This is a genomic window from bacterium (assembly GCA_014360495.1).
Lineage (GTDB): Bacteria > Armatimonadota > JACIXR01 > JACIXR01 > JACIXR01 > JACIXR01.
On sequence record JACIXR010000002.1, the window covers coordinates 230,686 to 288,356 of the forward strand.

Annotated in this window: 37 protein-coding genes and 1 pseudogene (2 of these 38 only partly in view); 23 read left to right on the plus strand and 15 right to left on the minus strand. The window is 47.4% G+C overall.

The genetic code is table 11. From position 1 onward, the window contains the following. The 5 genes from H5T88_02625 to H5T88_02645 all read left to right on the plus strand — a co-directional run. Positions 1 to 449: the 3' portion of an ROK family protein gene (locus H5T88_02625; GenBank protein ID MBC7329232.1), read on the plus strand. It extends 520 nt beyond the left edge of the window; 449 of the gene's 969 nt are visible here — the last part of the coding sequence; its start codon lies off the left edge, out of view; it ends in the stop codon at positions 447 to 449. Between the two features lie 3 nt (positions 450 to 452). Next, positions 453 to 2,711, plus strand: a complete 2,259-nt coding sequence (locus tag H5T88_02630) for an endonuclease MutS2 (GenBank protein MBC7329233.1) — start codon at positions 453 to 455, stop codon at positions 2,709 to 2,711. Positions 2,712 to 3,125: 414 nt separating this feature from the next. Continuing rightward, positions 3,126 to 6,848, plus strand: a complete 3,723-nt coding sequence (locus H5T88_02635) for a hypothetical protein (GenBank protein ID MBC7329234.1) — start codon at positions 3,126 to 3,128, stop codon at positions 6,846 to 6,848. A 7-nt stretch (positions 6,849 to 6,855) separates the two neighbouring features. Further along, positions 6,856 to 8,892: a PglZ domain-containing protein gene (locus H5T88_02640; protein ID MBC7329235.1), complete on the plus strand. Its 2,037-nt coding sequence runs from the start codon at positions 6,856 to 6,858 to the stop codon at positions 8,890 to 8,892. A 155-nt stretch (positions 8,893 to 9,047) separates the two neighbouring features. After that, on the plus strand, positions 9,048 to 9,779 hold the full coding sequence (locus tag H5T88_02645) for a hypothetical protein (protein ID MBC7329236.1): 732 nt from the start codon (positions 9,048 to 9,050) through the stop codon (positions 9,777 to 9,779). Between the two features lie 8 nt (positions 9,780 to 9,787). Here H5T88_02645 and H5T88_02650 read toward each other — a convergent pair whose 3' ends face one another. Then, complete coding sequence (locus tag H5T88_02650) at positions 9,788 to 13,528, minus strand: hypothetical protein (protein ID MBC7329237.1); 3,741 nt, start codon at positions 13,526 to 13,528, stop codon at positions 9,788 to 9,790. A 437-nt stretch (positions 13,529 to 13,965) separates the two neighbouring features. Here H5T88_02650 and H5T88_02655 point away from each other — a divergent pair, with 437 nt between their 5' ends. Next, the gene (locus H5T88_02655; GenBank protein ID MBC7329238.1) at positions 13,966 to 15,039 is read left to right on the plus strand and encodes a hypothetical protein; all 1,074 of its coding nucleotides are present in this window, start codon (positions 13,966 to 13,968) and stop codon (positions 15,037 to 15,039) included. Here H5T88_02655 and H5T88_02660 read toward each other — a convergent pair. The 3 genes from H5T88_02660 to H5T88_02670 all read right to left on the minus strand — a co-directional run bounded on the left by H5T88_02660 (position 15,036) and on the right by H5T88_02670 (position 18,744). Beyond that, complete coding sequence (locus H5T88_02660) at positions 15,036 to 15,536, minus strand: hypothetical protein (GenBank protein ID MBC7329239.1); 501 nt, start codon at positions 15,534 to 15,536, stop codon at positions 15,036 to 15,038. The genes H5T88_02655 and H5T88_02660 overlap by 4 nt on opposite strands. After that, positions 15,529 to 17,841: a hypothetical protein gene (locus H5T88_02665; GenBank protein MBC7329240.1), complete on the minus strand. Its 2,313-nt coding sequence runs from the start codon at positions 17,839 to 17,841 to the stop codon at positions 15,529 to 15,531. Before H5T88_02665 ends, H5T88_02660 begins: the two co-directional genes overlap by 8 nt. 255 nt (positions 17,842 to 18,096) lie before the next feature. Then, positions 18,097 to 18,744 carry a winged helix-turn-helix domain-containing protein gene (locus H5T88_02670; GenBank protein ID MBC7329241.1) on the minus strand — a complete coding sequence of 216 codons (648 nt, stop codon included), beginning with the start codon at positions 18,742 to 18,744 and terminating at the stop codon, positions 18,097 to 18,099. Between the two features lie 250 nt (positions 18,745 to 18,994). Between H5T88_02670 and H5T88_02675 the strand changes: the two genes are divergently transcribed. Both H5T88_02675 and H5T88_02680 read left to right on the plus strand, forming a co-directional pair. After that, the gene (locus H5T88_02675) at positions 18,995 to 23,365 is read left to right on the plus strand and encodes a hypothetical protein (protein MBC7329242.1); all 4,371 of its coding nucleotides are present in this window, start codon (positions 18,995 to 18,997) and stop codon (positions 23,363 to 23,365) included. Between the two features lie 609 nt (positions 23,366 to 23,974). Then, complete coding sequence (locus H5T88_02680; GenBank protein ID MBC7329243.1) at positions 23,975 to 24,724, plus strand: prepilin-type N-terminal cleavage/methylation domain-containing protein; 750 nt, start codon at positions 23,975 to 23,977, stop codon at positions 24,722 to 24,724. 202 nt (positions 24,725 to 24,926) lie between these two features. Here H5T88_02680 and H5T88_02685 read toward each other — a convergent pair whose 3' ends face one another. Continuing rightward, positions 24,927 to 25,910 (minus strand): D-glycerate dehydrogenase, encoded by a 984-nt coding sequence (locus H5T88_02685; GenBank protein ID MBC7329244.1) that lies wholly within the window; start codon positions 25,908 to 25,910, stop codon positions 24,927 to 24,929. A 156-nt stretch (positions 25,911 to 26,066) separates the two neighbouring features. Here H5T88_02685 and H5T88_02690 point away from each other — a divergent pair, with 156 nt between their 5' ends. The 11 genes from H5T88_02690 (at position 26,067) to H5T88_02740 (ending at position 39,835) form a co-directional block, all read left to right on the plus strand. Beyond that, positions 26,067 to 29,024 (plus strand): hypothetical protein, encoded by a 2,958-nt coding sequence (locus H5T88_02690; GenBank protein ID MBC7329245.1) that lies wholly within the window; start codon positions 26,067 to 26,069, stop codon positions 29,022 to 29,024. A gap of 443 nt (positions 29,025 to 29,467) precedes the next feature. Continuing rightward, positions 29,468 to 30,910 (plus strand): tetratricopeptide repeat protein, encoded by a 1,443-nt coding sequence (locus tag H5T88_02695; protein ID MBC7329246.1) that lies wholly within the window; start codon positions 29,468 to 29,470, stop codon positions 30,908 to 30,910. Further along, complete coding sequence (locus H5T88_02700; protein MBC7329247.1) at positions 30,907 to 31,761, plus strand: NAD(+)/NADH kinase; 855 nt, start codon at positions 30,907 to 30,909, stop codon at positions 31,759 to 31,761. The genes H5T88_02695 and H5T88_02700 overlap by 4 nt, the downstream gene beginning before the upstream one ends. A 48-nt stretch (positions 31,762 to 31,809) precedes the next feature. After that, positions 31,810 to 33,450, plus strand: a complete 1,641-nt coding sequence (gene recN, locus H5T88_02705) for a DNA repair protein RecN (protein ID MBC7329248.1) — start codon at positions 31,810 to 31,812, stop codon at positions 33,448 to 33,450. Further along, a complete protein-coding gene (locus tag H5T88_02710; protein MBC7329249.1) occupies positions 33,422 to 34,558 on the plus strand; it encodes a hypothetical protein in 1,137 nt (378 codons plus the stop codon). The genes recN and H5T88_02710 overlap by 29 nt, the downstream gene beginning before the upstream one ends. Before the next feature lie 131 nt (positions 34,559 to 34,689). Continuing rightward, complete coding sequence (locus tag H5T88_02715) at positions 34,690 to 36,036, plus strand: beta-glucosidase (protein MBC7329250.1); 1,347 nt, start codon at positions 34,690 to 34,692, stop codon at positions 36,034 to 36,036. A 16-nt stretch (positions 36,037 to 36,052) separates the two neighbouring features. Next, positions 36,053 to 36,595, plus strand: a complete 543-nt coding sequence (locus H5T88_02720) for a hypothetical protein (protein ID MBC7329251.1) — start codon at positions 36,053 to 36,055, stop codon at positions 36,593 to 36,595. A 225-nt stretch (positions 36,596 to 36,820) separates the two neighbouring features. Next, positions 36,821 to 37,399 carry a 2-oxoacid:acceptor oxidoreductase family protein gene (locus H5T88_02725; GenBank protein MBC7329252.1) on the plus strand — a complete coding sequence of 193 codons (579 nt, stop codon included), beginning with the start codon at positions 36,821 to 36,823 and terminating at the stop codon, positions 37,397 to 37,399. Then, positions 37,396 to 37,704 (plus strand): 4Fe-4S binding protein, encoded by a 309-nt coding sequence (locus H5T88_02730; protein MBC7329253.1) that lies wholly within the window; start codon positions 37,396 to 37,398, stop codon positions 37,702 to 37,704. Before H5T88_02725 ends, H5T88_02730 begins: the two co-directional genes overlap by 4 nt. Before the next feature lie 29 nt (positions 37,705 to 37,733). After that, positions 37,734 to 38,897: a pyruvate ferredoxin oxidoreductase gene (porA, locus tag H5T88_02735; GenBank protein MBC7329254.1), complete on the plus strand. Its 1,164-nt coding sequence runs from the start codon at positions 37,734 to 37,736 to the stop codon at positions 38,895 to 38,897. Positions 38,898 to 38,911: 14 nt separating this feature from the next. Beyond that, on the plus strand, positions 38,912 to 39,835 hold the full coding sequence (locus H5T88_02740) for a pyruvate ferredoxin oxidoreductase (GenBank protein MBC7329255.1): 924 nt from the start codon (positions 38,912 to 38,914) through the stop codon (positions 39,833 to 39,835). Between the two features lie 78 nt (positions 39,836 to 39,913). Here H5T88_02740 and H5T88_02745 read toward each other — a convergent pair whose 3' ends face one another. The 4 genes from H5T88_02745 to H5T88_02760 all read right to left on the minus strand — a co-directional run bounded on the left by H5T88_02745 (position 39,914) and on the right by H5T88_02760 (position 44,844). Then, the gene (locus H5T88_02745) at positions 39,914 to 40,702 is read right to left on the minus strand and encodes a prepilin-type N-terminal cleavage/methylation domain-containing protein (protein MBC7329256.1); all 789 of its coding nucleotides are present in this window, start codon (positions 40,700 to 40,702) and stop codon (positions 39,914 to 39,916) included. A gap of 955 nt (positions 40,703 to 41,657) precedes the next feature. Further along, positions 41,658 to 42,641: a hypothetical protein gene (locus H5T88_02750; protein ID MBC7329257.1), complete on the minus strand. Its 984-nt coding sequence runs from the start codon at positions 42,639 to 42,641 to the stop codon at positions 41,658 to 41,660. 53 nt (positions 42,642 to 42,694) lie between these two features. Beyond that, the gene (locus H5T88_02755) at positions 42,695 to 43,705 is read right to left on the minus strand and encodes a zinc-binding alcohol dehydrogenase (protein MBC7329258.1); all 1,011 of its coding nucleotides are present in this window, start codon (positions 43,703 to 43,705) and stop codon (positions 42,695 to 42,697) included. Positions 43,706 to 43,710: 5 nt separating this feature from the next. Beyond that, positions 43,711 to 44,844, minus strand: coding sequence for an MFS transporter (locus H5T88_02760; protein ID MBC7329259.1), 1,134 nt, complete (start codon positions 44,842 to 44,844; stop codon positions 43,711 to 43,713). 94 nt (positions 44,845 to 44,938) lie between these two features. Here H5T88_02760 and H5T88_02765 point away from each other — a divergent pair. After that, positions 44,939 to 48,356, plus strand: a pseudogene (locus H5T88_02765) (hypothetical protein). Between the two features lie 260 nt (positions 48,357 to 48,616). Here H5T88_02765 and H5T88_02770 read toward each other — a convergent pair. Next, a complete protein-coding gene (locus tag H5T88_02770) occupies positions 48,617 to 51,685 on the minus strand; it encodes a hypothetical protein (GenBank protein MBC7329260.1) in 3,069 nt (1,022 codons plus the stop codon). A gap of 528 nt (positions 51,686 to 52,213) precedes the next feature. Between H5T88_02770 and H5T88_02775 the strand changes: the two genes are divergently transcribed. Beyond that, complete coding sequence (locus tag H5T88_02775) at positions 52,214 to 52,576, plus strand: substrate-binding domain-containing protein (protein MBC7329261.1); 363 nt, start codon at positions 52,214 to 52,216, stop codon at positions 52,574 to 52,576. A 30-nt stretch (positions 52,577 to 52,606) separates the two neighbouring features. After that, the gene (locus H5T88_02780; GenBank protein ID MBC7329262.1) at positions 52,607 to 53,533 is read left to right on the plus strand and encodes a hypothetical protein; all 927 of its coding nucleotides are present in this window, start codon (positions 52,607 to 52,609) and stop codon (positions 53,531 to 53,533) included. 29 nt (positions 53,534 to 53,562) lie between these two features. On the opposite strand, the gene H5T88_02785 is transcribed toward H5T88_02780, so the two are convergent. The 3 genes from H5T88_02785 to H5T88_02795 form a co-directional block, all read right to left on the minus strand. Next, positions 53,563 to 54,372: a hypothetical protein gene (locus tag H5T88_02785; GenBank protein MBC7329263.1), complete on the minus strand. Its 810-nt coding sequence runs from the start codon at positions 54,370 to 54,372 to the stop codon at positions 53,563 to 53,565. A gap of 1 nt (position 54,373) precedes the next feature. Then, a complete protein-coding gene (locus H5T88_02790) occupies positions 54,374 to 55,231 on the minus strand; it encodes an amidohydrolase family protein (protein ID MBC7329264.1) in 858 nt (285 codons plus the stop codon). A gap of 187 nt (positions 55,232 to 55,418) precedes the next feature. Beyond that, positions 55,419 to 55,592: a hypothetical protein gene (locus tag H5T88_02795; protein ID MBC7329265.1), complete on the minus strand. Its 174-nt coding sequence runs from the start codon at positions 55,590 to 55,592 to the stop codon at positions 55,419 to 55,421. Between the two features lie 77 nt (positions 55,593 to 55,669). Between H5T88_02795 and acpS the strand changes: the two genes are divergently transcribed. Continuing rightward, positions 55,670 to 55,999, plus strand: coding sequence for a holo-ACP synthase (gene acpS, locus H5T88_02800; GenBank protein ID MBC7329266.1), 330 nt, complete (start codon positions 55,670 to 55,672; stop codon positions 55,997 to 55,999). A gap of 1 nt (position 56,000) precedes the next feature. On the opposite strand, the gene H5T88_02805 is transcribed toward acpS, so the two are convergent. Both H5T88_02805 and H5T88_02810 read right to left on the minus strand, forming a co-directional pair. Beyond that, on the minus strand, positions 56,001 to 56,711 hold the full coding sequence (locus tag H5T88_02805; GenBank protein ID MBC7329267.1) for a PD-(D/E)XK nuclease family protein: 711 nt from the start codon (positions 56,709 to 56,711) through the stop codon (positions 56,001 to 56,003). A gap of 1 nt (position 56,712) precedes the next feature. Then, positions 56,713 to 57,671, minus strand: partial view of a protein kinase gene (locus H5T88_02810; protein MBC7329268.1) — the 3' portion only. 544 nt of this gene lie beyond the right edge of the window; only the last 959 of its 1,503 coding nucleotides appear in the window; its start codon lies off the right edge, out of view; the stop codon is at positions 56,713 to 56,715.

Genomic DNA, 57,671 nt, shown 5'->3' on the forward strand with positions numbered 1-57,671 from the left:
GAAGAAGGGGATGTTTAGAGGCGCTCGCCTCGGGAACAGCAATCGCAAGGAGAGCGAAAGAACTCCTGCTTCATAACCCCCAATCCCTCCTTCTCCAGCTGGTGAGGGGAGATATTGAAAGAGTTACCGCAAGGCTCGTCGCACAAGCCGCCTCTCAAGGAGATGCTCTATCCTTAAGGGTCTTTCAAGAGGCGGGATTTTGGCTCGGTCTGGGGATTGCCAATATCATCAATCTATTCAATCCAAAGGTAGTTGTTCTGGGCGGAGGCGTGATAAACGCCGGTGAGTTGATACTCAAGCCAGCAAGGGAAACCGCTCTTCAGAAGGCAATTCCCCAGCTCGCAAGCATAGTTGAAATAGTTCCAGCAAAATTGGGTGAATATCCTGGTCTATACGGAGCGGGAGAAGTCGCTCTGCAGGGCTTGCGAGGTGAGCTGGATACAATTTAGTAAATGCAAATAGCGGATGAAATAACCCTCCGCTCTCTTGAATGGGAAAAGATTAAAAACCTCCTCCTCTCTCATTGCCTCACCCCTATGGGAAAGGAGAGGGTGGAGAGGCTTTCCCCTTCAACTGATATTGAAACCATAAGAACGAACCTCAGGGAAACGGGAGAGGCAATTGAGCTTCTCCGCTTTTCTCCACCTCTAAAGGAAATAACGGATGTTGAGCCTCTCATCCAAAGGGTGGAAAAGGGCGGCTTTTTGCAGGAAAGCGAGCTTATTGAGATAAGGGAATTCGTTTCCCTTGCCCAACGCATCAAGTCGTTTCTCCTTGAAAGAAGCGATTCCTCTCCCCACCTCTCGAGCTTTTCCAGGAGAATCCCGGATTTCACCCAACTTATCGCCACAATCACTTCGGCTATCTCAGATGAGGGAAAGCTAAGGGACAACGCAAGCGAAAGGATGAGAATTGTTAAAGAAAGCATAAGAAATACGATAAAAATTATACAAGATAAATTGGAATCAATGATTAATTCTCCCGCCATTCAGAGGTATCTTCAAGATAGGATAGTAACTTTAAGGGAAGGTCGCTTTTGCCTTGCGGTTAGAAGGGAATTCGCGGATAAAATTGAAGGCATTGTCCATTCCACCTCCTCCAGCGGCTCCACACTCTTCATTGAGCCATTGGCAATCGTAAAGGAAGGAAACAGGTTAAAGGAGCTGGAGAAAGAGGAGGAAGAGGAAAGGGTTAGAATTTTGAGGAAGCTGAGTGGGGTAGTAAAGGGAAAGGCAAACGCGATAAGGAGGGCGAGGGATGTCGTCGGCGTCATTGATTTTTCCCTGGCTAAGGGGAAATTAGCCCTTTCCCTCAACGCTTTTCAGCCGAGCTTAAATGTAGAAGGCAATATTCGCCTGAGGGAAGCTCGCCATCCCCTTCTTCCAAAAGATTCCGCTGTTCCCGTTTCCCTTGAGCTAACTCCCCAAAAGAGAGTCCTCATAATAACAGGTCCTAACACAGGCGGTAAAACCACCACCCTTAAGATGGTAGGGTTGCTCGCTTATATGACCCAATGTGGTCTATATATTCCGGCGAGTGAGGAATCAACATTGCCTATATTTGAGAGAATCCTCGCCGACATCGGTGAGGAGCAGAGTATAGAGCAGAGCCTTTCCACCTTCTCTTCCCACATAAGACAGATAAAGAGGATTTTAGATAACATCCAAGGATTGAGCCTCATTCTGTTGGATGAGTTGGGCGCCGGCACAGACCCCGCTGAGGGCTCAGCCCTTGCAAGGGCTATCGTTGAATACCTCGCAAATAAAGAAAACATCCGCCTTCTCGTTGCCACTCATTTCTCAGAGCTCAAGCTCCTCCCATTCATCAATCCCCATATAAGGGGTGCATCCTTTGAATTCGACCCCGTTTCCCTAAAGCCCACCTTCAATCTCGTAATGGATGCTGTAGGGAGGAGCCACGCTGTTGAGGTTGCCCAAAGGCTTGGCTTGTGGGAGGAGATAATCTCAAGGGCGAGGGAGTTAATGGATTACTCCCAACCGTATGGGGAAATTCTCGCTGAGATAGAAAAGGAAAGGCAATCCTTGCGGGAGGAGAGGGAAAGGGAAAAGCAATTGAGAGGGGAATATGAGAGGAAAATCAAGGAATTGGAGGAGGAAAGGGAAGAGATTTTGCGTTCCGCAAGGGAGAAAGCGGAGGAATTTCTGAGGGAGGTGGAGGGGAAAGTTGAAGCGATATTGAGAGAGAAGGGGAAGAAAAGGGAAAAGAGGGAGGAATGGAGGAAGATATGGGAGAGCGTTAAAGGAGGGGAAGCTCCTGCTTTTAAGATAGGGGATAAGGTCCTTCTTGAGACGATTAAAAAGGAGGGGACGGTTGTGGATATAAAAGGGGAGAGGGTGATTGTGGAAGTTGAGGGGAAGAGGATGAGGGTTCCTCCCTCTCAATTAAGCAAACTGGAGGAGAGAAAAGAGGAAGCGCCTTTAGTTTCCCGTTATGTTCCCCTCTCCCCTCTGGTTAGGGAGGTAAATTTGCGTGGAATGACCGTTGAGGAAGCGCTATATGAGTTGGATAAGGAGCTTGATAAGGCTTATTTTGAGGGGGTGAAGAGGTTAAGGATTATTCACGGTAAGGGGAAAGGGATATTGAGGAAGGCGGTTTGGGATTATCTGAAGGGACATCAATTGGTGGAGAACATAAGGTTGGCGGATGTAAGCGAGGGCAGCTACGGCGCGACAATAGTTGAATTGAAGTAGTTTGCTTTTCTTATTGCAAGGAGCGACTTTGGCATTGGGCGGGGGTGAGCTCCCTGTCATTGGGAACGTTAGCGAAGCAACCTTTTAGAGATTGCCGAGGGCTCCTAAAGGAGCCCTCGGCAATGACACATCTTGTTAGGAGCCTATACCTCTCTGTCATTGCGAGCCTTCTGCGAAGCAGAAGGCGTGGCAATCTCGTGTTTTATCACGGAGAAGGAATGAAATTGCCAGTTCCTCCTTTCTCAATCTGATTCATCATCTTTTATTTATTTTTCAAAAACCTTTACCCATGCCAGCAATGACAGAGGGAGGATTGCCACGCCTGCATTGGGCGGGCAATGTTGAAAACCTTTATTAAAACCCATATTCTTGCCAGAAAGAGAGAAAATCATAAAATATAAGTGGTGAAGGACGATGAAAGTCAGGGATTTAGTGCAAATAGAAAAAGTAGACGAAGTAGTCCAGATTAAAAACCATATACCAGAACAGATAGTTGAAACCTTCGTCGCCGATGAAAGATTGGAGCAACACATAGCTTTCCTTTTGGAGCGCTTCCTCCAAAGAGGAGAGAAAAACTCCTTCTTCATCCTCGGCAGCTATGGAAGCGGTAAAAGCCATCTCCTCGCCTTCATCGGCGACCTCCTCAAATATCCCGAGCTCTGGGATAAGGTGAGGAACGAAACCATTCGCTCCTATGCCCCTCGCTTCAGGGAGAGAAGATTCTTCCCAATCTGGATTCACCTCCCCTCCACTACAATAGACCTCAAAGATTACATCTGGCTGGAATTGGAGGAACAATTGAGCGATATACGCGGGGAGCGCGTTACCCTTGCCCCTGGCGAATACATAAAAACAGCAGAAAGCCAACCACACTTCCTCACCTTCCTGAAAGAGAGTGGGGATAGTGAGGAAGACCCAAGCGAGAGGTGGGAATATCTTAAATCGGAAAAGCCCGAAGAAGCTTTAAACGTCGCGAGAGATTTCTTTGATAGCATCGGCGTTATTCCAAAGATAGGGGAAGAAGTGGAATCAGTTATGGATAGGGCGCTTCAAATTCTTAAGGATAAATTCGGGGGAAGTGCCTCAATCGTCCTCATCATAGACGAGCTCTTTGACTTTTTGAGAGGAAAAGAGGAGGGCTCGGCGGGGTTTGCAAGGGACATCGCCTTCCTCAGGGACCTTGGTGAAGCCTCAAGAAATTACGATTTCTTCGTCTTGGCTTCCCTTCAAGAGGACATCTTGGACCCGACAAGAGCTGGCTCCGAGATCAATAATCTAAATAGGATAAGCCAAAGATTTGATAGGCTCGCAATCCCCTATGTAAATCTCCAAAAAGTAGCGAGGGAGAGGGTCTTGAAGAAGAACCATGAGCAGGAGGAGGAGCTGAGAAAGCTCTACTCCTCCCTGCGAAGGGAATATTTCCCATCCCTCCAATTCGACGAAACTGCCTTCGTTGACCTCTATCCCGTCCATCCCTTCGTCCTTCAAATCTATGAAAAAGTTGTTAGAGAGGTTGGACCGAGGAGTCTGATAAGCTTCCTCTCCCAAAGCGCCCTTAAAATTCAAGATGAACCATATGATACGCTGGTCACCATATCCGACCTCTACGATTATCTGGAAAGCGACCTTGCGACTTTAGTGAATTTCGCCTCTTATGTAAGAGATATAGTCCCCTACTACCGTTCCCATATCCCCCATTGGTTTGAGGATAGGGAAGTAGCGAATTGGATGGAGAAGGCGATAAAGGCGTTGGTCATTCTCAATGTTGCAAAGGAAAAGGCAACCTGCAAGGAGTTAGCGGAATTAATCCTCTATAGGGGAATCAGCGAATTGACCTATGAGGAGTTCGCACATCACATGGAGAAACTCTACAATATGAGCAGTTATTTACATCATGAGTCGGGGAAAGGGGAAGAAGCAATCTATATCTTGAAAACAGAGGGAGTGGATATAGAGAAGCTGATAACGGTGGAGGCATCAAAGATTGGCGATGATGCACCAAACCTTTGGGAAATCATTAGGAAGAGCTTGGAGGATAAGTATCATGCACCTAAGGGTATGGAGCGAAGCGGATGCAGTTATAAGCTGGATTGGCGGAACACGGAAAGAAAGGGATGGGTAAGGTTCGTTGCAGAAGCGGATGCGAGTATACTTGAGGAGGTGAAGGAAGCTCTCACAGAGGACAAGGAGCTTGATTTCTATCTCCTCGTTCTCAGACCCAATCTTCCACCTGATTATCTCTCGGAAAAGGAATTGAGGGAGGAAAAAATCCTCATCTGGCGTCCCTCCAATCTGGGAGCGGATGAATTGAAGCTTTTGAAAAGCAAGCTCGCTATATCTCACCTCCTTAAAACTGATTTAGAGGAGGCAGTGAAGAGAAGATTGAGGGAGAAGTCAAATGAAGCGAGTCAGAGGGTAGATGATTTAGTGGAGGAGATTTATTTTAAAAAGGGCAATCTATCCTTCCTTCAACCACCTCTACCCTCCCCCTTTTCCAACGCAATGGAGGAAAGCGTCAAGAGGCTCTTGGATGAACTCTATCTAGAACATCCTTATTTCCCAAGAAAGATACATAGGAGGATGTTGAAGGAATCAATGCGCTGCTTAGCGGGACTCTTGCCCCGCGATAAAACTCGCATTGATTACCTTGAACAACTCTCGGAAGCCGGTTTGCTCGTTAAGGAAGGAGAGGAGAAATATATAGTGCAGGAGGAGAGGGGTCCTTATAAAGTGATATTGGACAAGCTTAGGGAGAGCGAAGCAAAAATCGTCAATGTTTGGAAGGTATATGAGGCGCTTCGTTCAAGACCTTATGGTCTGACTGCGGAGCTCGTTGAATTCCTCATCTTAGCCCTCGTTTGGAAAGGACTTATAAGCGTGAGGGGAATAGCGAAGGAGTTCTTCCGTCAGGACATTGAGGAACTCCTCGGGGTCAATTTCATCAGCAAGGACTACGGTCTCAAACTACTGGATATATTCGTTCCTCCCGAGGTTTTGGAGCTTGCCAAGGTCATCCTTGAGAGGGAAGTTGAGGCAAATACGACGGAGCAGAAATCCGTCCTTTGGAGCGATTTGAGGGGAAAGGTAGGGGAATACGATATTGACCAATTGGAGAGCAATCTTGAAGGATTTCACGAGCCATTCAATAAAGCTCTACTTTTGGAGCGCCTTGGCACGATTAGGGAGAGGATAGAGAACTTCTCCCGAGTTATTAGGGAGAATGCCTCCCCTGAGGAAGGTTTTACGAAGATTTATGAATTAATTAAGAATAGATTTGAGGAATTCAAGGATGCGTTGGAGGTGTTCAAGAGGCTCTCCCAAATTGGCGAGCGGAGGGAGATGGTGAATAGGGAGATAGATTATCTTCAGCAGATTTCCCTTCCTGAAGGCGATTCGCTTTTGAATGACCGGAATGCCTTCCTATCGGAGCTCACGGGCGAAAAGATTCTGGATTCTAGTTTCCTTGAGAAATGGCTGGACAGGATGGAGTCCTTCAAAAAAGAATACATAGAGAGATATACCGCTCTTCACGAGAAGACGGTGGGTCAGAGGGCAAAAGTGGGTGAGGAATTGGAGGAATTGAGAAGAGACCCACGGCTTTTATGCCTCGGTAGGATTTGGGAGATAATGGGGGAAGTGGGCGCCTCCAATCCCGCAAAGTTAATTGAACCGAAGATAGATAGTATCTTAAAGCAACTCTGCACAAGGCTCTATAAGGACAGCCTCAACCATACTCCCTACTGCCCCCATTGCCGATTCAATCCCGCCAATCCGCCAAAGCTGAAAGAGGAAATTGAGAGTTTGAAAGAGGAGTTGGAGAGAGAATGGAATGCCACGGTAGAAGAGCTTAGGGGAAAGGAAGAGAAGCTGAGGGAGGAATTCGCAAAGGGGACATCTATGGCGCGGGAGAAATTGGAGAGCCTTCTTAAAGGAGAACCAATTGAGTTCAACGAGGAGGTTGTTGAGCTTCTGAAGCGGGGGTTGGGGAAGGTGGAGATTTACGATATGGATTTGCGTCCCTATATAAGGGATGGTGGAATCTACAAGCCCAGCGATTTGCTGGAGAGAATTAAAAAGGCGTTAGAGGATTTGGGTAAGAAAGGGGAAAACATCAGGGTAAGGATAAGATTGAAGTGAGGAATTTATGCGATTAAGGGAGATATTAAAACGGAAGATAGAAGAGAGATTATATGTGAGAGAGAAATTCCTTTGGATAGTGGACCCACTCGCGCTTTCTCCTGAGGTAGTGAAGGGATATTTCCCCGATTTCTCCCTCCATATCTATGACAATCCTGTGGATTTTCGCCTCTTCTACGAGCCATTGAGGGAGAAAATGGAGGAGAACGAACCCGCTGAAGCGATTATCATCTCCTCTCGGGAGGATATCCCTCCCGATGTTCGCAGATATTGCCCCCAACCTCTCATCATCAAACCCTCAACCCTTTTCACTTCCCTCCATCCCATAGTTGATGATATCCTCGTGCGCAGGGAGCTGCTTGAGAAAGTAGCCCCCAATGTGGACGAGCATAAAAGGAGCTACGAGGAGACGGTTGAGTTTCTCCTCCGCAACTTGTTGGATGTCCCCATCAGTCCCGCAATCGGGGATGCCTTCAACATCCTAATCGCATACCATTCAAAGGACGAAGGAATTCCCGTTCGTTTCATAGAGCCCTATCTCAATGAATTGACATCTATCGGCTATTCTTTGGAAGAATTGCTTGAGGAAGAGAGATTTATTGCAATCCTGAGAGAGTTAATCATTGCCTTTTTAGAGAGGGAAAGCAAGACTGATTTGGGAGCGGATAAGAGGGCGAGAAGGCTTCTCACCCATATCTCCTTGAAGCCGGGCGAGATGCTCAGGAAAGCAAGCGAGAAAATCAATTGGGAGGAAATCGTTGATAAAATCCCTTTAAAGCCTTTCTTCTCCCCTATCCTGCCAGGGCAGTTCTACGAACGGCTCAGCGAGAAGCTCTTCAATCGTCTTTGCAAGAACAGAAGGGATAAAGAGGCGCTTGATTTCGCCCTCCACCTTAAAGAAAATGGGAGGGCTTCAAAGTCGCTGGAAGCTGTATTAGATTGTTCAACTTTTCTTTCAAAAGTTCCACTGCCAGATGAGAGGAAAAACGAGAAGGAACAAGCTGAGGAGTGGCTATCGTTGGCGAGGGAGTTTGCCCTTCAGTGGAAAAATTTTATGGAAATCCCTTTGGATTCGGAACTCTCCAAGGAGTGGAGAAGGAAAAGGGAGTATTTCAATTCTCACTTCATCAACTTCATCCTGAAAAGCTATCCCAAATGGATGAAGAAACCACGCCCGAGGCTATCATGCGATGTTTTGGCTGAGGCTGTTCGCCCTTATCTCAAAAACGGCTTTTCCGTTTATCTCCTCGTCATAGATGGCATGACCTATGCCCAATGGGCTATAATGGAGGAAAAGATAAAAAGGGAGATGGAGGGCTATGATTTCGTTGATAAGGGATGTTTCGCCATCCTCCCTACCGCAACGCCGTTTTCCCGCAATTCCATCTTCGCGGGCGAGTTCCCGTTCCAGATAGTTAGTAGATACGGAAGCAATGCACTTTTAAACAACGAAAAGGAGGAGCAGTTCTTACGGAATTGGGTTAAAGAGAAAATAGATAAGAATAAGGGCGTTATTTATTGTAGGAAGAGGGACGATTGGGAAATAGCTCTGCGGGAAAGGGCGGATTTGAAGGCATTTATCCTCAATTTCACGGATGAGTTGACCCATCTGGCAGGGAGGGTAGCGGAATCCGAGGTGGAGCTTCTCAAGTTCGTTGCGACAAAGTATGAATTCCTGCCCTTAAAGGAACTTTACTCCGCTGTGAAAAGGGATTCAGCGGTTCTTGTGATAACCTCCGACCATGGAAGCACTTGGGTGGGACGGACCACCTTCGTCCCCTGGGAGATGCATGAGGAGGCTGTTGGCAGAAGCGCAAGGTATTATAGGAATCCAAAGAGATATGAATTGAGGGAGAAGGAAGTCCTCCTGATTAGTAGGGAGGAGGCGAGGAATTGGGGATTGCCTGATACGGATAATTATTATCTTTCTTATGGGAATTTTATGTTTAAGAGAGGGCAGTTGGAGGGAGAGATGGCTGTTCACGGAGGCATCTCCCTCTGGGAGATGTGCGTTCCCCTGGCAATCTTCACACCCCGTCGTTGAGATGTAGCTTTGTTATCGCTAAGGACAACCATCCCGTCATTTGGAGGGACGGTCTTTTTTTATTATTGCGTGGGGTGAAAAAGGGGTTAAGAGAGGTTCCACAACCGCCTCAAAAAACTTGCAAAGTTCCCTTCTATCCCATATAAAATAAAGAAATGGTCTTTGGGAACAAAATTCTTCCTTCCACCCTCATCAATACCTTGGAGAAATGCGGAGAATTTGAGGAGCTCCAAGAGCTCCGCCAATGGCTTGATTCTCACCTTCCCTTTCCCTCGCCCAAAACAAGGAAAAGAACGATAGATTATACACTTTGTATTTTGGAACTCCGAGATAAATCGGGCAAAATAAACAAACACCCTCTCCTCCATCTCTTTCCCTATCTTAAGGATGAGAAATCAAAAATGGAGCTCGTTTATTGGCAGGTGATAAAGAATTTCCCCTACATAAAGGATTTCGCCCTCTTCCTCAGCGAGAATATTGGGAAAGAGAAGATATCCCGAGAATCGGCGAGCGAATTCCTCTATGCCCTTATGAACAAACGAAGTGAGGGTACCTTCCAATCCCTCCTCTTCCTCCTTGAGAAATTCAATCTCATAAAAAGGGATAGAGAGGAAATCCACCTCTCCTATTATTCTCCCTCTCCCATCTCCTTCTCCTTCGCCCTCTGTGAGGAGATGCTGAAAGAGGGAAGAAAGACGCTGGAAATTCAGGAATTGGAGAATCACATGGTGCCCAGGGTCTTCTTCATGAGAAAGGAACTGGTTCTCTCTTACATTGAAGAGGAAAAGGAGCTCTGGCAGATAGAGAGGAGACCGCCATTGAACCGCCTTCTCTTCCTCTACTCCTCTCTAAACGAAGTCGTTGATTCGCTTAAATCAAGACTTTAATCCCCTCATTATGGCGTTGGGGGAACGGACTTCACATCTCTCACGATTTCAGCCGGCTGCGGCATTTCCTTAACGCTTCCCCAAGCCTTCCTGAACACCGCGAAGCCGCCTATTCTCCCTTTGAAATATCCACCCCTGACATCTCTCCCGATATATCCATATCTCGCCCCTATGTCCTCCGGCTTGAGCTCCAACCTCCCTTCTCCTACCAGCTTTCCATCAAGATATATTCTTCCCTCCTCGCTCCCTATCATAATCGTCACCCTCGCCCATTTCCCCATTTCAATGGCTTTTTGCGCCATGACGCTTTCAACTTTCCCACTCTTCATCAACCTCAGCTCCGCCTTATTTTCCTCATTTGAGGGATAGAAGGCGAGGAAGGAATCCTTACCCATAAAGGAAAACAAGCATTGCTTCCCCTCGCCCTCCCTATATAGCCAGACATCAATTGTAATCTCTGGCGAATCAACGATATGCCCCTCAACTATCGCATACTGGTTCCTGCCGTTCAATTGGATGAAGTAACGATTTCCCTCTTTGCCAAAGACGGGATTTCCCCTCAAAGTTCCATCGTTATCGGCGAAGGAATCCAAGAGGAGTTGCCTGCGCGGTCGGGTGAAGTCCCAGTAGGCATATAAATACTTATTATCTCTCAACTCTTTCTCAAGGATTTCCCTGTTGTTATAGCCGTAAATTAGCCCATATTCAATCTTAGGCTTGGGATAATCAACGAGCCAGACCTCCAAATCCTCGCCCGCAACGACTCCACCAGTGAGCTCGGTGTTCTTATTCGTCATTATCTCCCCGAATCCCTTAACCAATACATCACCGCTCACAACTCCATCTCCCAAAAGATAGGCATATTCAAGCACCCTCGCATTTCCTTTCAGGATTACATCATCACTCACCATAGCACATCCCTTTACCCTTGCGTTCTCCAAGACCTTAGCCCTTCCGCAGACTACTGCGAAGTCAGAGATTACAGCGTTATCTGAGACGATGGCTGAATCCTTCACGACCGCATAATCCTCAATCCGAGCATTCCCCTCTACCCTCGCATTTCCCAGAACCTTGGCATTCTGAGCGACATAAGCTGTGGGAGCGACGAAGGCGGTCTCAGCGACGAATCCTCCGCCATTGGGATGGCGATGACCGGGAACTTGGGGAGAGGGTGGAAGGGGCGGGAAAAGCGAGGGATAACATCCCTTGAAGAAGACCTCATAGGGATGCCGCCTTTTCCCGTTGTAGCCCGGTCGGAACTGCATAGGCTTATAACAACTCGGCGTTGCTGCAACAGCTAATGCTAATCTTCCCTCATTTGGCTTCAGCCTCATCTTTATCGTTCCCTTGCTTCCCCTGAGTAGAGGGCTGTAGCGACATTCCCCTTTATCATCTATCGCCACCAAAATCGCTCGCCAGTCTGAGCCCTCCGCTTCATCTCCTATTCCCTCAAATCTCACCTCAACCTCCTCCGCGGAAGGATTGCGGACCAGGTCTATTATGTTAATGCCATATTGACGAGGGGAATGGCTGTAAATCGGTCTATACCACATAGGGCGGTCGGGAACAGGCTGAAGAAGGACCCTCCAGCGTCCCGCTTGGGAGATGTTCCTCTGATGGTTAATCATCGCCCTTTGATAGAAGTATTTGTGGACGAAATCCCAATTCGCCATATGACCCGCGAGCTCTCCTATTATATCGCCGAAATCCTTTAATTCATCACGGAATATCCCCTTCTCCTTGCCAAGGCGCATAATCGTCTGGAATGGGTCCTCTATAGATTCGTCCTTCTCGTTTTTGCGATTCTTCTCCCAGATTTCGTAGCAGAAAGAGGAACGGAAGAAGGGGTGCTCAGCGAGATATTGGAGGAAAAGCCAGGAGCCATAGTTCATTCTTGAGGAATTCAGCTCATAATGAGCCCTTTCGGCGTAAACCTCCAAGGCAGGTGGATAGCCCGGGTGCCATTGATGAGAGCTCCAGTTGGCGTGCGTCTCCCAAAACCATCCCACATAAGGGCTGTTACGGAATCCTCCAAGGTGAAACTGCATACAGTGAGTAAACTCGTGGGGAACAACGCTTGAGCCGTCGCCCATAGCCCCGGGATGAAGAACTAAGTCATGACCGCCGAAAGCCCATCCCTCCTTGTGTTGGGGAAGACCCGTGCCCGTAATGTAAACGGGAATCTTGCATTTCTTGGAGGAATTGGAGTAGGGCATATTGACCCCCATCTCCGTTTCATAGAAGTTCCAAAGCTGTTCAAAGTATCTCTGGTTCCTCTCCAAGAAGCCCCGCTCTTCAAAAAGAGCCTTTCCGCTTCCATTCTTGTCGTTCCCATAGAAGAAGATGAAATGGGGAGTGGTGGCATAGTTGAAGCTTCCCTTATCTCGTTCCGGGTTATATGCGTATTCACCCCAACAAATTGAATACTCGTCGCTCGGCTTGGGCAATTTTGCCTTTCTTTCCTCATCCTTGCGTTTCGCATATTCTTGGTCCTCAGCGCTGAATATGCGCAGGGGATAGCTGACCTTTTTGAACTCGTCAGTGATGAGGACAAGGACCGCTTCAGAGAACCTGGCATCAATCCCCACGATTTTAAGGAAGGAAGCGGTGAGGGTCTGGGGAAGCTTGACTTTTAGCTGGAGAGGAGCGGATTTATCCGCATCTATGTTGGAGAGGTGCCAGGTGCGGAAATCGTTTGAGAGCTCGCGGATATTGGCAATATATTGGAGGTCGGGAACGCTCAGCTCCTCTAATTTAACCCCTATAAGCTTCCCTTCCCCATCCCTCAGGACGGCAAAGCCGTTTGCCTCCCGCACGAAGAGAGCTTGAAGCTCTTTCCCATTGCGAAGTTGCCAAGTGCGCATCTTCTTGCTCACGCTCACTGTATCAGTTAAAGGAGAGCGGGACTCCTTCTCCACCCTCTCACTGAATTGCTTATATGCTTCTTCTAATTCTTTCGGCCAGACGAACTTGGGGGATTTTGAGAAATCAATTCCCCTTAGATGGGCTAAATTCCCCCTTACTAAGGGAGGAATCCAAACCCATTCATTATTTGGGAAGACTTCCTCCATCAGCTTAGCCAAGCGAGGGTCGTATATTTTTAATTGCTCTCTCGTGGAGACGAAATTGTGCTCGCCTAGCAGGCTGATTCCCGCATTGAACCAAATCTGCACGCCCTCTGCCCAATATTCATGATGATTCGTTCCCGCATAGGTTCCCTGCCAAAGCCCCTCTTTTTTGCTTTCCTCAAAAGCCTCCTTGAGGCGAGAATCAAAGGAGGGGTCAATATCAGCCAAGGCTATCTCGTGGATTCCGTGAGCGAGTTCGTGGATGAGGATGCTCGCTCCATAATATGGGTCGCCTGGATAGCAGAGGAGATTCTCCTCTCCGCAGGAGACAGCGGGACGCTCCAAAGTGGCGCCCAATCCTCGGGCACGACGGTCCCAGTATTCCTTCGGCTCCAAATCGCTGTGTTCTGGGATGTCGGTTGTCAGCTCGGTTGGCGCCATTATAGCCACCCTTATTTTGCGAGCGATGAGGGCTTTGCGGATATCCTCTCGTCCAAATAGCATATTATTGATGATATATCTCGCCTCCAAGAGGGCATAATCGGAAACCTTTTCGGAAGCAACGATGGGGAGACCGCCGGCGTCAAGAAATTTCTTATAAAAGGGAGAGAGATTGAACGCCTTAACGACCTCCGGCGGTGGAGGTGTAATTTCAATTCCCGCAGATGCTCTCTTCGGCATGGCAAAAGTGAAGGTTAACAAGCAAAGAAAAAGTGGGGAAATTATAGCTTCTTTCGGCGATGTTCCCTTTATCACGGATATGCATTTGCTGAATATTTTAAATAAAAGAAACAGCGATATCTACCTCCTTTATCTCGCTGAGGGCATCTATAACAAGATTATATTAAGTTACACAAATTATTTTACCATTACAATATCTTCGCTATTCCAACGAAGGAAGACCTGGCAATTTTCATTTCTTACCTGCAATTAAATACGAGATTGCTTCGCTATCGCTCGCAATGACAACGGAGGATGTCGTCGCTTCGCTCCCCTCAATGACAAGTGGTTCCTCCTCGCAAGAATAAAGCCACATCCTAATGTCAATTATCTCTCCATCTTCACGAAATCCCTCCCTTCCCTTAAAATAAACTCAACCCAAACAATGAGGTGATAAAATGAGCAATTCATTCAAATCGGAGACAGCGCCTATCCTCTTTGAGAAAATCCTTGCCTCAATTGGGGGGATTAAAGACAAAGAGGCGAAGCAAGAAGCACTCACCGGAGTATTAGAGTCCATCGGAAGGGCTCGTCTTGGCGATTCTGCCTACCCCCTTTTCAAAAAGGCAATAGAGATAATCAGGGAAATTAAAGGAAGCCTTTCCTCATTCCTCTTCACCTCCTTCGCTGAAGCGCTGAAGGAATCCAATCTGGGAGAGAAAGGCGAGGAGTTGGAGAGCGAGATATGGGAATTGGGAAAGGCGATAAAGGGAGATTTTGACAAGCTAACAACAGCTTTGCATATGGCTCTAACTCTTCATCTCCCTCAACCCGATAAAGAAGAGCCCAATTGGGAGAAGGCGAGAAATGTCTTGGCGAGATTAAAGGGGAAAAGAAGGCTTGATTATAAAATGTTTGAACCAATTTCTTATGAGATATGGGTGGGCACGAAGAAAGGATACATAGAGGAAACGAAGGAGATGATTAAAGAGACTCTCAATTTCGCCCTCAGGCTTCCCGAGAGGGTTCTCTCGGAGCCCGAAAAGATGAGGCTCCTCACCACGATTTTGGAGGGTATGGAGGACGAACAAGCGGGAGAGGAGATATTGAATTTCGTTTTGGATATCGTAAGTCAAAAGAGATCGTTATTGAACTTCATCAGTTTGTTAGGCTTTGCTCTGCTCATTACTTCTATGAAACTGCCACCAGATTCCCCGGTATATACCCGATTTGTGGGTTTGGCGAAGGAGGCGGAGGAAGGGGAATTCAAGAATGTTATTATGAAGATGATGCTGGAGAAGTTCTTGGAATCGGATGTGAGTTGGATGGCGGTTAGGGAGGTTATGCTGGCGCTGGAAGAGGAGGGACCAATTCCCGCTGGGCTTTTCTATCTCGCGAGAATCCGCCAAATGGCGGAAAGGGGTGATTTCACATCGGGAATTGAGGAAGCGGAATTGCAGAATGATAAGCTGAGAGCTACGGTTCTTAAAATCGTTTCCGCCGTCGTGAGCAGGAGGGCGAGGGAAGGCTAAGGATTCATATCATATAATCTCCCTCGCCAATAGCTCGCTTGAGCGAGAAATTGCTTATCATCGCAAAAATAAATCTTGTCTCCCAAAACGAATCCCGTCACCCCTATTATCGCCTTCTTCCCCTTCTGCATCAAACACTCCTCCTCCGCTATCCTCAAAAAGCTTATCTTGGGAAAATCATAAAATATTTCAACATTGTCAATTAGAATGAATTCTCCCTCTCTTAGGGAAAGGAAGAGCTCCCTCCAGCCCTCCTCAATCAAGTCCTCCCACATCCACTTGGGCGCCCTCTTCTCCTTCACATATCTCGCTAAATAGAGATTCGCATTCACGACTTCCCTCCCCAATTCCCTTCCCAGCTTTTTGAGGGCTAATGTTTTACCGGTTCGGCTCTTCCCCAACAGCAAAAACACCGCCCTCCTATGCAATGGCGATTTAAGGAATCCTTTCATCGCCTCAACAGCCTCGTCTCGCCTCGTGAGAAAATCCTTAACCATTTTCCCTCAACTTTCTCTCCGCCATTTCCATAATGGTGCGAGCATTATAGTGGCAATCGTTATAAATCCCCCTTCTCCTCAACATCTCCTTAACCTCCACAATCATCCAAAATCTGTTCATTAAATACCATTCCTTCAAGCCCGCAATCATTATCTCCTGGGGAGGCAATCCCTTCTCCTCGCCCCTCTTGAACCTTCGCCACCAGTTCTCAAACTTCCTCACCTGCCTCGCCCTCTTTATATTTCCCCACTCCTCCTTTTCCTTCTCCGTTAGAGCTCGCCATTTCCCATCATCTGTGTAGATGAAGTTCTCATCAAGCAAATCCTCCAAGCTCCTCTCAAGCTTTCCTCCGCCGAGCGCGGCAAGGAAGGGTGGCTGAATCTCGCTATAGCTCTTCGGCTCCTGAAGGAATTCCTCAAGCCATTGGAGGGCGGATGCAACATCCGTTATCACGCCGAATATCTGCCCCTGTTCGCGGGAGGGGATTTGCCCCGAGAGGAAATAATAGCCGTCAATATTCACGAAGTTCTCATCCAAGAGCTTGAGGAAATCCTCGTAATCCTTTAAGCCGAGCTTGACCAAATGACCCATATCAATGTCTTGGGATAGGCACCAACCGATGAACTCGCTATGCAATCTCTTCCCTTCCCTCTCCTCATTTATCGTCTTGGGAAGCTTCCTCAACCTCTCCTCAAGCCAATCAATCGCCTCCTCAATCTCTATCTTCCTCTTAATCCTCACTCCATTGCTTATACTGGGCTTATAGGCGTGGATGAGGACATCGTAGCCGACCGCTCCAGATGCATTCACTTGATTGAAAGTCCTCTGCAATTTATCAAAGACGCCTATGTAGGCTAAATTGAAGCCGGCGTTGGTAAGGGCGGTTTGAATTGCCTCCCAGACAGCTGTTTTGGAGTTGTGGAAGGTGAGGGTGAGGAATCTTCCCGGCTTCAAAACGCGGAAAATCTCCCTGAAAGATTTCTCCATCAATTCCCTATATTCATCCAATCCCTTTCTTTGGACGGGATTGATGATTGCTTCCTCATCAATTTTAGTGAAATGACCGAGCCAGGCTTCCCAGACGAAATTGAGCTCAGAATAATTGATATTGGCACCATATGGCGGGTCAGTGAAACAATAATCAATTGAGCTATTGGGAATTTGCGAGAGATTAGTCGCGGATTGAGTGGAGATGATGACAGAAGACTGAATGGTGGGAAAATGAATTTTTGAAATTTTTAGGAGGCTTTTATTCAAATAGTCGTTTAACACATTTCGCTCTTGCATCAAAGATGGAACATATAAAGTTCCTGAAAGATAATTGAGAGGATAACTTACATCCGCACGGAAACGGTTTATTTTGCTTTCCCCAAACATAACGCCTGTAAGTCCAAAAAGTAGTTTGTCCCTTATATAATTATCGCCGATATATTCCTCCGCTTCCTTCCACAGTCTTGCGAGAGCCCAGAGGTTGCGTTTAGTGAAGAATTGGTCAACCCGATAAATCCCCCTGGGATAATTTCGCTTTGGCTCTTTCCCTCTAAACTCATTCCTTGGATACCAGTAGGGGATTTCCCGCTCCTCTATCTCCCTCAGCCTCTCCAAATCAAATTCACTCACCCTATCCCTTCTCCTTCCGCATTTCTCACATCTATATTCCACCTCCACTGGCTCAGTGCCGACCAATCTCGCCCTCATTTTGTTGAGCTCAAAAGAGCAATGGGGGCATTCCCATCCCCTCAAAACATCATCCCCCTTGACCGCTACATCCCAGAATCTCATCTTCGTTTCGCACATCGGACACTGATAGACATCGCTCCAAATCGTGAAGATTATTTCCGCCTTCCCTCCGCACTTACGACATCTCGTCTCATAGAGCCAATCCATCTCCTCCCTCACATTCTCCTCAATCTCCCTCACAGCCCTCTTGAACTCTTCTGGATTTATGGGAGTTGTATAATTTTTCGCTATGAAGGTGGCGGCGGGGCAGAGGTCTATGAGGATGGCGTTTCTTCCCGTTAAGAGTGCGGCGACTCCCGTCATCCCCGAGCCGCAGAAGGGGTCCAAGACGAGGTCGCCCGGGGATGTAAAGTGCTCAATCAATTTAGCGATTCCTTGGGGAGGGACTTTCGTCCAATACATATGAGCGTTATAGATGGGGTCGTTTTTGCCCGATTTTATGTCTTCTGTATAGATTGAGGCGTTGTAGTCGTCGTTATCGGGATTGAAGGGCTTACCGAACTCCCGCACGAAATCGGAGATATAGGGATTCTCCTCCCAAGAGAAAAGTTTCTCTCTGTCCATTTTACTCAGGAAAATTATAGAGGAGTTGGTGCGATTAATCAATTAATTTGGAGGGACGACCTTTTTGCCATTGCGAGGCTTCCCGAAGGGAAGCCTCGCAATAAGAGGGATGCGCCTAAAATTGGGAACTTTTTTGAGAAGAAATTCGTCTAAATATCTGGATAGACAAGCTGCTTTCCGCGCTTGTTCCCACAAACACCTCCTTTCTGGTTTTGCCCCCCGGCGGGCGTGCCCTTGAGGGCGCGCCCGCTCGCTTTATTCCTTCCTCTTCATCTCCCTTAAATACCTCCACCCCTTATCCGTCAACTCCCATATCCCATATGGAGAATCCTTCCTTAAATAACCCTCTTTAACAAGCCTCAGGCGTTCCCACTGCATTTTATTATCCCATCTTCTTGCTTTCCCGCTTGGCAGATAATCCTTATCGTCCTTGGTGAGAACATCTTTCATTTTCTCATAAACCCTCTCTCTAACATCTCTCACCTCTCCCCTCCCTCCCATCTCCGCTAATGCTTCCAAAATCGGAAGCCTATAAGCGCCCTGCGGGGTTGTATTCTTTGCCCTACGTCGAGTTTCTTGCTCTACCTCAGCGTTTAAAAGGGAGAGCACCTCATCCTTGTAACTTTTTGGTATCACGACTTCCTGAATTATTATATCCCTATATTTTCTCAACTGGCGCCAAGGAGATTTGCGATAATTTTTTGGTTTGAGGACAGCGGTATATTCGCCATTGAGAAGTCTTATCTCCTCAATCTGGAAGTCAAGATAGTAGCCGTTTTTAGCTAAAGCTCTAACATAGATATACTTCCTCCCTTTGCTTACACTAATATTTCCTATTTTCTCCCCTTCCTTAATAATAAGGGGAGCTTTTTCCAATTCCTCATCGGGATAGAAAAGCTCCATAATCATCGCCTCCTAATGAAATGATAATCTAACGAAGGATTTTGTAAACATTATTCTGCGCAGGCGTATGTCTTTATATCCGCTAAGACGCTACTCGCCTTACACAATCTCTTTTGTTCTCAAGGAGGGATTATAATGGCTTTTGGGAAAGAAAGATTCTAAACAGGCAGTTATAATCTCCCCACCCCGCATAAATACATTGCACAAGTTGGGAAGAAAATTTATAAACATTACAGGGAGGCGATTATCTATGATTTTTAGCTATAGAATAACCAGAAGGATTTCCAATATAAGAGCTTCGCTCCCAAGGCTTTCAATTATCGCTTCAATCGTTCTCCTCCTAACCTCTTATTCCCTGGCGCAGAAGGTTCTCTTCGCGATACCCACCGGCACAAAATCAATAATCTGGGAAGCGGAGAAGGCGGATAGATTGGGGAAGTGGGAAGTCCTTGCGGATAAGAAAGCTCACGGAGGTTTCTATGTCCGTCCCCAAGAGCTCAATAACTCGCTTTTGGCTTTTCCCTTTGAGGTAAAGCAGCCGACAACTCTCAGAATCTATCCCTTATGGTGGAGACATGGGGAAAGAAAGACGGTAAAAAGGTTCCCTTATCCCCTTCCTCGCTACTGTGGTCCCGATACCCTCTCCATTTACGGAAACTATTGCTTCTTCACTGCACCTATAGTGGGGAAAGTAGGAATTATTGATATGAAAAGCGAGAAGGTAATCAAGGTATTGGATATAGGTGGCTATCCAGTGGACATAGCGGTCAATGAGAATCTGGGGAAAGTCTACATAGCGGATGCTATCGGCGACCGCCTTGTAGTGTTGGATGGACGCTCTCAGAGGAAAATAGGGGAAATCAACTTGCCCAAATGCCCATGGTCGCTAACGGTAAAGGGTAATAGCCTGTATGTAGCTTGTAAGGAAGAAAAGATGCTGGTTCAAATAGATATGGAGAGGGATGCGATAACTCGGCAGATAAATCTGCCCTTGGAGCCAGCAAGGGTGGAGATAAGGGAAGGGGAGACTGCCCAGCTATTGGTATGGGGGTTTCCGAGGATAATTGAAACGGAAAACCTCAGCTTCCTGACGCCCTATGAGGAGTTCTTCGCTCCTCAGAGCAGAAAGAGAGTGAGCGCCGGGGAGAATATATCTTATGATGCCTCTGAGCTCCACAGGATAAGGGTTCAGAAGGAGGGCGTTACGAAATGGATAGATGTCAAGTCCATAACGGGAGAATCTCGGGTATCCCCTATACCATCCCTCAAGCCCTCCCCTGGTCCCGACGCTCTTTCTTTCTATAAAGGATTATTATATTTCTCCGCCCCGTTGGCGGGTAAGATAGGGGTTGTGGATACCTCCAAGGATGAGCTTATTGGTTCAGTGGATATCGGTGGATATATAGCGGATATTGTGGACGATGGCAAGGGGAAGCTCTATGTTGCTGATGCGACGAGCAACAGGATATTGATTGTGGATATGGAGAAGAGGAGCATTATAGGGGAGGCGAAAACCAGTTCTCCGCCCTTATCGCTCGTGGTTCATAGAGGAAGGTTATTTGTCAACCTCGGGAGAGAGCTTTCCATATACGAGGTTCCTAAGCTTAATCAATTAAAGAATATACAATTCCCCAGCGATATCGCCTATCTCGTTAGGTTTGACCCCTGGGAATTGGAGGGTTGGTGGCCTTATTATCCCGATGAGAGAATTGCCCCTATTATGATGGAGCATCCGCGCGTGATTGTTCAATTCACTCCTTTAATCTTTGAGCCGGGGAGTTTATCAAGCAAGGGGATGGCTGGCAAAACCGAGCCACTTCCGGCGAGGAAGAGGAGAGCAGAGTGGAAAGAGGGCAATGTTGTTAAGACAATCGTTGCCAACAATGACCATACCCTTTCAATAGGGAATAAAGTTTTGGATGTTAGTGCGATAACCGACTATCAGCTTCTTCCGAAATCCCTTCCTCTCTCCAAGAAAGATATACCAGGGACGATATCCTTCCGCATTGATAACGGGGAGAGTTACGATTGGATGCGAGGAATTTGGATAACTCCTGACCAGGGATTATTGCTTGTTAACGGGACAGAGGAGTTCTGGCAATGGAATGGAGTATTATTCAATCTCTCACCGGGAAGGCACATTCTCTATATTGAACCCCATAGCCTTTCCGCTATGATAGATGGCGTTGTTGTTTCAAATGCTTTGGAGGGAAAGTTGGAATTAGTGCTAGAGCCTAAACCTGCAAAAAGCCATTGGGTGTTCTACTACAACGAGGTCCCCAGGGTTGTTTTGAGGGCTAAGAACTTGGCTAATTCCAGCTTACAATTTAGGTGTAAGTTAGAGCTTAAGAATTACATGGGGGAGGTAGTTTGGAATGGTGAGATTGCGGGCAAGGTTATGCCGGGGAAGGTATGGGAGAAGGAATTCGCATATAAGCTAAAGGATATGGGACGCTATGAATTAAGCGTTAGGGCATATTCCAGCGAAGGGATGGAGTTGAGGAGCGTTCGCTTTCTTGTTCTTCCCAAGTTAGAGCATCCTCGCATGTTATTCAGAAGAGATGATATACCTGAAATCAAAAAGCGGATAGAGAAGTTCCAGCCTCTTTATGATAAATTTTTCACCTGGCTGAAAAGCGAGTGTGTTAGGGAGGATTTCCTCCCAAAGAGCTTTTCCGCTTCAACCGCTGTGCCGGGAGGGAGGTGTTGGCGACGCTACGACCTGGGGTGGAATATGCTATCCTTGGCATTTGGGACCATTTTCGCGCCAACCCAAGAGGATAGGGAGTTCTTCCGAACCCGTTTGGAACCTCTCCTCAAGTTGCGAGATTTCTCTTGGTATTGCACATTCCATCATCATGGTCCGTTCTTCCCCGGAGCTGAAACCATAGTTTTTGATATTTCCGCTATGTATTCGGAGGAGGCGAGAAAAACCATTCGGGAAGAATTCGCAAAGCGCATGGGCGATATGGATATGTTCCCTTGGACGCTCGTATCCATAGAAGAGCCCTTAACATCGCAAAAGAGGGCGCTTCTTTTCAAGATTCTTATGTGGTCGGTCAATTGGGATAGGTATTTCACTTTACATTTTGGGAAGCGGGGAGGCTCTTGGTGGCTAAATCCCCGCACTTGGTGTCATTGTCCCTTTGCTGGCTATGTCATCTCCTCCTTGTATCTCCGCAACTTCTTCGGAGAGAAGAGGCTATTCTCCAAACCCTATTACCAGGGATTTCTCACATTCCACGAATGTATTCGCCCCTACAAAGATAACAAGAATTTCCTTGCTCCTTATTACGGACCCCGACCAGCCCACAAAATGGGAGAATGGGCCGGAGAAGCGGGAATCGGTTGGGGAAGAGAGGGGAGATGGGTCTTGGCTGCTTTAACGAATCATCCCCTTCTCAAAAGCCTTTGCTCCGATTTGGATTTGCAAAAGCTTGCCCTTGCTGTGGCTTTGGGATACGAGCCGGATGCTCCGGGCGTCAATATAGAAGAACTTCCACCAACTTTGCTCTTTGAACCAGAAGGATGGGTCGTTGCGAGGTCAAATTGGAGTTCTAACCTCACGGAGTTGAATTTCATCTGTGGCATCAGAGACCATGTGTATTTGGATAGACCAACGACATTCAGGATAGCCAAGAGCGGGGAATTTCTCATAGGAACTGCCGCTTTGGGAGGGGATGATGGTCATCCCGGCAGACCATCTAATGGAAATGCATGGGGAAATGTCGTGGTGATTGGGGACTCTTGGATGGAATCGTGGTGGAAAAACCAGTGGCCACAGCGGGAAACGGAATATGCCATAGTTGATAGGTTTTCCACCTCAGCCTATGAATATATATCCCGAGACAGAAGGCTTTTCGGCTATTCTCCCGCGGAAGGAGGGTATGGAGGAGGGTTAGACTTTCATGGTCATACATCCTCCCCCTTCATTCGTGAAGGGGAGATACTCGCCTATGAAACGACGCCGGAATTTGATTATGTAGCAGGAGATGCCACGAATGGTTGGCTTCCAAGCGAGGCGGAGGAGGTCTACAGGCAAATCGTCTTCATCAAACCGAATGTCGTCGTTATTTATGACCGGGTAGTTCTTGCTTCCCCTGAGAAGGAGGCAAAATGGCTCTCGGCTACTGGTCCCGTGCTTGAATTGGAACATAAGCGATTTCGTGTAGAGAATAGCGGGGTTTCCCTTTACGCAGATGTGCTTCTCCCGGAGCAACCCATATTCCGCACTTTCTCAGCGAAGGAATACCACGATTTATTCCAGGGAGGCGCGCTGGAGCAGAGAGTTTTGGAAATAACGAATGGCGAAAAAGGTCAGAAGAAGGTGGAATTTCTTATAGCGATGGTTGTGGGGGAGGGGGTAGTAGAGCCTCTTAGCGCGAGGATAACGAGGATAGACGAGGAAGAAGTGGTAGTGATGTTCAGCTATAAAGGCAAGGAATACAGCGTTGCTTTTAAGAGGGAGGGATTTCCTGGTGGGTGGATTTCCCTGCCATCCTCCCCTCTGAAACATATATTTGTTGATTATGTTTACGATTCCTATAGGCAATGGAGGAGCTATCCAAGATATAATAGATGGATAAAGGATGTAAGACTTAAATTTCTCAATCTCCATTAGACCCGTTATAGAGGGAAGTGTGAAGAAGAGATTGGGGAAAGCGAGGTGGGGAGGAGGCAAGCATTTTCCTGCGATGCGAGGGGCGACCATTTTGTCATTGCGAGCGATAGCTAAGCAACGTTTCCCTCCTTGCGAGCCTTCTGCTTCGCATAAGGCTCGCAATAACGGGAGGATTTTGTAAAAAATTTTGGGCGTGCCACCTTTCGGTGGCACGCCCAGGGAGCAAGCTCGAAAGACTGCTTGTCTGTCCATTATATTAGACGCATAAACCTTAAAAAAGTTCACCAAAATTATTTTGGGAATTATTTTTTTGCTTCAAAATAGAATCAAGACAAAAAAACTATTGACAGGATTTTTAGTTGTATTAAAATGGTAAGTGAATAAAATTAAAAATGAAGAGCAAGGGAAGGCAAGGAGGTACCGATTTTCTTTAAAGGGCGTTAAATCTCACTCTCAATCCTTGCTCCTTCCCCTTGCAACTAAAAAGGAGGTGATTTGTTTTGAGGGTTTATTAAAGGAGAAAGGGGATTACCTCCCGCCCCTTTCTCGCCGGAAAGACCGGAGAAGAGGATTGGGAGGGAAATAAAAAACAAAAGGAGGTGCTAAAAAGTGTTTGTAAAGAGAGGAAAGAGAGGATTCACATTGATTGAGCTGCTGGTAGTGATAGCGATTATCGCCATCTTAGCAGCTATCCTGTTCCCTGTGTTCTCAAGAGCACGGGAACAAGCACGAAAAGCTGTGTGTATGAGCAATATGCGACAGATTGGGATGGCGCTTCAGATGTATGTTCAGGATTGGGACGAGACTTTCCCAATGGGTGACCCCCAAGCAGCTGGCGACCCTGCCCAGTTCGATTATCCCCCGGATGCTTGTTGTATGGGATGGTCAGCCCATCCCCTATGGAGCGCTGCCGCTCGGCTTATGCCCTACATAAAAAATCCGGGTATTTGGCACTGCCCGAGTTTCCCCGACACTGGACAGCAATGTGGTTGGCCTGAGCGATGGGCGGGAGCGTTCCCCGTTACTTATGCCTACAGGCACTGTGTAGCCGCAGGACCAGCCACGGGAGTAAAATGGACGCTCTCCCGCATAGCACGTCCTGCCCAGACGATGATAATCCATGAGAGGGGTGACAAACACGAAACAGGGGCTTGTATGTGTGGTGACCCCAACTCGGTGAACGCAGCTTATAATATGGTTTTCGCCGATGGACATGCAAAATTCATAAAGGCAGGAACTCTTCGTTGGGTGAAGTTCGGCAACCAATATTGGGGTTATCCCGCCTACGACCCCAACTGGATACCTTACGGTCCCGGTCAATGGGGACCTGACCCTTCTTTGGGTTGGGATATTGATTAATTATTTGTAGACGGAACTTTCCGACATTTTATTCTGCGAGAGCCCTACCGCTTCGCGGTAGGGCTCTCGCAATGATAATTCTTAGCTGTCATTGCCAGCGATAGCGAACCAATCTCGGTTTGAAAACCTTTGGGTTTTCAAACTGTGTTGGATTTGTTTGAATTCCTCTTTCATTTATGAGGCAATTTGATACTACAAGACTTTATTTTACCCTTAACACCTCTGGATTGACGAGATTTGGCGGTATCTCGCCTCGCAAGCCAGCAAGCAGATTCTCCGCTGCCATCCTCGCCATCCTCCCCCTCGTCTCCACGGATGCCGAGCCTATGTGAGGAAGCAAAATTACATTCTCCAGCTCCATCAGAGGGTCATCTTCATCTATCGGCTCCTTCTCATAGACATCCAATCCCGCCCCGAAGATTCGCCTCTCCTTCAAAGCTTTATATAGAGCCTTTTGGTCAACAACCGCTCCCCTCGCTGTGTTAACCAAAATAGCGGTCGGCTTCATCAAGGAGAGCTCCTTCTCCCCTATCAGATGATATGTCTCCTCCGTCAAAGGAGTGTGAATTGAGACTATATCCGCCTCCCTCAAAAGGGAATGAAGCTCCCGATATTCCACTCCCAATTCCCTCTCCACCTCCACCTTTCTTTTCCTGCTAAAGTAAATGACCCTCATATTGAATCCCTTCGCTCTCCTCGCCACCGCTTGCCCTATCCTCCCCAACCCTATTATCCCTAGGGTGGCGCCATAAACATCCCTCCCCAAGAAAAGCATCGGACCCCAAGATTTCCATCTCCCACTTCTCGTGAATTTATCCGCCTCAACAATCCTCCTCGCTGTAGCTAATATGAGCGCGAAGGCGAGGTCGGCGGTCGTCTCTGTGAGAACCCCAGGCGTATTCGTCACCAAGATTCCCCTTTGGGTTGCGGATTTCACATCTATATTGTCGTAGCCGACGGCGTAATTGGAAATTATCCTCAATTTCGGAGCGTTATCCATAATCTCCGCGTCAATTTTATCCGTGAGGAGGACGAGGATTCCCTCACAGTCCTTTATCTTTTCAATTATTATCTCTCTGGATGGAGGGGTTTCCTCCCGCCAGACCTCTGCATCGCAGTTTTCAAGGATGAGGTTCAATCCCTCATCGGGGATTACCCTCGTCACGAAGACTCTCCATTTGGGCATAGAATACCTCCTTTCTTTTGAATAAAATTTAACGCATAAAGTGGCTTTTTAAAAGGGGAATTTGCCTTTGGTTCCATCTAATTGATTTTATGTCATTGCCTATTTTCCCTTGCTTATAAATCTTCAAGCAATAAAATTTAAACGGAGGCGATTGAGATGAAAATCCACAACCCCTTCCTCTTTTTTGTCCTTTTTGCCTTAGCGTTGGCTCCCTCTCTTGGAGCGGAGAATTCTATCCCTCAATCCATCCTTCAGGAGCTCGCTCCCTCCTTCACAATCCCAAAGGGAAATTATCAACTCGTTAAATCCTGGGAGGCAGAGAGGGATATGTCACATAACGGAGGCGCTGTAGTTGCGGACAGTGAGGCGAGCAGAGGAGAAGCTTGGGAGGCAAATTATAAAAACGCTCAGGTGGGTAATGCGGTTGTCTTTGGACCATATATTGAAGTTGAAAGCGGTGATTATGTTGCTTTCTTCCGCCTCAAGCTTCTTGCTGATGCGGACGATGAGCCAGTAGCGGTTATAGATGCCTGCGTTGACTACGCTAAAACTATGCTAAACGGCAAGACAATCTATGGCTCAGATTTGCCCCTCAATCGCTATGTATATGTTCCACTGCCTTTTCGCTATCAGAGGGGAAAGCTTGAATGTCGGGTTAACTGGGCTGGCAACACCGCTCTCAGGATAGATAAAATAGAATTGTTCAAAGTAGAAGGTGGAAATCCCGAGGATTTCACAAGGAAGCTCGCCCCTCAACCAGTTCCCTCAGGGGAGCCAAAGAATTTAATTTTCCGCCCCAAACCTCGCCCCTTCCCTCCCCTGTTCCCTCGTTCCTCATCCCCCGCCGATGTCCTCCTTGTATGCGATTTGAGAAAGGCGCAAAGCGATTTGCAGTTGGCGGTAATCACTCTCCAGGGAATAGTTAATAGGGAAAGACCTCAAATCTACCTTCTCCTTCAGGAAACCGACCAGCTTTGGCTTCAATGGATGCTGAAGAGGGGTTTCATTAAAAGCGAGGAGAGAATCTCGGAGCCAAAGGAGCTATTCAATAGGTTTAGAGATAAAATTAAAGGAGCGATAATATTTGACCCCCGCCTACCCGCAAGCAAGAACATAGCCACAATGTTAGCGAGCTTAAACGACGCAGTCGTTGTTTCCCCTCGCTTGGCAAAAGAGCTGAATCTTCCCATTGTGGAGGATTTAAGGGGAAGATGGAAGAAGAGCATAGATGCTTATCGCTGGGCTTATGAAAATTTGTGGGATAAGATGAACCATCAAGTCCTTGCCTGCCTTTATCCTGAACATTACTGGGTTAGGGATTATCTTGTGGAGAACAAGATATTCATCTTCTGGCTTCCGGGGAGGATAGATGGAGCGGAGCCTTATTCCTCCCCATCAGAGGAAGTGCGCTTCGCCGAGGAGCTTTTAGCGAAAGCTCCCGCCAACATCCCCATAATGGGCTACCCTTGGGCAGGTGTGGATGTAGGGATGGGGGAGGGACCGGGAGTAACCCTCTTCTCCGAGTTCGCCAAATTCCTCGTTGGTTCAATAAATTGCTCAAACCTCAGTGTCCATTCGGGCATAAAAATCTCCGAGCTTCGCCCATCATCCCCGCCACCTCCTCCAAAATTGGACAGAAACAAAGTCTATGTGTCATTCATCATATCGGATGGAGATAATCTCCCTGTTTTGACCGCTGGGAACTTCCCTCAGCTCTGGCAGAATAAGACGAGGGGTAGATTCCCTATCGGCTGGACGATGTCTCCTTCCGCTCATCTTCTCATTCCCGCTATAGTGGATTACTACTACTCCACCGCTACTCAAAACGATGCCTTCCTCGCCGCTGTTTCAGGCGTTGGCTACTGTTATCCCGATAGCTACGGCTTGAGATATAGGAATAGGGAGAAGGTATTTGATGAATTTCTTGATATAACCGCCCAGCATATGGGGATTATGGGCTTAAAGATGGCATGGATAATGGGAATCACTCGCCCCGAGCTGATAAGCAAATATGCGGAGAGAATTCCCGGCTTGCTGGCTATTTACCCGGATTATGGGAGAAGATTGAACGAGTATTCGGAGGCGGTCTATATGACCGCCAAGAACGTTCCCGTCTTCCACGCCACAACAGGTTGGCGGGAAGGAATTTCCAGAGAGGAGCAGATTAAGAACTTGGTTGCCCAAGTTCGTTCCATCACTCCCTCTCAGCGTCCCGCCTTCCTCCATATCTTCATTATCAATTGGTTCTTTGACCTTCCTATGCTTGAGGAGATTCTCAAACAGCTTGGTGACGAATATGTAGCTGTGCGTCCTGAACATCTCGCCTTGCTCTACAAGCAATATGCTCAGGAGGAAAAGCTTTCCCTCCGCGCCCCTTCCCTCCTCGTCGGAATAAAAGGACAGCCGCTGTTCTTCTCCTTCACATTGCAGAATGTCTCTGATAAGAGATTGGAAGGGACAATTGCTGTAGAGGGATTGAAGGAGACAAGCTTGAAGCCACAAAGATTCAATCTTCTGCCCGCCCAATCAACGACGATAGATATAAAAGGGATGCCGGAAGGGGAGAAAGCAAGAGTAATCTTGAAGAGCAAGGATTTCAGCTTGACCAAAGAGATTCCAATCCAATTGATAGATACGAAAGAGATTTCAACCCCCCTGCCCCCGAATCTCACATTGAAATTCGTTCGGCATTTGGAGGCGGAGGATTTGGCACACAGATTGGGCAGGGAGGAGAGCGACGATGAGGCAAGCGGCGGGAAGGTTTGGGTAGCGGGGAAGGAAGAGATGGAGAAAACCGCCATAGAATACGGTCCCTATATCGTATTTGGTCCTTATGCGCCCTTGGAAAAGGGAAGATATATAGCTTTATTCAGGTTGAAGAGGATTGGGGAAGGGGAAGGAACCGCCGCGACGATTGACACCTGCGTGGGTGGTGGTCAGCCAGTGACGAGCTCAAGGGATGTTTTGGCTAATGAGCTGCCGATAGGAGAGTTCAGACGGTTTGCTCTGAGCTTTGAGCATCCGGGAGGAGCTTTTGAGACGAGGGTATTATGGCAGGGAAAGGTTCCTCTCGCAGTTGATTGTATTGATATCTGGCAGATAGTGGGCAAGTAAGGCAAACAGAGGGCGAGGACTCCCTTTACTGTCATTGCTAGTCCCTAAGGGGGCGTGGCAGTCTCAAAGAGATTGCTTCGCTAACGCTCGCATTGAGAGAAAGGTCCAGCCCCCTGAATGCAGCATAACTGTCATTGCTGGCATGGGTAAAGGTTTTTGAAAAATAGGGGGAATTTCAAATAACGAAAAACAAAATGTTTCATATAAAAATCTATATCCAAAGAAGCGAGTCCGACAAAGGAGGACCTCGCAATTTCATTCATTCTCTATGATTAAATATGAGATTGCGAGCCTGACCGCTTTGGCGGTCAGGCTCGCATTGACAGAAGGGTTCAGTCCTCGCAATGGCAAAAAGGTCGTCCCTCCTTCTTGACCAATTTAACATACACTTCTTTCTTTCCTCCTTTTTTGTTATAATATCAATTAGAAATGGAGGTAAACGAATGAGAAAAAGTTTGTTTCTTCTCCTCTTTCCCTTGCTCCTTCTCTTCGCCGAGACGATGAATCCCTTCAACGAAGGAATAAAGCTCTTCCAAGAGGGAAAAATCCAGGAGGCGGAGAAGAAGTTCCTTGAAGCTCTCAGGGAGGACCCTACCGACCCCTATACCCTCTCCTGGCTGGGATTCATCCAGCTTAAATTGGAGAAATATGGAGAAGCGGAGGAGCACCTTTTAAAAGCCGTATCCATAAATCCTCGCCTTGCCGATGCCTGGAACAACCTGGGAAGCCTTTATATGGCTTTGGGAAACCTTGATAAAGCTATTGAGTTTTATCAGAGAGCGGTTCAGGCTAAACCATCCTTAGGCGATGCTTTCTATAACCTTGGCGGCGCCTACCTGCAAAAGGGAGATGTTAACTCCGCCATCCCCGCTCTTCAAACAGCGGTGAAGCTATCCCCACAAAACGCCCTTTATCATAACAGCTTGGGAATCGCCCTTCGCAGGAAGGGGAATCTTGACGAAGCCATAAAGGAATTTCAAAAAGCGGTATCTCTTTCCCCTCAACCCGAATTCCTTCTTAATCTTGCCCTCTCCTTATGGGAAAAGGGGGACAAAAAGCAGGCTGAGGAGAAAATCAGAAAGGCTATACCCAATCTCAAGAGCAATCAAAATTTATCGCTAATAGCGGGAAAGATGCTCCTTGATAGGGGTCAAATTGACGACGCAATTATTTTGCTGAAATCCGCTTCTCAAGGGACCGATGCCTATCCTTTCTTTCTCTTGGGTATAGCTTATAGTAGGAAAGGCGATTTGAAATCGGCGGAGGAAGCTTATAGAAACGCCCTCAATCTCTCCCCCTCAGATTACGAAATCCTCAATAATCTCGGCGTTGTCCTTTACAGAGAGGGGAAATATGAGGAGGCACTTAATTATCTTAATAAGGCTCTTGAAATAAATCCCTCTAACTACCTCGCCCATTATAACAAGGCTTTGGTGTTGCGGGCAGTTGATAAAACGGATGAGGCAATAGAAGAGCTAAAGAAAGCGATTTCCTCCGATACAAAGAGCCCTTCCGCCTATTTCCTTTTGGGAGAAATATATATGGAACGCAAGGATTATCAATCAGCAGCGGAAGCCTTCAAGGCGGTCGTCTCCCTTGACCCCAAGAACGCTCAGGCTTATAACAACCTCGGATTATGCTTGGATAGATTGGGCAAGTTTGAAGAAGCGATAGAAACTTATAAGAAAGCGATAAATATAAATCCCGATTTGCCCCAACCTTACAACAATTTAGGAGTGGTTTATGAGAAGCTCGGGGATATAGATTCCGCTATAAAATATTACAAGTTGGCTGTTGATAAGGACCCGAAGTTTCAGGAGGCAAAAACCAACCTTGAACGCTTGGGCGCTGGGAAGGAAGCCACCCCTCCAAAGGGAAAGAAATGAAGGGACTAATTCTCCTCTCGCTAACAAAAGACAAGAAACAATCCCTACAAAAGGGCAAGGAGCTTTTGCAGGAGCTTCTTAACAAAAATTTTGAGGTAAGGCTTGATGAGGAAATAGCTTATCTTCTTCGTTTTCCCCATCTCTCTTTGAAGGAAGAAGAGGTCAAGGACATAGAGCTCGTCGTTGTTGGAGGTGGCGATGGAACGATACTCAAAGCCAGCCACTTCGCCGCTCCCCTCGGTATCCCAATTCTCGGAGTGAACATGGGTCGCTTCGGCTTTCTCGCCGAATTCACTATCAATCAAGCCGTTCAAGCGATAGAGGATTTTTTCCAAGGAAAGGTCTACATTGAGGAAAGGATGATGTTATCAGCGGAGATAAAGAAGAAGGTATTTTATGCTTTGAACGATGTCGTTATAAGCAAGGGGGGAATTTCCCGAATCCTAAATGTGGAGACGAGAGTGGGCGAGGAGCTCCTTGCCGTTTACCCTGCGGATGGTGTCATTGTGTCCACGCCTACGGGCTCAACTGCCTACTCGCTCTCCGCTGGCGGTCCCATTGTGGACCCATCCGTTGAGCTAATCATCCTCACCCCCATCTGCCCTCATACCCTCAGCGCCCGGTCCCTCGTCCTTAAACCAGAGGAGGAAATAAAACTCAGCATTCGCCCACCCAATCCAGGCTCTGCCTTCCTAACAGTTGATGGGCAGGAGGGAATTCCCATAGGTGATGAGAAAGTAGTCGTGAAGAGAGCCCCTTTTCGCTGCAAATTCGTCCTCTCCTGCAATTACTCATTTCACAGGAAGGTGCGCTCCCTCCTCCGCTGGGGAGCAAGGAAGGGGGTAATTTGAAAACTGCTCTACGAGCTTTACATTAAGAATTTTGCTTTAATAAAGGATATGCGCATAAATTTCGGTGCGGGATTCAATGTCCTCACCGGCGAAACTGGCGCCGGCAAGTCAATTGTGATTGATGCCTTAAACTCCCTCGCAGGTGGTAAAATTGACCCCATTATGCTCTCTCAAGAAACCTTCCTTGAAGGAACCTTTGATATATCCTCATCCCCGGGGATTAAATCCCTCTTGGAAGAGGCGGGACTTCCCTCCGAGGATTTCCTCATAATAAGCAGGGATTTCAGCGGTGGGAGGGGAATAGCAAGGGTTATGGGAAGGATAGTGCCTCTGCAATTCCTGAGCAGGTTAGGAGACCTTCTGTTAGATATCCACGGTCAACACGAGCATCAATCACTCCTAAAGCAGCCTTATCATCTGGAACTCTTGGATAGTTGGGGGAGCGGAATAATTGAGCAGAGGAAGAAGGTAGGGGAACTCTTTTCTAAGCTACAGAGGAGAAAGAGGGAATATGAGGAGATATCCGAGAGAATGAAGGAAAGGGAGAGGCTCCTTTCCCTTTACGAGTTTCAGCTCAAGGAGATAAACGAGGCTAAGCTCGTCCCCGGGGAGGAAGAGGAATTGAAAAAGGAAGCCCTTCTCCTCTCCAATGCGGAGAAAATCTATCAGAATCTCTCCTTTGCCTTCTCTTTATTGAAGGGCAAGGAACCCTCGGTAGAGGATTTGCTCGGCAGGGTTGAGGTCCTCATTGAGGAAGTGGCTGGCTATGATGAGAGATTGAAAGAGCTTCTGGACTTGATGAGGGAGGCTTACTCCCTTATTGAAGAGGGGGCAACGATGCTTGGCTCCTATGTAAGCGATATAGAGTTCAATCCCCAAAGACTTGAGGAAGTTGAAAGCAGGCTCTATCTCATATCTCGCCTCAAGCAAAAATACGGAGGTAGCATTGAGGAGATACTGGCGTATAGGGATAAGATAGAACGGGAGATGCTTTCCCTCTCCGAAGGGGAAGAGAGGTTAGAGGGATTGAAGAGGGAGATAGAGGAATTAGAGGGCGAGTTGGAAAGGGAAGCGAAAAAATTATCCCAGATGAGAAGGGAATGTGCGAGCTATTTGGAGGAGATGGTTGTGAAACATCTGCGAGATTTGGGGATGGAGAAGGCGCGGTTTAAGGTCTCTATAAGCGAGAAAGAGATGGATAGCAAAGGGATGGATAGGGTGGAGTTCCTCTTCAGCGCAAATCCGGGTCAACCCCTGCTTCCTCTTCAGAGGATAGCCTCTGGCGGGGAACTCTCCCGCTTTATGCTTGCCGCTAAGAGCGCTCTGCGGGAAGCGGACCCAGTTCCAATCCTCGTCTTTGACGAAATAGACCAAGGAGTGGGCGGTGAAATGGGCTTTGTCTTGGGCGAGAAGTTGCGTCAGCTCAGCCGAGGAAGGCAAGTGATAGTCGTCACACATCTTCCTCAAATCGCTTGTTTCGCTGACTATCACTTTCTTGTGAAAAAGTTAGAGAGCACCCTACATACGGAGGTAAAGATAGAAAAACTAGACAGGGAAGGGAGGGTGGAGGAATTAACGAGGATGCTCGGAGGGAGCGAGTCCGCTCCCACTGCCTATCGCCACGCTGAGGAGCTACTAGAAAGATATGGGAGCAGCGAAGTTGGAGATAAAGGGCATAGCGAGAATTGACGCCAAGACGAAGAGATTGGTGCAGAGGTTGAGGAAGGGAGAGATAGCAGTCATAGACCATAAGGACATAGATACAACCTCTGCTCAGCTTCTACTGGAAAAAAGACCATCTGCCATTATCAACCTTTCCCCTTCCATTTCGGGAGAATATCCCTCCGAAGGCGCTCGCCTCCTACTAAAAAACTCCATTCCCATATTGGATTTGGAAGAAGGGAAATTGGATGGTGAGATAGAGGGGAAGAGGATAGAGATAAGGGGGAACGAAGTGTTGTTAGATGGTAGAGTGATTGGTAAAGGGAGATGGTTGAGTGAAGAGGAAGTTGAGGAGAAGATGGAGGAAGGGAGGAGGAGACTGGGAGCGCTTTTGGATGATTTCGTGCGAAATACCCTTGACTATCTAGAGAAGGAGAAAGATTTCTTCCTTCAGGATAGGCTTCCCTTCCCCGAGCTCAGAACGAGGATAGAGGGGAAAGAGGTCGTGGTCGTTGTGAGGGGAAGGAACTACAAGGAGGATTTGGGAGCCTTGCGGCATTACATTGAGGATGTTAAGCCTATCCTTATAGGGGTTGATGGCGGGGCAGATGCCCTTTTAGAAATGGGTTATAAACCCCATATAATCATTGGCGATATGGATAGCGTCTCCCCCTCCGCCCTTAAAAGCGGAGCGGAATTGATAGCTCACGCTTATCCTCAACCCGATAAGCCATCTCCAGGCGTAGAGAGATTGAGAAAAATGGGACTTCCTTTTCAAGTTATTTCATTCCCGGGGCTCAGCGAGGACCTTGCTCTTCTTCTCGCTTACGAGAAAGGAGCAAAGCTCATAGTGGTGGTTGGCGGACATTATGATTTATTGGATTTCCTCGAGAAGGGGAGAAGGGGAATGTCCAGCACTTTTCTAACTCGCCTGAAGGTAGGTTCACTTTTAGTGGACGCTAAGGGTGTAAGCAATCTTTATCGGAAAAAGCTGAAGCCAATTCATATCTTCCTGCTCGTCATCGCCGCCCTCATTCCCACATTTGTTCTCATCTTCATCTCCCCAGCAGTTAGGGATGTATTGAACCTTTTCTTCTTGAGATTATGGACATTCCTTCGCTCTTTAAAGCCTTAAAATACAAAAGAAGGGCACGGGCATCCCAATTCATCCGTTCTCTTTCCATAATAAAAAATTGGAAAGAGGAAAACCAAATTGATTGTTCCGCTCCAAAATCTTATAATAAAACCAAGAAGGAGGGATAGATTATGGCTAAGAAGTTAACTTTTCCACCCCAGTTTTATTGGGGAACCGCTACAGCCTCCTACCAGATTGAGGGGGGCTGGAATGAGGATGGCAAGGGAGAATCAATCTGGGATACCTTCTCCCACACTCAGGGCAAGATAAGGGACGGCTCAACGGGAGATGTAGCCTGCGACCATTATCACCGCTGGAAGGAAGATGTCGCTCTGATGAAGGAGATAGGATGCAACGCATATAGGTTCTCCATCTCCTGGCCGCGGGTTATCCCCAAAGGGAAAGGGAAGGTCAACCCCTTGGGTCTTTCCTTCTACGACCGCTTAGTGGATGCCCTGTTGGAGTCTAATATAACCCCCTTCATAACCCTCTATCACTGGGACCTCCCCCAAGCACTCCAAGATGAAGGAGGATGGGCTAATAGGGATACCGCTTATTATTTCGCGGAGTATGCGAGCGTTGTGGCTAATAAATTAGGGGATAGAGTAAAGCATTGGATAACCCACAACGAGCCCTGGGTAGTTGCCTGGATAGGATATGGCTGGGGTGAGCACGCCCCGGGGATAAAAAACGAGAAAGTAGCTACTCAAGTAGCCCATCATCTCCTCCTCTCCCATGGCTTGGCAGTGGAAGTATTGAGGGATATCTCTCCCGATTCCGAGGTCGGTATAACCCTCAACCTCTCCCCCATCCATCCAGCCAGCGATTCTGAAGAGGATAGGTTAGCAGCTTCCAGACAGGATGGCTTCCTCAATCGCTGGTTCTTGGACCCCGTCTTCCGTGGACATTATCCTCCCGATATACTTGAGCTCTATTCCGCTTATGCCCCCAAAGTTTCGCCAGGCGATATGGCGATTATCTCCCGTAGAATTGATTTCCTGGGAATAAATTACTACTCTCGGGGAATCGTGAGATTCAATCCGAAGGCTGGTCCTCTGCAGGCAGAGGGAGTTGCTCCTGAGGGAGCGGAGTTCACTGAGATGGGATGGGAGATTTATCCGCCGGGAATATATGAGATAATAAAGAGGGTTTGGGAAGATTATCAGCCGAAGAAGATTTACATAACCGAGAACGGGGCTGCTTTCGCCGACGAAATCGCTCCCGATGGAAGGGTTCACGACCCAAAGAGGATAGATTATCTGCGAGAGCATTTCATCCAAGCGCATAAGGCAATAGAGGAGGGTGCAAATCTCTGCGGATACTTCATCTGGACGCTTATGGATAATTTTGAATGGGCGCACGGCTTCACGAAGAGGTTCGGCATAGTTTACACCGATTATCCAACCCAAAGAAGGATAATGAAGGATAGCGCCCTCTGGTATAAGAAGGTCATTGAGGAAAACGGCGTAAATATTTAATTCAGAAGGTGAAAAAATGAAAAGGATTGTCAATGTTTTGAGGGCTTTTGCCCTCCTCTCAATCTTTGTTTCTCTCCCGAATGCGAGGGCAGAGACGAGGGGCTTTAATTTCGGCTATTTTTATCCCTCAAGCTCATCCGTGAGAGACCTTTACGGGAACGGCTGGCTGAATATTGGAGTTTCAATTCCCCTGAACACTTATGAAGCCTTCCGTGAAGAGAGATTTGAGTATATCAGCATTGATTATATTCACAACTCTCATAGCGGAGTGTATGAGGGCTTACCCTATAACGCTTATATAACCAACATTCCCCTTATCTATAACACTCGCTATCGCACGTCTGGGAAGAACTTCTATTATGTTTATGGAATAGGTTTCAATTATCTCAAGGTCAAGGTGGAAATGGAAGGAGCAAGTGATAGCGATTCGGAGTTGGATATCGGAGGACAGCTTGCTTTCGGCTATGGAACGAAGAACTTCGCCCTTGAGCTTCGTTATATAGAGTTTGGGAGGACGGGCAACACCGGTATCGCCCTCAATCTCATCGGAAGATTCTAACAATTTCCCCTCATTGCGAGAGCTCTCATCAGGGAGGGGTAGAAATCTCCACCACTCTGTCATTGCGAGGCTTTCCGAAGGAAAGCCGTGGCAATCTTTTTTCTACCCCTTATTTTCAGTATCCCCTACAAAATTCTTGACCTCTCTTATCTATGGAAATATAATTTTATGTTGTTTTGTGCGTAAGAAACGATAAACAGCTTCTTGATAAGGAGGCGAAGTATTATGCAGGATATGTTGGAGATTCGCTGGCATGCCCGAGGAGGGCAAGGCGCCAAAACAGCCGCCCTTCTCCTCGCAGAATCTCTTATGGGTGAAGGCACATATGTGCAAGCCTTCCCTGAATATGGTCCGGAAAGGATGGGTGCTCCCATGCGGTCCTACGACCGCATTTCCTCCAAGCCGATAAGGCTCCATACTTCAATAAAAAACCCCGATGTCATCATCATCTTAGACCCCTCTCTGCTCGCCGACCCCTCAACACTTGACGGCTTAAAAGAAGACGGCATCATCCTCGCCAACACCGCGGAAGACCCTAAAACAGTGAGGGAGAAATACAATATAAAGGGCAGGAAAATCTATACCCTCAACGCTTCCCAGCTCGCACAAGAAGAGTTGAAGAGGGATTTGGCGAGCGTTCCCATGCTCGGAGCCCTTATCAGAGTAACGGGATTGGTCAGCTTGGAGGAATTCCTCAGCCACATTAGGAAGGAACTGGAGCGCAAGTTTGCCCATCGTCCAGAGGTTATAGAGGCGAACTTAAAGCTCTATCAGAGAGCATATCAGGAGGTGAAAGGCGAATGAAGTTGACTGATAGACTACACGGCTGGAAGGAACTCCCAATAGGGGGAATCATCCCCGAGGGAGGAACTTCCAAGGCTTATAAGACCGGCACTTGGCGAACGGGCAAGAAGCCGGTTTGGCATCCGGAGAGATGCATTCAGTGTCTATTCTGTTGGATTTACTGCCCCGATGACGCCATTTTCGTTACGGAAGATGGCAAGAGGGCTGATTTCAATTACGATTACTGTAAGGGCTGTGGGATTTGTGCCCGGGAGTGTCCCGCCAAGCCCGAGAAGGCTATTGAGATGGTAGACGAGACGAGGTGAGGAAGATGGTAGAGAAAACGAAACAGCTGATGGCTTTAACGGGAAACGAGGCAGCCGCTTACGCGATGAAGCAAATCAATCCCGATGTAGTCGCCGCCTACCCAATCACACCCCAGACAGAGCTTATGCAGACATTCGCCCAATATGTAGCGGATGGCTTGGTTGACACGGAGCTCGTTGCTGTGGAAAGCGAGCATTCCGCGATGTCAGCCTGTGTGGGTGCGGCGGCTGCGGGAGCAAGAACTATGACCGCTACATCCTCTCAAGGGCTTGCCCTTATGTGGGAGGTCCTATATATCGCCTCCGGGCTTCGCCTCCCCATAGTGATGTGTGTAATAAACAGGGCTCTTTCCGCTCCAATCAACATCCACGGAGACCATTCCGACGCTATGGGAGCGAGGGATTCGGGCTGGATACAGCTCTGGTCGGAGAACGCTCAGGAGGTTTATGACAATGTTCTTCAGGCGGTAAGGATTGCTGAAGAGGTCTTCCTTCCCGTAATGGTTAACTACGATGGTTTCATCATCTCTCATGGAGTTGAGGTAGTTGAGACCTTCAGCGACGATATAGTGAAAGCTTTCGTTGGGGAAAGGAAAAGCCCCTATAAATTGCTGGATGTTGACCATCCCATAACTGTTGGGGCTTTGGATTTGCAGGATTATTATATGGAGCATAAAAGGGCACAAGCGGAGGCGATGAGAACAGCTATGCCCACAATTTTGAAGGTCGCTGAGGAGTTCGCCGAGATTTCTGGTAGGAAATATGGGGCGATAGAGAAATACAGCCTTGATGATGCGGAATTGGCGGTTGTTGCTATAGGTTCAAGCTGTGGAACCGCTAAGGACGCGATTGATGAGCTAAGGGAAGAAGGGATAAAAGCGGGGCTCTTGAAGATTAGGGTCTTTCGCCCCTTCCCTTGGGATGAAATAAAGTCAGCCCTTGCGGGGAAGAAGGCGATAGCGGTTATGGATAGGGCGGAGGGGATGTCCGCCGTCGGCGGTCCCGTCTTCCATGAGATTCGCTCCTGCCTCTACGACCTCCCTCAGCGTCCTCCCGTTGTCAACTACATTTATGGATTGGGAGGAAGGGATGTTGATGTTGAGGATATCAAGAAGGTCTTCCGAGACCTCCTGCCCATCGCTGAGGCAGGTAAGGTAGAGGATTTCTATCGCTATCTGGGAGTAAGAGAGTAAAGGAGGAAGAGAAAATGGCAAGATTGAGAGATTTAGCTAAGAAACCATCTCCCCTAACATCCGGACATAGAGCTTGTTCTGGCTGTGCTCTTCCCCAGGTTGCCAGGCAGGTTCTATTGGCAGCGGATACGCCCGTGGTCGTAGTCGTCGCTACGGGATGTATGGAAGTGACCACCACCATCTTCCCCTACACCGCTTGGAATGTCCCCTGGATGCACTGCGCATTTGAGAACGCCGCTTCAACTCTTTCGGGAATTGAAGCAGCTTATAAGGCGCTAAAGAGGAGAGGAGTAATAGATAGAGAGATTCGTTTCATAGCCTTTGGAGGGGATGGCGGGACTTACGATATCGGGCTTCAGGCGCTATCGGGTGCATTGGAGAGAGGACATAGGCTTCTCTATGTCTGTTATGATAACCAGGCATATATGAACACAGGTGTTCAGCGTTCGGGAGCTACTCCCCTCTATGCTCACACTACAACGAGCCCAGCGGGTAGTGTCATCCCCGGCAAACTCCAATGGAGGAAGGATTTAACCGAGATAGTGGTCGCCCATGATATACCCTATGTGGCGCAGAGCACTCCCGCTCATTGGAACGATTTGATAACGAAAGTGCAGAAAGCTTTGGCAGTTGATGGACCTTCGTTTATAAATGTCCTCCAACCCTGCAGGTTGGGATGGACATTTGAGGCTGATATGGCGATTGAGTTGGCAAGGTTGGCTGCTGATACCTGCATTTGGCCGTTATACGAAGTGGTGAATGGGGAGTATAGGTTGACATATCGTCCCAGGGAGAAGAAGCCTGTGGAGGAGTGGTTGAAGTTGCAAAGGAGGTTCAGGCATCTATTCACGGAGAAGAATCGTCATCTGATAGATGAGATACAGGCTGAAGTAGATAGGCGGTGGGAGCGTTTATTGAAGAAGTGCGGTTTGGCGTAGGGGATATTAAGGAGATAAGAAAATAAATAGTGGGGCGGGAGGCTAAGCCTCCCGCCCCCCTATTTTAGATATTTAAATCTACGGCCACCATTGATTTCCCCAATGGTCAAACCATGTATCCGTTCTATTTTTGTTGCGGGGGTCGAATAATCTTCCACAATTGTTTGCTATAACATCCCACTTCATCCATTTGGCGTGTCCGTCGGCAAAGACAATTATTTCTCCCTCAGTGTGGCGAGTGTGTTTACTAACAGAGCGATGCTGAGGGTCTGCCATATGATTAGACCACATAGCATTTGCAAAGACAACTCTTGCTCCACCGCAGCCGCTAAAAAAATATGAATCGGCAAAAGCGGCTGTATTGGCTGGCTCCACTACCTCTGCCATGTTAACAGGTTTCCCTGTCCATTGGCAGCCAAGATTTGGCATTAAAGCTTCATTGTAAGCTACGGAAATATAGTGTCCTGTGAATTCAACCGGGAACCGCCAAGGCCAGTCATACCAACCGGAGGCATTGCCGATTTGGAGAAGGTTAGGTATCCTGTCTTGTATCGCTTCAGAAGGGCAGTCCCATACCGCTGCGTTTTTGATATAGGGATGAAGCTTGCCTTGAGGGTGGTCGGTTGGGCTTCCCACGCCTGGAGCATTACAGGATGTGCAATATGGGAAAGTTTCATCCCAATCCTGAAGATACATCATCAATCCCATCCCTATTTGCTTCATATTTGAGAGGCAAGCTGTTTTGCGAGCTTGCTCACGGGCGCGGCTGAAAACTGGAAAGAGTATGGCAGCGAGAATAGCAATGATAGCTATGACGACCAACAATTCGATCAATGTAAAACCTCTCCTTTGTTTATTCGTTAACATTTTTTAAATCGCCTCCTTTTATTTTTGAAATTCTGTATTTTGCCCCCAATCCTTATTTTCCGGGCATTCCGGCGGGGGAGAAGCGGGGGCAAAAACTCCTCCCCCCTTTCTAAACACTTGCTTGACACCACCTCTTCTCGTCTACCCTCATAAAGGTAGGTACTATAAACCTTTGAGTGAGATGTGACTCCTTCAAAGAGAGAGTTAATCCATCGGATAGGGAAAGAGAGAAGTTATCTCTTCCATTCATACGAGCGATTTTCACAAAATAAAAAGGATATCCATAAACAATTGCGGCGCATGGGATATAGTTTATCAAAGTCAAGAACGCGGTCAATAAAAATGAATAAAAAGACCTGGTTTTGCAAATGCGATATTTGAGTCGGGAGCGTAACGAAGCAAACTCTTTTACAATTCATGGCTTCCCTAATGGAAGTCCACTCAAGAGAGAAAGCTGAACACTAAATTATCTATACAAAGACAATTTTTATTCAAAATGGATTCGCCACCCTCATCGCTATGGGTGTCTTAGGCAAGTTATAGGTTCATATTATAACCGACCGAAATGATAATTAACTTTTAAAATCTTTAAAATATTAACCTTGGGTACGAGAGCCATATCCCAATTTCTCCTGGCACCTTACATTCCGTATCCCGTTTTAACTCTTCAACCTCCTTTCCCTTGTTTCATCCTTCAAATTTGAATACAAATAATTTTTAAGATAATTCTTTGCTTCCCCAAAATCATCGCCCAGGAGCAGGATGGAGAATATTTCAGCGGAAGAAATCTCTACCACTATCTTACCCTCTTTCTGGCTTATCGTGGATGAGGAAATCTTCCTCCAATTCCCCTTCTCCAGCTCCCGCACTCCCGCCGATCAGTTTCGTTTTATCCTTTCGCAAAATTTCCACTTTCCCCTCCTCCAAGGAGATGAAAAGAAGAGGTGGAATCAATTCATTTCCAATAAAGGGAGAGATGGACGACCCAGTCGTTGAAGAGGAGAGCGCTTCCCTTAATTGTGGATGTCGCTATCTCCAGAAGATATCCCTCAGGCGGTTTTTCTCCCATCTTCGCCTTCGCTTCCGCCAGATTTTTAAGAACGCCCAAAGCCTTCTCCCTCTCTACCTTGCCATCTTTTCCCTCTCTCGTCAATGCTTCAAGGATATAAGATTTGAGGAGCTTGGGATAAAGATTTTGAAATAGCTCTCTTCCTCCGAAAATATCAAAACATAGAAACTCCTTGCCGATGAAGACGATAATTCCCGTCGCTTCAAGATAATCTTTAGGAATGCCCTCAAAAGCCTTGAGGTAATCGTTCATCTTATCCTTTACCTGGGGGACCTCATATATTTCCTTCAATGCCTCTCCCGGAACCTCCACGGAGAATGCTCTTAGGGTGGAGGATATCTCATCCCAAACCCCAACCTGAGATTCATCTATCTTCGCTCTTTTCCTCACACCCACACTCGCCATTGAGAGAGCGGGTGCGAACTTTGAGGATGTCCATTGCCATCTCCTTGCCTCCACACAATAAGCGGGAACGATGAATTCCTCGCTCTTGGGAGGAAGGAGGACATCATTTTTCAGCACCCTATCCTGTTTGCAACCGCTGAGGATTTCTCCCGCCATTATGAAGACATAGTTCTTGGAATTGTTCTGTAAACTCACCTTGTGGACTACGCCTTGCTCAACTTCCGTAATCACGAGCTCCTCGCCTTTTGATGCTTCATCTAAAGTGAGGATTCTCGGAAGCTCAGGAAGCGTCGCTGGCGAGATGGGGTAGATTGTCAAGTTCTTAAATGATACCGCCTTCCCCAACTTGCACTTCTTGACGAACTCCCTCAATATGCCAGCGAGAACTTCCCCTCCGTCGTTGGAGCTCAACGCCACAAGGAGGAAGAAAAGTAGAAGAAAAACATCAAATGACTTCACGCCCATCTCTCTTTTCTTTTTGAGTATTAGACGCTTACTATTCCTGTTAAGTTACTCTCTCACTCCCATTCAATAACTACCCCTAAAGCCTTGCTTCTATCCTGCAGGAGGGAGAGATAGAAAGCGGGCGCCTCTTCGTAGGATATCCTGTGGCTGATGAGGCTTTTTACATCCAAATCTCCATTGTGGATTAGGTCAAGGAAAAGCTGGAAATGACGCTTTTGCGTCCAGGGATTATCAAGGGTTGGATATTGGGGATGAGATGAGTTATGCGCCCCAATGATTGTATAGCTGGGGGAATTGCAGAGGTCGTGGAAATCAAAGGAGGGAGTAGGTCCCCAGGGGCTTGATAGGATGACAAGTCGTCCCTGTCTCCTCAATATCTCAAATTCCCGAGGGATGAGATGGGGATTCCCCGTTACCTCAAAAACTACATCCACCATCCTTCCCTTTGTCAGCTCGCTCACTTTCTCTCTCACATCTTGTTCCTCTGGATCGAGGGAGAAAAATCCAGCCCTTTTAGGAAACCTTTCCAGTCTTTCATTGGCTATATCTATCCCGATAACAGGACGAGCGCCAGCAAGCCAGCAGAAACGAGCGGTCAACTGCCCAAGAAGACCGAGACCATAAATCCCCACGCTCTCCCCAAAGCGAACATCGCCCCTCCTAACACCATTGAGGCAAATCTCAGAAAGGCAGAAAAAAGCAACCTCCTCATCAGAGACTTCCCTATCTATGACCCTTAGATGTTCAATTGAGGAAATGACGAAAGCGGAATGTGGTGCGTAGCTCGCCACCTTCTTTCCTATCCATTCCCTTTCAACTCCCTTGCCGACCTCAACAACTATTCCCACATTGCTGTAGCCGGGAATGAAGGGGAACTTGCCGTAATTCGCCCAGGCGGAATCGGGTGGAAATCTTCCCGATAAAATCGTTAGCTCCGTCCCAATGCTTATTAAACTGCGGATAGTCTTTATCAAAACCTCTCCCTCTTTAGGGGAAGGTATATCTCTATCTTCTAAAACGACTTCTTGGGGTTTAGGGAAAACTATTGTTGGATTTCTCTTCATTTAATTCACCTCTTGGAAACCCTCCTCAAATACACTATCTCAAAAAGTATGCCCAAAAGGAGAACAGCTATACAGAGGATGAAGGGCATTCGTATATTCGTTTTCTGAGCTAAAGCTCCGCCTGAGAGAGGTCCGAGCAATCCTCCCGCTCCCACAATGGACTCGTGGATTCCGCTTTTCTTTCCCTGTCCCTCCTCGCTTTCAAGGCTGTGAAAGAGGCTGTAAAAGTATGCAACGCCAATGGAGAATCCGAATAGGAAGAACGAAAGGTAGAAGAGAGGGACGGAGCTCGTGAGATAAACAATCAGGAAGCCAATCATCATCAGTAGCTGAATTGAGATAAGGAAGGAAAGGCGGTAGTGGAGTTTAGGTAGATAACCTATTCCGTAGGAGGAAATGGCGATGGAGATTCCCATAAGGAAGTTGAGGACACCGATAGTGGAAGGGGAAATGTCCAATCCAACAGCCAATTTGGGGAAAAGGTAGCGAAGAACGCCAATAGTGAACCAGGCTATGAAGTTCGCCGTCCAACCAACGATGACGAAGGGGTTCGTTTTACCTTCCTCCTCCTCATTTTCTTCAATCCCGGAAGGCGGTGGAACTCTGGGGCATAGGAGGAGGAAAACGATTATGAGCAGATTGGTAAGGAAAAGGGCGATGAAAGGGAATCTCCAATCCAACTGGAAGAGATAGCCGCTGAGCAGGGTTCCGATGGATAAGCCGACGCACCAGGAGAGGTTGTAATAGCTGACAGCGAGCTTAAGGTTTCCCGTAGTCCTCGCTATCCAGACCTCCAAGGGGGACCATAGCATACTTGTGGCTAATCCAAAGATTCCCATAGCGAGGGAAATCAAGGGAATGGTATGGAAAAAGAGTATGAAGATGCCCGCGAAAGCGAAAAGTAAGGAGCCAGCGACTGTGAAATAGAAAGGGTCTTTCCTCTCTGAAAGGGTGCCGAAGATTGGGGAGAAGAGGAGATAAATCAAGGAGGCTAAGAAGCCGATGAAGCCGAGGACAAAGGGAGTAGCGTTAAGTTTTATCGCGAGGAGGGGAATGCTTATGATGTTTAAACCGACAGCTATGTCGCCGAGGAATGCGATCAGGTTGAATAGAGAGCTTCTCTTCGTCGCTGTTTTCATTTAGAATTGAAAATATAAAGGAAATAGAGCAAATGTCAACAACAAAAATGAATGACAAAGGTGATTAAGTATGCTTTTGGCAAGGAATCTATGTATATGTTTCTTGTTCATCGTCCCTTCCTCCTTACTCCGTTCGGCGGTCTTCGTCGGCTGGGGATGGCACGGAGGTTATTATCTCACCGATGAGAGGGGAACACAGAACGCCCTTGACTCCCTCTTTAATGTCCTCACAGAACATCCAGATTTAAAGGCAATCCTTGAGCTTGAACCTTATACCATAGAGAGGATGCTTTCGGGGGAGAAATTTCCTTTAGAGAAAAAGGGAAGGGATAAGATGCTGATCGCCGATTGGAGCTGGGGAGGTACTGGGGAATGGAGTGCTGATTTCGGAGGAGAATACGCCCACAATGGAGAAGTTGGCATCCGACTCCAGTTGATAAAGGGGGACTGGGTTCAGTTAATTCAACCAAAACCCGCGACGAATTTACAGGGCAAAAAGCTCATCTTCAGCGGTTGGATAAGGGCGAAGGAAGGAGAGGGCGCCCATCTTTATATAGATGCTTGGGATTCCTCTGCTTTCATCCCCGGTTCAGCAAAAGCTTCTCAACGCATTCCGCCCGACGGGAAATGGCATTATGTGGAAATAGAATATATCGTCCCACCAAATGCCATCAATATCTTCCCTCAAGCGAAGATAGATTCTCAGCCCGGAATAGCTGATTTTGACGATTTATCCCTCAAGCTGAAGGAAACAGGGGAAGAGCTTCTTTCCAATGGGGGGTTGGAGAAATTAATCGTTTTGAGCTTAAAGGATGAGGGAAGGTTGGCGAAACTTCGCGATTTCATCAAAAAGGGTCAGATAGAGATAGTCGGCGGCGCATACACCCAGCCGATAATGTATACGATAGGAGATGAGGCGGTGATTCGCCAATTCCTCCTCGGCTGCGAGGCGGTGGAAAAGGCTTTAGACACTCCCGTGAAAATCTACGCCGGCTCAAGAGCCAAATATGATTGGACAGCTACCCCAAATCCTAAGGAAATTCGGCTTTGATGCCGTCCTATATCGCACCTCCTGGGGAGCCTTCGGCTTCGTCCCAAGCTACAATGCAGAGGTCGTCAATTGGGTAGGACCAGATGGAACGAAAATAACCGCTATCCCCCAGCCTCAACCTTTAAGGGATGGCTGGGGTGCTCCCGCAACGCCAACGATAAGTAAAGTTGAGGAGTGCGAGAGAAGGGGAATAAGAAATCCATTCTTCATCGCTTTCGGCGATTTTGTAGATTCTTGGGTGAATTCCACAGCATCCTCTTTCATCAACAAAAAGTTTGAGAGCGGATATGCTAATATCTGTCAAGTTTTGCCAGCGGAGAATTTGAGGGGGAAGAGGTTGGTGCTTTCGGGTTTCGTTCGTGCGAGAAAGGGAGATGTTCATCTCTATATTGATGCCCATAACGCTTTAGGCGTAGCGGAGGGAGGAACGCAATCGGAGAATTGCCCACTTGATAATCAATGGCATTTTCTCTCCATTAATTTCCTCGTTCCTGAAGATGCAGTTTACATATATCCTCAGGGAAGGATAATTTCCTCTGAGGAGGGAGACGCCGATTTTGATGCTTTGAGTTTAATGACGGAGGATGGAAGAGAACTCCTCCGTTTCGGCTCCTTTGAAGCGGAGAGCATGCGCGAGCAATGGGCTATAGGTCATAGCGAGGGAGTGGAGGCAAAGGGAGAGATAGCAAAGGGAGAGGCAAAGGATGGGGAGAAGTTTTTGCATCTTTCTATGAATGCTCCCTCCCCTTCTTATGAGGTAAAGATTGCCACGATAGGGGAATATTTATCATCTTTAGGGAAGCCAAAGGGAGATTGGAAGGATGCTTATAGGGGATTTGAGCATCGCTTTCCCTTTGCCCTTCTCGCTGGTCGCCCCCAGAAGGCTGATAGGATAGGAGAGAACTCCATTTTGAGGGCAGAACGGCTTTTATCCCTCGCCTATGGGGAATCAAAGAAGACCTTTCCGAAGGAGATTTCTCAAAAGCTTTCCGATGCCTGGCGCCTTCTTCTCATCGGTCATCATCACGATGCCTGGGTTTGCGCTCCCGTCATCTTCGGGATATGGCACAGGGGTTTCAAATCCTATGCCGAGCTGACTTATGAAGCTTCAAGGGAGGTTGTTGAGATTTGTCGCTCTATTGAGGAGTCGCTTAAAGGAAATGATTGGAGAAGCTTTAATCTCTTAAATTTAACGGGAAGCGAGCGGGAGGAAATCGTGAATTTACGGATTTCCCTTCCAAAGGGATTTGTGAGAAATCCCCTCTTTCAGAGTTTGGGAAAGCCCATTCCCGCTGAGATAGAGGTCTTATCCCGTCATCCTGATGGAAGCGTGAGAGAGCTTAAAGCTTATCTCCAAGCGAAAATCCCTCCAATGGGATATGTCAGGATAAACTTAAAGGAGGGAAAGGCACACCGAATTGAGAGGAAGGCAAAGGCTAATCTGAGGTATGGAAGGGCGGAAATAGAGAACGATTACCTCAAAGTAATTCTTTCAAAAGAAGGGATTATGGCATATTCTCGGGAAGGAGTCCAGCTTTTGCATAAGCCCGCTTATGTCACCGGGCATTTCCCATCGGGGGATGAGATTTGGAAAATTGAGGAGATAAAGGCTTTCAATGAAGGTCCTTTGGGAGTTGCGGTGGGGAGAGGAAAAATCGGAAATGTCCCCTTTGAATTGCGATTGACTTTATCCCCGCTTTCTCCTCTTGTGAGGGTCAATCTGAGGGTGAATTTTGGGGAGAGAAGCTTCATAGGGGCGACGGGCGAATATCCTCCGATGCCGAATATACCAGATTGGGCAAGGGATGATTTGAAGCTTCGCTTAGTTCTTCCCCTGAATTTTCTTAATCCGAGCTTCTATTCTCAGGGAGCATTTGAGTTGAGGGAGCCTTACGAAAGGTTCTTTCCCATTTTACGCTATGCGGGAGCTGAGGGAATGGGGGAAGGCGTAGCTATCTATACTGATAGGGCTACAAGTGGAATTTTTGATAAAGAGAATTCCTCCTTGAGCATAGCTTTAGCCTATGGCGGGAACTTCATCTATGCGCCTAACAATCAATCTCCTTTATCGGGCGATGAGGAGTATGAGTTGGCGCTATATTTCTATCAAGGTAATAGGGAAGCGGCGAGGGTGAGCCAGCTGGCTGATGAGATTGCTCAGCTTGTTTTAGCTTTTCCTACTGGGGAGGTCTGGAAGAAGGATTCCTTTTCTCTTCTCAGGATAGAGCCCGAGAATGCCGTCGTTTTGAGCGCCCTTTATCCCACCGAGAGGGGGTTGATTTTAAGGCTGTGGCGCCCATATGAGGGTGAGAGGGAGGTTAATGTGAAATTGGAGGGCTGTGGCGAGGTTTGGCTTACGGATATGCGAGGCAATCCGCAAGAAAAGATAGGGGAGAGGGGAACAGCAAGTATAAATATAAAAAAGGATGATATAATCACACTTTTCGCTCCGATTAAATAAACCTCATTACCCTGCCGTCCTTGAGCGGGCTCCCTTCGGCAGCCCGTGGCAATCTCAAAGAGATTGCTTCGCTCCTCGCAATGGGAGAGAGGGTTGTCATTGCGCGCCCGCCTCCGGCGGGCGCGGCAATCTCGTTTTTAAGTGAAAAAGTGTAACAAATTTCCCTCTTTTATGTCTAAATGAAATGAAGCCTCTCCTCTTCATCACCTCCTTTGCCTCCCGGAAAAAGGGATGCCTGCCCTAAAGGGCAGGCATCCCTTTTATTTTACCCTAATCAAAGAACAATTATCCCAAGTTATATGTCCCTCATCATACCTACAACCAATGATAACCTCTAAGATAAATCTAACGGAACTCGTCTCCTTACTCGTCGCGAACTCCAATGCCAATTCTCTATAGGGTCCCGCCTCCCTTATGGTCACTGGCGGATGCTCAACTATTACCTTCCCGCAGGGTGCCAACTCTTGTATGATAAGAGACGCCCTATCTCCCGCGCTCCTTCCAAATCCCTTGCCCCTCAAGTCAACCGCCCTAACCCATGCAGACGCCCTATATGTGGCACCGGGGATTACAGGCACATCTTGATATATCACTGTATGCCCGTTACCATCACTGTGTGTCCTCACAGCTTGATTCCCGCTATGTATTTCCGGCAATCCCCAATCAGGATGATTAATATAATCCCTCTCCTCCCATATATAGCTTTGGGAGGGGCTCAGAAAGAGGTAATTCCAACCCCCGATGTTCGCTTTATCTCCCATTCTGCCATAGCTTCCACCAGTCGTTTCCTCAAAATCGGGATTCCTCAAAAGGTTGACGCCTATTTTTTCTTCCACTTTCACACATATTGGCTTCACTCCTCCCTCCGCCCTTCCCGGTCCGATTTCAATCGCTTGGATAATCGCCTCACCTCCATATGTTCCATAGAGATGGATTGCTATGACGCCGTTCTTCGGTTGAATGTCGTTGAAGACAAGGTCCACCGCTCTCCCTTTCCCTCCCGCCGTTGCCAGCACATCAAAACCCTTTACCATTTCCTTTCCGTTTATCTCTATAGTCATAGCTCTTTCTAAATCTGGCAAATCCCTTGTCTCGGCAAACTTTAGGATGACATAATAGGAGCCGGGACCAACGGTGAAATAAGCGGTCATATCCTTGCTGTGAGCTCCATAGCGATAAATCTCGGGGTCAGATGTGTTGAGGATTGTATGTGCTCTCGGCTCAGTCCACCAAGCAAGCTTCACCACATCCGCTAAATGTCCTAACCTCACGATGAATTCCGTCGCTGGTCGCCAGGAATTGCCCTTGCTATCAATATAATCCTCCCTCTTAGGATATCCGAAGATAACCCTTTGGGCATATCTCGGACCACCACCTTCCCAAAAGCCACAATCTCCTGTCGCATCGGACCACTGAATAACCTTCAAAGTAATTGTATCGCCCCTAGAGCGAGGATTCCCCTTCCCCAATGGAACGACTTTTATAGTATGCTCTCCATTTGATAGACCGCTCTTGTAATAAAGCACTTGATTTTCCCTTTTTATAGGACTCCAGCAATCTATCCCCACCAATTGCTTCTCTCCATCTATATAAATCTCCGCCAAGCCTCCCTCCGGAGAAACATCGCCAATCAACCTCACCTGATTCCCCTTGAATTTGAATTCAAATGGAAGAGATGCGATTCTCTCCATTTTCTGGGGGTCATTTCCCAGAATCCTTATTTTTCGCTTCCCATCATGGCGAATCTTAACTATGAAATCTCCGCAGGGCAGAGATTCCACGATATAACCATTTGAATTCAAGTCCGCCCGTTTGGGAAGAGCTTCTCCATCCGCCAATACTTTTTCTGGCGAGAAGGCGAGACGAAGAACTTCGTGAACTCCCTTGGGAGCGTCAAATGTCTCGTAGGATATATCTCCCACGCCGTAATTCACACTCCTTATAACCGATGTAGACCGCATTATGTGATTTTCCCTCGCTGGTCCGAATATCTCCGGTAGCCAAGCCATCACGCTAAGGCAATGTTTGAGCGCCATAGGATGGGCGATTTTGAACCAATCGCCAGCGACGATTTGTCCTCCATCTATGTTATCCTCCACAACCCCCGTCTCATGGGCATCATAAGTGGCAAGGATTATCTGACGCCTTGCCATCTCCTTCGCCCATTCATCATTTAAAATAACCCCATATTGAGCATAAACCGTAGCCAATTCCATCGGACCATACCAAAGGGAGCGTCCACAGCAGCCGCTCGATTCGGGATAAGCCCAAGCCCCGTGATAGACATCTCCGTTTGAAAAAGGAGAAACGCTAGTTCTGTTTATGAAAAGGGACATTATGTTTCTGCAATCCGCTCTCCAATTGGGGAATCTATCGGGGTGTTCCATCATGTAGCGGACGACGAACTCCGTGACATTTTCCGCCTGCACAGGGTCAGGCCAATCCCAATAATTTCTCCCCCAAGTATCATCTATCGTCCAGCGGGGAAGGAGGACTTCTCGGAGATATCTCTCTCCCGCTTGCCTCGCCTTCGTTATGCTTCCCGGCTGGCGTCCCGTATAGCCGAGCTTCTCCAATTCATCCAAGAAAGTGAGAATGAACGCAATCCCTCCGGTTTGGATATCCTCCCAGGGGACATCCTCGGGATTGGCATAGCGTCCCCAGGGAGCTACTCCGGGGCGGGTATCCGCCTTTTCGGCAAGCAAATCCCCCCAATGCTTTGCCATCTCAAGCCAGCGCCTATTCCCTATCATCTTATAGGCTTGAAGGAGGGCTATTCCCACCTCAGCAGTTATATCAAGCTGAATGAAACCGTGAGGATTTGCTTCTTGGTAGGGTTTTCCTCGGTTGGGGACGGAGATGAGAAATCTCGGCCAGGGGTGGTCTGGCGGTGTGAGGCAATAATCAAGGAGGTATTCAGCGGTCATCCAAATGAGGGGAATAGCGGAAGCATCGCCTGAAAAGCGATAATATTCAACGAGGGAAGAGATTATATAGGCGGAGCGCTGACCGAGGTCGCCGTTGAGCCAATCGTCAAGGGGAGGGATGGTGATTTCTCCCTGAGGGGAGATTGACCATCTGCTATTGAATACGAAATGGGGGGCGGGGATAACGGATTGAGGAGGAGTTGCCCAGGGATATCGCTTAAGCGTTTCTGCGGCAATTCTCACTCTAAAGCTCAGTTGACCATCCTGACCTTTATACCATGGGGCAATGACGCCAAAGCGGTCCTCAACCGCTTCGTGGGCGTAATAGCGTTTGTTAATGACTTGCCCTAAAGAGGTGGAAAGGATAAGACAGATGGAAAGAAAAAGAATTTTTTCGGACATTTAAATCACCCTTCAAAATGTTATTAGAAAAGGGAAGGCATCGCAAATAAATTTAATTATTTTTACGAGCCCGACGAAGTCAGGGGCGCCAATCTCCCCCTCTCTCCATTGCGAGGGTTCCCTTCGGGGAACGGCGGCAATCTCCTCTTGTCATTGCGAGGGCTCCCGAAGGGAGCCCGTGCCAATCTCGTCTTTTAAAGGAATGTATTTTCCTTCCCAAAAGAGATTACCACGCCTGACCGCCAAAGCGGTCAGGCTCGCAATGATAGAAAGGTTATCATTGCTGACATGGGTAAAGGTTTTTGAAAAATAGGGTGGATTTAAAATAACAAAAAACAACATGTCTCATATAAAAATCTATATCCAGGGACGCGGGTCCGACAAAGGAGAGCTTGACAATTTCATTCTTTAGCTACGATTAAATACGAGATTACAAAGCTTCTCCAAGGAAAGGTGGGCAAATTTCCAAAAAATAGCAAAAATTAGCCCAAAGTTCCAAAAATAATCTGCGATTAAGCCCATAAATTAATTCAAGTTTACTATAGAAAAGGACAATATGCCCCGACGGTTATACATACTCCCTCAAACAACGCGATAGCAACAACCGTTTCCCAGGATATCGGAGCAATAGGATATGTTGGAGTTGCCTATGCTGAGAAATTCGCCAAGAGCGGGAAGGTAAAGATAATAGCGGTTGCAAAAGATAGTAAGTCCACCCCTATGCTTCCAACTAAAGACAACATAAAGAAGGGGAAATATCCTCTGTTCAGGTTCCTTCACAATTACACGAGAGGAAAACCACAGGGATTAGTCAAAGCATATCTTGATTTCGTGGTTTCTCCAGAAGGGCAGAAGATAGTGGAAAAAGTCGGCTATATACCCTTAAAATGAATATAGACTCTTTATTGAAAGGAGAAAGCTATGGAAAGCTTGATTAAGAAAGGATTTTGCGCAGCACTCACGCTCCTTGTGATAAGCCTTGCTTTTTCCGCCGAAGCCACTCTCAGCGGATACACCAAGATCCGCTACACTTGGGACCAGTCCCAAGAGCCTAAAAGCCAGTTTTCCGTCAAGGATTTGAGGCTGAAATATACGCTCAAGATTTCTCGCCTGGTCACCCTTGTGGCTGAGCCGAACTTCACTTCAAAAGTGGTTTTAAAGGAAGCTTTGGTTCAGCTCAACTTGGAAAATAAAAACCAGTTGAGAATGGGGCAGATAAAGGTCCCCTTCGGCTACGAGATGCCCCTCTCGGGAGCTTATCTTGAGGTTCCTGCGATAGCTAACTCCCTCCAGAAGCTCTTCCCCAATCAAACATACGATGCAGGTCTGCTCTACATTTCGCGAAACAGAGTAGCTATAGCTGTGGTTAACGGAACTGGCGAGAATACGAAGGATAACAACAATGCAAAGGATGTAGCTATTCGCTTCTATAACTACGATAAGAAGGATTCTTCCTACGGGACCTCCCTCTATTTCGGGAAGCAAAGGATTGGCGGAAGGGATGTAAAGAAGAATAGAGCTGGTATAGATTTGATGACGCAGAGGAATAACACGATTTTGAGAGGAGAGGCTATTTGGGGCAAGGATGGGGATGAAAACAGCAATGGTTGGTTTCTCCAGCTGCGACAAAACGCTAAGGATGTTGCGTATATTTTAAGATATGAGCATTACGACGGGGTAGACAAATACGACGATAAGACCGATAAATGGAAAACGCTGAAGGAGAATAGATTCGTTTTTGGTCCGATATTCTATCTTGATAAGAACACGATGCTTTCTCTGATGTATACGAAGAGCAGTTTAGACTATAGGGATAGCTTCGTGCTCCAACTGCAAGTCAACTACTGATTTTTGAGGGGCGAGGGGCGACCGGGATTTTAATTCGGTCGCCCCTCGCCCTTATATTCCTTCCCACAAACAGGACATCTTCCCTTCGGGACAACCCATTTATAATTCGTCCAAGTCCCACAGTCAAGCAATACCCCCTTATTAGCTTCATCCACGGGACAAATTCCGTAAATTTTATGGAAACCCTCCCAAAGCTGGCAGCCATCAGATGTGCGACCGCAAACAGTGCATTGGAATTTGGGAACGATGGGATTTTTACCTTTCCTAAAATATCCCAGGAACTTGACCCTCCCTCCACAGGCGATGCAGGTTCCTCCATCAAGCTGTGAAAAAGCAAGCCTCTCAAATCTTCTCTCCATCCTTCCCTGCCACAACCCTTCCGCCGACCATTCCCCCTCAAAAGTTGAGGGATGATAGAGGAGCTTGGGAGGGTCAATGTGCGATTTCTCCGAGAGGATTATCAAGCGAGGCATAGTTTTCTCAGCAAGCCTGGAGAGTGGGGAACGCTCGGAGGGAACCCAGAGAAGGGAGAGAGCGCCAGCGAGGAGAAAGAAAAGAATCATCCCCAAAAATCCACCCATTACCTCTTCTAAAATGCTTTCCTTTTTGCTAAAGAACCTTTTGAAAAGATGATAGGGAAATTCGCTGAAGAGAAAAGCAAGGAGGAAAAATAGGAAAATATAGCTAACTAGGGAGAGATGATGTAGAGTGAAGATGAGGGTCGTGAGAATAAGGGCGAGAATGGTGGAGAGGAACTCCAACCCCATTATCCTGGCTCCTCTCCAGAAACCGAAGAGGAAACCGACGATTATCAGGAGAAAGAAGAGGAAATCGGTCATTTTAGATAGGCACTAATTTCATCGCATTTTTGTAAAGGATTTTATCCAAAATATCTTGGGGAAGTGACAAAGAGGTGAGGAATTTATAAAGATTATCGTCAAAGAAGTCTCTTCCAAAGAGCAACCTGTCCTGGAACTCAAATATGAAGTTTATTGCGAAATCAATATCCCTCTGGAGGGCATTTAAACCGGAACCTGCGGATAAATCGCAATATAGGTTTGGGTAAGTCCTCAACATCTCTATTAGCTTTCCACCCTCTACGACCTTGCCCTGGGGATAATATACCTTATCGTATTGGTCATCGCCAGAAATATGAGCCCAGAACCCGGGACCGTGCCCGATGAAGATTGTTTCTGGGCAGGCTTTGATAGCCCTTTCAAAAGCCTCAATGCCTCCACCATACCACCAATTGGGGCGAGGGTATTTGACATTTGTAGGGATTTCGTAATCTATGTGGACGAGGACGGGGAGCTTTTTCTCGGCACAGAAGCGATACATTCTTATGGCATCGGGATTATCATACATCATCCTCAATTTCAGCTCTCCATAGACCCTCACTCCATAAAAGGAAATAGCGAAGGCGAGGCGGTCTATTGCGTCGGGCTTCCTTGGGTCGGGGGCGTAGCCGAGGACGAATTTATCGGGATATTTTTCAATATAGGGAAGGGAGAAAGAAAGAGGAATGGGTCCTTCGGGAGTTCCCGGGAGGAAGCTTAGAAACTCCGGGCTATACTCATCCTGGGGGCATTCCCAGGTGAGTAACCATGTTATATCTATCCCGTTTTCCTCCATATTTTCCACGAGCTTCTCGGGGGTATATCCATACCAGGCAGGGTGATTGTGGATATCTATAATCATCTTTGATCTCCTTTGGATAAGATTATACATAAGCAACCACCCTCTGTCATTCCTCCCATGGGTAAAGGTTTTTGAAAAATAGGGTGGATTTAAAATAACGAAAAACAAAATGTCTCATATAAAAATCTATATCCAACGACGCGGGTCCGACAAAGGAGAGCTTGACAATTTCTTTCCTTGGCCATGATTAAATACGAGATTGCGAGCCTTCTGCGAAGCAGAAGGCTCGCAATGACAATGGGGCTCTTACCCCGCTACGGAAGGAATTGGCACCAAAACCTATACCCATAGTTGCGATGCAACCCATTAGGGAAGCCCCCTCCGCAATGGACAAAAGGGCTTGAGTCTTCACCATCCTCATAATAACAAACAAATATTCTCAACCGACTATCCCCTTTCCTTTACTAAATCCCTTTCGTTTAATAAAATTCTTCCCAAATGGAAATAGGCATAGACATAATAGAGATTGATAGGATAAGGAACTCACTGCGAAATCCTCGCTTTTCGGAACGAATACTAACCGAAAAGGAAAGATATTATTGCAAAAGAGAGGAGCAGATAGCGGGACGTTTCTCCGCCAAGGAGGCGATTATGAAAGCCTTAGGTAAGAGGGTTCCATGGAAGGACATAGAGATATTAAATGAGGAAGATGGACACCCTGTTGTGAACCTCTACGGCAAGGCAAAGGAGATAGCGGGTGGAAGGCAAATCGTTATCAGCATCTCCCATTCCCGAACCCACGCCGTGGCTGTAGCGCTTTTAATTTAATTCAAAGCAAGCTCTCCCTTTCCGGAGGAATCTCTTTAAAGCAGACCTGGAAGAAGGGGCATTTGAAACAATGCTCGGCGCGAAGGGGCGTGAAGTCCCCCCTTTCTATCCCGCTCGCCAGGTGGATTATTTTCTCCCTACCCTCAATTACTTCTTCCTCCTGAAGATAATAGCTCTCCTTTTTGTTATCAACGAATGAGGCTATGGTGAGCTTTATTGCGGGAGGGTGCCATAGATTCTCCGCTGCGAGATGATATAGGGCGAGCTGGAGATTATTCCTCCATCTACCTCCGCCGTGGAGCTTGTATTCTATTATCTCAACCTCGCCGTTCTTATACTTATCTACCCTATCCATCCTCCCCCTGATTATATGTTCCCCCAAACTCAAGGAGAAAGGGAACTCTATTTCAAAGATGTTGCTTGGGTCTTCCTGGAGGAGATTAGTTATCACTTTTTTCCCAAGCTCCATGACCTCGTCCATTTTTTCCGCTCCCAATTTCCCGCTCAATAGTGAGCGGAGGCGGGCTTCAATCTCCTCTTGGGAGGGACGGAAGAGGGTGGAAGAGAAGATGAATTTGAGGAGGTCGTGGAAGGCAGAGCCTATAGCCATCTCCTCGCTCTGCTTGGGAAGAGAACGACCCTGCACATAGCGATAGTAGTATCTCCTGGGGCATTCAGAGTATTCGGCTAATTGAGAGAACGAAAGCTCCATCTCAGGGGAAAGTCGGCAATATCTGTTTTAGAAATTCCTCTGCCCTCATAGCAGGCTCGCTTCCCGGAGATATCGTCAAAGCCATATACCAATAATTGCGAGCCTCTCGTGTATCTCCCCTCTGATAAGCCTCCACTCCCTTAAGAAGATAAACTCCCGCCATATTCCTCTTCGCTATCTCCGCCTCTTGACTCATAGGATTTGCCGAGAGGACGTATCGCCATTCCTGTAAGGCGAGGTCGTATTGTCTATAAAAAGAAAAGATGTTTCCCCTTAATAAACGAGCAGGAAGGAAGTCTCCATCGTAAAGAAGGGCTTGATTTGTATAGTTGAGGGCGATTGCGTAATCGCCTCTCTGATAATATTCCAGCGCCTTGTTATAAAATTCAATTGCCTTATTTCTCCTCTCAACTATCTGCCACTTTTCCGCCATCATTTGGGCGCCGAATATGATTAAAAAGAGAGTACCTGTTCCCATAAGGGTTAGCAATATCAATAGGAGGAAATTCTTCTGCGACTCGGATAGGTATACGAGTTTCCTCCTGGGCGGGAGGTGAGTTGTCTGTTCGTCCGCAATGGAGGGAAGAGAAGCAGGAGCGCTGGGAGCGGGAACGCTGGGAGCTGGCGCCGAGGGAGCGGAAACGGAGGGAGGAGGAGTTGATACCCTGCTAACGGTTGGGGAGATGAGCTCTCTTGCTTTCTTCAGGGAGTTCAGCATCTCTTCCGCATCGCGAAATCTATCCGCGGGATTCTTCTCCAGAGCCTTCCTTATCACTTCCCATACAGGCAAGGGGAGACCGGGAATGGGCTCCGGCTGCTGGGAAAGGATGTTGTAGGTGATTGTTACCGGGCTGTCGCCAGGGAAGGGCTTTCTCCCGCTCAACATCTCATACATCACGACGCCGAGGGAAAACAGGTCGCTCCTTCCATCTATGCTGAGCCCCTTGATTTGCTCGGGAG

What these genes read in the sequence shown, in the direction of transcription:
- H5T88_02630 (MBC7329233.1), top strand. Translation starts at nt 453, where the DNA reads ATGCAAATAGCGGATGAAATAACCCTCCGCTCTCTTGAATGGGAAAAG.
- H5T88_02635 (MBC7329234.1), top strand. Translation starts at nt 3,126, where the DNA reads ATGAAAGTCAGGGATTTAGTGCAAATAGAAAAAGTAGACGAAGTAGTC.
- H5T88_02640 (MBC7329235.1), top strand. Translation starts at nt 6,856, where the DNA reads ATGCGATTAAGGGAGATATTAAAACGGAAGATAGAAGAGAGATTATAT.
- H5T88_02645 (MBC7329236.1), top strand. Translation starts at nt 9,048, where the DNA reads ATGGTCTTTGGGAACAAAATTCTTCCTTCCACCCTCATCAATACCTTG.
- H5T88_02650 (MBC7329237.1), bottom strand. Translation starts at nt 13,528, where the DNA reads ATGCCGAAGAGAGCATCTGCGGGAATTGAAATTACACCTCCACCGCCG.
- H5T88_02655 (MBC7329238.1), top strand. Translation starts at nt 13,966, where the DNA reads ATGAGCAATTCATTCAAATCGGAGACAGCGCCTATCCTCTTTGAGAAA.
- H5T88_02660 (MBC7329239.1), bottom strand. Translation starts at nt 15,536, where the DNA reads ATGGTTAAGGATTTTCTCACGAGGCGAGACGAGGCTGTTGAGGCGATG.
- H5T88_02665 (MBC7329240.1), bottom strand. Translation starts at nt 17,841, where the DNA reads ATGGACAGAGAGAAACTTTTCTCTTGGGAGGAGAATCCCTATATCTCC.
- H5T88_02670 (MBC7329241.1), bottom strand. Translation starts at nt 18,744, where the DNA reads ATGGAGCTTTTCTATCCCGATGAGGAATTGGAAAAAGCTCCCCTTATT.
- H5T88_02675 (MBC7329242.1), top strand. Translation starts at nt 18,995, where the DNA reads ATGATTTTTAGCTATAGAATAACCAGAAGGATTTCCAATATAAGAGCT.
- H5T88_02685 (MBC7329244.1), bottom strand. Translation starts at nt 25,910, where the DNA reads ATGCCCAAATGGAGAGTCTTCGTGACGAGGGTAATCCCCGATGAGGGA.
- H5T88_02690 (MBC7329245.1), top strand. Translation starts at nt 26,067, where the DNA reads ATGAAAATCCACAACCCCTTCCTCTTTTTTGTCCTTTTTGCCTTAGCG.
- H5T88_02695 (MBC7329246.1), top strand. Translation starts at nt 29,468, where the DNA reads ATGAGAAAAAGTTTGTTTCTTCTCCTCTTTCCCTTGCTCCTTCTCTTC.
- H5T88_02700 (MBC7329247.1), top strand. Translation starts at nt 30,907, where the DNA reads ATGAAGGGACTAATTCTCCTCTCGCTAACAAAAGACAAGAAACAATCC.
- recN (MBC7329248.1), top strand. Translation starts at nt 31,810, where the DNA reads ATGCGCATAAATTTCGGTGCGGGATTCAATGTCCTCACCGGCGAAACT.
- H5T88_02715 (MBC7329250.1), top strand. Translation starts at nt 34,690, where the DNA reads ATGGCTAAGAAGTTAACTTTTCCACCCCAGTTTTATTGGGGAACCGCT.
- H5T88_02720 (MBC7329251.1), top strand. Translation starts at nt 36,053, where the DNA reads ATGAAAAGGATTGTCAATGTTTTGAGGGCTTTTGCCCTCCTCTCAATC.
- H5T88_02725 (MBC7329252.1), top strand. Translation starts at nt 36,821, where the DNA reads ATGCAGGATATGTTGGAGATTCGCTGGCATGCCCGAGGAGGGCAAGGC.
- H5T88_02730 (MBC7329253.1), top strand. Translation starts at nt 37,396, where the DNA reads ATGAAGTTGACTGATAGACTACACGGCTGGAAGGAACTCCCAATAGGG.
- porA (MBC7329254.1), top strand. Translation starts at nt 37,734, where the DNA reads ATGGCTTTAACGGGAAACGAGGCAGCCGCTTACGCGATGAAGCAAATC.
- H5T88_02740 (MBC7329255.1), top strand. Translation starts at nt 38,912, where the DNA reads ATGGCAAGATTGAGAGATTTAGCTAAGAAACCATCTCCCCTAACATCC.
- H5T88_02745 (MBC7329256.1), bottom strand. Translation starts at nt 40,702, where the DNA reads ATGTTAACGAATAAACAAAGGAGAGGTTTTACATTGATCGAATTGTTG.
- H5T88_02750 (MBC7329257.1), bottom strand. Translation starts at nt 42,641, where the DNA reads ATGGGCGTGAAGTCATTTGATGTTTTTCTTCTACTTTTCTTCCTCCTT.
- H5T88_02755 (MBC7329258.1), bottom strand. Translation starts at nt 43,705, where the DNA reads ATGAAGAGAAATCCAACAATAGTTTTCCCTAAACCCCAAGAAGTCGTT.
- H5T88_02760 (MBC7329259.1), bottom strand. Translation starts at nt 44,844, where the DNA reads ATGAAAACAGCGACGAAGAGAAGCTCTCTATTCAACCTGATCGCATTC.
- H5T88_02770 (MBC7329260.1), bottom strand. Translation starts at nt 51,685, where the DNA reads ATGTCCGAAAAAATTCTTTTTCTTTCCATCTGTCTTATCCTTTCCACC.
- H5T88_02780 (MBC7329262.1), top strand. Translation starts at nt 52,607, where the DNA reads ATGGAAAGCTTGATTAAGAAAGGATTTTGCGCAGCACTCACGCTCCTT.
- H5T88_02785 (MBC7329263.1), bottom strand. Translation starts at nt 54,372, where the DNA reads ATGACCGATTTCCTCTTCTTTCTCCTGATAATCGTCGGTTTCCTCTTC.
- H5T88_02790 (MBC7329264.1), bottom strand. Translation starts at nt 55,231, where the DNA reads ATGATTATAGATATCCACAATCACCCTGCCTGGTATGGATATACCCCC.
- H5T88_02795 (MBC7329265.1), bottom strand. Translation starts at nt 55,592, where the DNA reads ATGAGGATGGTGAAGACTCAAGCCCTTTTGTCCATTGCGGAGGGGGCT.
- acpS (MBC7329266.1), top strand. Translation starts at nt 55,670, where the DNA reads ATGGAAATAGGCATAGACATAATAGAGATTGATAGGATAAGGAACTCA.
- H5T88_02805 (MBC7329267.1), bottom strand. Translation starts at nt 56,711, where the DNA reads ATGGAGCTTTCGTTCTCTCAATTAGCCGAATACTCTGAATGCCCCAGG.